At 42.1% G+C, this 57,251-nt stretch carries 60 protein-coding genes and 1 pseudogene (1 of these 61 only partly in view); 25 read left to right on the forward strand and 36 right to left on the reverse strand.

What is annotated here, in order from left to right; genetic code table 11:
- Positions 1–140: 140 nt before the first annotated feature.
- Positions 141–1,283 carry a copper resistance D family protein gene (locus KNQ06_RS15815; RefSeq protein WP_214859077.1) on the reverse strand — a complete coding sequence of 381 codons (1,143 nt, stop codon included), beginning with the start codon at positions 1,281–1,283 and terminating at the stop codon, positions 141–143.
- A gap of 14 nt (positions 1,284–1,297) precedes the next feature.
- Between KNQ06_RS15815 and KNQ06_RS15820 the strand changes: the two genes are divergently transcribed.
- Positions 1,298–2,329 (forward strand): heavy metal translocating P-type ATPase, encoded by a 1,032-nt coding sequence (locus tag KNQ06_RS15820; protein ID WP_215148830.1) that lies wholly within the window; start codon positions 1,298–1,300, stop codon positions 2,327–2,329.
- A 153-nt stretch (positions 2,330–2,482) separates the two neighbouring features.
- Here the strand turns inward: KNQ06_RS15820 and KNQ06_RS15825 are convergent, their stop codons facing one another.
- From KNQ06_RS15825 to KNQ06_RS15840, 4 genes are all read right to left on the reverse strand, one after another.
- On the reverse strand, positions 2,483–4,612 hold the full coding sequence (locus tag KNQ06_RS15825) for a heavy metal translocating P-type ATPase (RefSeq protein ID WP_215148832.1): 2,130 nt from the start codon (positions 4,610–4,612) through the stop codon (positions 2,483–2,485).
- Complete coding sequence (locus KNQ06_RS15830) at positions 4,605–4,973, reverse strand: ArsR/SmtB family transcription factor (protein ID WP_215148834.1); 369 nt, start codon at positions 4,971–4,973, stop codon at positions 4,605–4,607. Before KNQ06_RS15830 ends, KNQ06_RS15825 begins: the two co-directional genes overlap by 8 nt.
- A gap of 348 nt (positions 4,974–5,321) precedes the next feature.
- Positions 5,322–5,657 carry a YolD-like family protein gene (locus KNQ06_RS15835; RefSeq protein ID WP_035413056.1) on the reverse strand — a complete coding sequence of 112 codons (336 nt, stop codon included), beginning with the start codon at positions 5,655–5,657 and terminating at the stop codon, positions 5,322–5,324.
- Between the two features lie 178 nt (positions 5,658–5,835).
- Positions 5,836–6,828: a DNA/RNA non-specific endonuclease gene (locus KNQ06_RS15840; RefSeq protein ID WP_215148836.1), complete on the reverse strand. Its 993-nt coding sequence runs from the start codon at positions 6,826–6,828 to the stop codon at positions 5,836–5,838.
- A 292-nt stretch (positions 6,829–7,120) separates the two neighbouring features.
- Here KNQ06_RS15840 and KNQ06_RS15845 point away from each other — a divergent pair, with 292 nt between their 5' ends.
- Entirely contained in the window at positions 7,121–7,936 is an 816-nt protein-coding gene (locus KNQ06_RS15845) for an SMI1/KNR4 family protein (protein ID WP_215148838.1), read from the forward strand.
- 302 nt (positions 7,937–8,238) lie between these two features.
- Here KNQ06_RS15845 and KNQ06_RS15850 read toward each other — a convergent pair whose 3' ends face one another.
- Entirely contained in the window at positions 8,239–8,439 is a 201-nt protein-coding gene (locus tag KNQ06_RS15850; RefSeq protein WP_215148840.1) for a hypothetical protein, read from the reverse strand.
- A gap of 596 nt (positions 8,440–9,035) precedes the next feature.
- Between KNQ06_RS15850 and KNQ06_RS15855 the strand changes: the two genes are divergently transcribed.
- Positions 9,036–9,488: a JAB domain-containing protein gene (locus KNQ06_RS15855; protein ID WP_215148842.1), complete on the forward strand. Its 453-nt coding sequence runs from the start codon at positions 9,036–9,038 to the stop codon at positions 9,486–9,488.
- A 511-nt stretch (positions 9,489–9,999) separates the two neighbouring features.
- Here KNQ06_RS15855 and KNQ06_RS15860 read toward each other — a convergent pair.
- Together KNQ06_RS15860 and KNQ06_RS15865 are read right to left on the reverse strand one after the other, a co-directional pair.
- Entirely contained in the window at positions 10,000–10,236 is a 237-nt protein-coding gene (locus tag KNQ06_RS15860) for a hypothetical protein (protein ID WP_215148844.1), read from the reverse strand.
- Between the two features lie 207 nt (positions 10,237–10,443).
- Positions 10,444–10,899, reverse strand: coding sequence for an Rrf2 family transcriptional regulator (locus tag KNQ06_RS15865; protein WP_215148846.1), 456 nt, complete (start codon positions 10,897–10,899; stop codon positions 10,444–10,446).
- A gap of 871 nt (positions 10,900–11,770) precedes the next feature.
- Between KNQ06_RS15865 and KNQ06_RS15870 the strand changes: the two genes are divergently transcribed.
- The 7 genes from KNQ06_RS15870 (at position 11,771) to KNQ06_RS15900 (ending at position 17,818) form a co-directional block, all read left to right on the forward strand.
- Positions 11,771–12,673, forward strand: a complete 903-nt coding sequence (locus KNQ06_RS15870; protein ID WP_215148848.1) for a methyl-accepting chemotaxis protein — start codon at positions 11,771–11,773, stop codon at positions 12,671–12,673.
- A 670-nt stretch (positions 12,674–13,343) separates the two neighbouring features.
- Entirely contained in the window at positions 13,344–13,547 is a 204-nt protein-coding gene (locus tag KNQ06_RS15875) for a hypothetical protein (RefSeq protein WP_215148850.1), read from the forward strand.
- Between the two features lie 211 nt (positions 13,548–13,758).
- Entirely contained in the window at positions 13,759–13,953 is a 195-nt protein-coding gene (locus KNQ06_RS15880) for a hypothetical protein (protein WP_215148852.1), read from the forward strand.
- A 139-nt stretch (positions 13,954–14,092) separates the two neighbouring features.
- Positions 14,093–14,938: a ComEC/Rec2 family competence protein gene (locus KNQ06_RS15885; RefSeq protein ID WP_215148854.1), complete on the forward strand. Its 846-nt coding sequence runs from the start codon at positions 14,093–14,095 to the stop codon at positions 14,936–14,938.
- A complete protein-coding gene (locus tag KNQ06_RS15890; RefSeq protein ID WP_215148856.1) occupies positions 14,935–15,159 on the forward strand; it encodes a DUF3006 domain-containing protein in 225 nt (74 codons plus the stop codon). The genes KNQ06_RS15885 and KNQ06_RS15890 overlap by 4 nt, the downstream gene beginning before the upstream one ends.
- A gap of 2 nt (positions 15,160–15,161) precedes the next feature.
- Positions 15,162–16,868 carry a GIY-YIG nuclease family protein gene (locus KNQ06_RS15895; protein ID WP_215148858.1) on the forward strand — a complete coding sequence of 569 codons (1,707 nt, stop codon included), beginning with the start codon at positions 15,162–15,164 and terminating at the stop codon, positions 16,866–16,868.
- Between the two features lie 41 nt (positions 16,869–16,909).
- Positions 16,910–17,818, forward strand: coding sequence for a DUF4062 domain-containing protein (locus tag KNQ06_RS15900; RefSeq protein ID WP_215148860.1), 909 nt, complete (start codon positions 16,910–16,912; stop codon positions 17,816–17,818).
- A gap of 117 nt (positions 17,819–17,935) precedes the next feature.
- On the opposite strand, the gene KNQ06_RS15905 is transcribed toward KNQ06_RS15900, so the two are convergent.
- Genes KNQ06_RS15905 through KNQ06_RS15925 form a run of 5 tightly spaced genes read right to left on the reverse strand, consistent with a single transcriptional unit; the run spans position 17,936 to position 21,551 of the window.
- Positions 17,936–19,399, reverse strand: a complete 1,464-nt coding sequence (locus KNQ06_RS15905) for an ArdC-like ssDNA-binding domain-containing protein (RefSeq protein WP_215148862.1) — start codon at positions 19,397–19,399, stop codon at positions 17,936–17,938.
- A 5-nt stretch (positions 19,400–19,404) separates the two neighbouring features.
- Positions 19,405–19,683 (reverse strand): hypothetical protein, encoded by a 279-nt coding sequence (locus KNQ06_RS15910; RefSeq protein WP_215148864.1) that lies wholly within the window; start codon positions 19,681–19,683, stop codon positions 19,405–19,407.
- Positions 19,680–20,135 carry a hypothetical protein gene (locus tag KNQ06_RS15915; protein ID WP_215148866.1) on the reverse strand — a complete coding sequence of 152 codons (456 nt, stop codon included), beginning with the start codon at positions 20,133–20,135 and terminating at the stop codon, positions 19,680–19,682. The genes KNQ06_RS15910 and KNQ06_RS15915 overlap by 4 nt, the downstream gene beginning before the upstream one ends.
- An 11-nt stretch (positions 20,136–20,146) precedes the next feature.
- Positions 20,147–21,307, reverse strand: coding sequence for a MobP2 family relaxase (mobP2, locus tag KNQ06_RS15920; RefSeq protein ID WP_215148868.1), 1,161 nt, complete (start codon positions 21,305–21,307; stop codon positions 20,147–20,149).
- Complete coding sequence (locus KNQ06_RS15925; protein WP_215148871.1) at positions 21,300–21,551, reverse strand: hypothetical protein; 252 nt, start codon at positions 21,549–21,551, stop codon at positions 21,300–21,302. Before KNQ06_RS15925 ends, mobP2 begins: the two co-directional genes overlap by 8 nt.
- Positions 21,552–21,688: 137 nt before the next feature.
- On the opposite strand from KNQ06_RS15925, the gene KNQ06_RS15930 reads away from it, so the two are divergent.
- The gene (locus KNQ06_RS15930) at positions 21,689–21,856 is read left to right on the forward strand and encodes a hypothetical protein (protein ID WP_215148873.1); all 168 of its coding nucleotides are present in this window, start codon (positions 21,689–21,691) and stop codon (positions 21,854–21,856) included.
- 423 nt (positions 21,857–22,279) lie between these two features.
- Here KNQ06_RS15930 and KNQ06_RS15935 read toward each other — a convergent pair whose 3' ends face one another.
- The 14 genes from KNQ06_RS15935 to KNQ06_RS16000 form a co-directional block, all read right to left on the reverse strand.
- Complete coding sequence (locus KNQ06_RS15935; RefSeq protein WP_215148875.1) at positions 22,280–23,119, reverse strand: hypothetical protein; 840 nt, start codon at positions 23,117–23,119, stop codon at positions 22,280–22,282.
- Positions 23,120–23,677: a hypothetical protein gene (locus KNQ06_RS15940; protein WP_215148877.1), complete on the reverse strand. Its 558-nt coding sequence runs from the start codon at positions 23,675–23,677 to the stop codon at positions 23,120–23,122.
- Positions 23,678–23,690: 13 nt separating this feature from the next.
- The gene (locus KNQ06_RS15945) at positions 23,691–24,797 is read right to left on the reverse strand and encodes a lysozyme family protein (RefSeq protein WP_251133583.1); all 1,107 of its coding nucleotides are present in this window, start codon (positions 24,795–24,797) and stop codon (positions 23,691–23,693) included.
- On the reverse strand, positions 24,797–26,740 hold the full coding sequence (locus KNQ06_RS15950) for a VirB4 family type IV secretion system protein (protein ID WP_215148879.1): 1,944 nt from the start codon (positions 26,738–26,740) through the stop codon (positions 24,797–24,799). Before KNQ06_RS15950 ends, KNQ06_RS15945 begins: the two co-directional genes overlap by 1 nt.
- A gap of 7 nt (positions 26,741–26,747) precedes the next feature.
- Positions 26,748–27,383 (reverse strand): hypothetical protein, encoded by a 636-nt coding sequence (locus KNQ06_RS15955; protein WP_215148881.1) that lies wholly within the window; start codon positions 27,381–27,383, stop codon positions 26,748–26,750.
- A gap of 4 nt (positions 27,384–27,387) precedes the next feature.
- Entirely contained in the window at positions 27,388–27,699 is a 312-nt protein-coding gene (locus tag KNQ06_RS15960) for a DUF5592 family protein (RefSeq protein ID WP_215148883.1), read from the reverse strand.
- Positions 27,700–27,703: 4 nt separating this feature from the next.
- The gene (locus tag KNQ06_RS15965) at positions 27,704–29,611 is read right to left on the reverse strand and encodes a pLS20_p028 family conjugation system transmembrane protein (RefSeq protein ID WP_353049207.1); all 1,908 of its coding nucleotides are present in this window, start codon (positions 29,609–29,611) and stop codon (positions 27,704–27,706) included.
- Between the two features lie 24 nt (positions 29,612–29,635).
- Entirely contained in the window at positions 29,636–30,064 is a 429-nt protein-coding gene (locus tag KNQ06_RS15970; protein WP_215148887.1) for a hypothetical protein, read from the reverse strand.
- 19 nt (positions 30,065–30,083) lie between these two features.
- Positions 30,084–30,335: a hypothetical protein gene (locus KNQ06_RS15975; protein ID WP_215148889.1), complete on the reverse strand. Its 252-nt coding sequence runs from the start codon at positions 30,333–30,335 to the stop codon at positions 30,084–30,086.
- A gap of 12 nt (positions 30,336–30,347) precedes the next feature.
- Positions 30,348–32,444, reverse strand: coding sequence for a VirD4-like conjugal transfer protein, CD1115 family (locus KNQ06_RS15980; protein ID WP_215148891.1), 2,097 nt, complete (start codon positions 32,442–32,444; stop codon positions 30,348–30,350).
- Positions 32,445–32,739: 295 nt separating this feature from the next.
- Positions 32,740–33,834, reverse strand: a complete 1,095-nt coding sequence (locus KNQ06_RS15985; RefSeq protein ID WP_215148893.1) for a hypothetical protein — start codon at positions 33,832–33,834, stop codon at positions 32,740–32,742.
- A 92-nt stretch (positions 33,835–33,926) separates the two neighbouring features.
- Positions 33,927–34,151 (reverse strand): hypothetical protein, encoded by a 225-nt coding sequence (locus KNQ06_RS15990; RefSeq protein ID WP_214859025.1) that lies wholly within the window; start codon positions 34,149–34,151, stop codon positions 33,927–33,929.
- 14 nt (positions 34,152–34,165) lie between these two features.
- Positions 34,166–34,354: a hypothetical protein gene (locus KNQ06_RS15995; RefSeq protein WP_215148895.1), complete on the reverse strand. Its 189-nt coding sequence runs from the start codon at positions 34,352–34,354 to the stop codon at positions 34,166–34,168.
- 349 nt (positions 34,355–34,703) lie between these two features.
- Entirely contained in the window at positions 34,704–35,192 is a 489-nt protein-coding gene (locus KNQ06_RS16000; RefSeq protein WP_215148897.1) for a helix-turn-helix transcriptional regulator, read from the reverse strand.
- A gap of 306 nt (positions 35,193–35,498) precedes the next feature.
- Here KNQ06_RS16000 and KNQ06_RS16005 point away from each other — a divergent pair, with 306 nt between their 5' ends.
- From KNQ06_RS16005 to KNQ06_RS16050, 10 genes are all read left to right on the forward strand, one after another.
- Positions 35,499–36,548, forward strand: a complete 1,050-nt coding sequence (locus KNQ06_RS16005; RefSeq protein ID WP_215148899.1) for a LytTR family transcriptional regulator DNA-binding domain-containing protein — start codon at positions 35,499–35,501, stop codon at positions 36,546–36,548.
- Between the two features lie 122 nt (positions 36,549–36,670).
- Positions 36,671–37,519 carry an ABC transporter ATP-binding protein gene (locus KNQ06_RS16010; protein WP_214725502.1) on the forward strand — a complete coding sequence of 283 codons (849 nt, stop codon included), beginning with the start codon at positions 36,671–36,673 and terminating at the stop codon, positions 37,517–37,519.
- Positions 37,516–38,226, forward strand: a complete 711-nt coding sequence (locus KNQ06_RS16015; protein WP_214725500.1) for an ABC transporter permease — start codon at positions 37,516–37,518, stop codon at positions 38,224–38,226. The genes KNQ06_RS16010 and KNQ06_RS16015 overlap by 4 nt, the downstream gene beginning before the upstream one ends.
- A 143-nt stretch (positions 38,227–38,369) precedes the next feature.
- Complete coding sequence (locus KNQ06_RS17160) at positions 38,370–38,777, forward strand: LytR/AlgR family response regulator transcription factor (RefSeq protein WP_214725498.1); 408 nt, start codon at positions 38,370–38,372, stop codon at positions 38,775–38,777.
- A gap of 155 nt (positions 38,778–38,932) precedes the next feature.
- A complete protein-coding gene (locus KNQ06_RS16025; protein ID WP_214725496.1) occupies positions 38,933–39,136 on the forward strand; it encodes a mersacidin family lantibiotic in 204 nt (67 codons plus the stop codon).
- Between the two features lie 212 nt (positions 39,137–39,348).
- The gene (locus KNQ06_RS16030) at positions 39,349–39,579 is read left to right on the forward strand and encodes a response regulator transcription factor (RefSeq protein WP_251132530.1); all 231 of its coding nucleotides are present in this window, start codon (positions 39,349–39,351) and stop codon (positions 39,577–39,579) included.
- Between the two features lie 19 nt (positions 39,580–39,598).
- Positions 39,599–41,743: a peptidase domain-containing ABC transporter gene (locus KNQ06_RS16035; protein WP_214725494.1), complete on the forward strand. Its 2,145-nt coding sequence runs from the start codon at positions 39,599–39,601 to the stop codon at positions 41,741–41,743.
- Complete coding sequence (locus tag KNQ06_RS16040) at positions 41,733–43,058, forward strand: S8 family serine peptidase (protein WP_215148901.1); 1,326 nt, start codon at positions 41,733–41,735, stop codon at positions 43,056–43,058. Before KNQ06_RS16035 ends, KNQ06_RS16040 begins: the two co-directional genes overlap by 11 nt.
- Positions 43,055–46,162, forward strand: a complete 3,108-nt coding sequence (locus KNQ06_RS16045) for a type 2 lanthipeptide synthetase LanM family protein (protein WP_215148903.1) — start codon at positions 43,055–43,057, stop codon at positions 46,160–46,162. The genes KNQ06_RS16040 and KNQ06_RS16045 overlap by 4 nt, the downstream gene beginning before the upstream one ends.
- Before the next feature lie 823 nt (positions 46,163–46,985).
- Positions 46,986–48,005 (forward strand): tyrosine-type recombinase/integrase, encoded by a 1,020-nt coding sequence (locus tag KNQ06_RS16050; protein ID WP_215148905.1) that lies wholly within the window; start codon positions 46,986–46,988, stop codon positions 48,003–48,005.
- 340 nt (positions 48,006–48,345) lie between these two features.
- Here KNQ06_RS16050 and KNQ06_RS16055 read toward each other — a convergent pair whose 3' ends face one another.
- The 7 genes from KNQ06_RS16055 to KNQ06_RS16085 form a co-directional block, all read right to left on the reverse strand.
- Positions 48,346–49,161 carry a toll/interleukin-1 receptor domain-containing protein gene (locus tag KNQ06_RS16055; protein ID WP_215148907.1) on the reverse strand — a complete coding sequence of 272 codons (816 nt, stop codon included), beginning with the start codon at positions 49,159–49,161 and terminating at the stop codon, positions 48,346–48,348.
- Positions 49,162–49,224: 63 nt separating this feature from the next.
- Complete coding sequence (locus tag KNQ06_RS16060) at positions 49,225–50,220, reverse strand: DUF7014 domain-containing protein (protein WP_215148909.1); 996 nt, start codon at positions 50,218–50,220, stop codon at positions 49,225–49,227.
- A complete protein-coding gene (locus KNQ06_RS16065) occupies positions 50,217–50,492 on the reverse strand; it encodes a hypothetical protein (RefSeq protein WP_215148911.1) in 276 nt (91 codons plus the stop codon). Before KNQ06_RS16065 ends, KNQ06_RS16060 begins: the two co-directional genes overlap by 4 nt.
- Before the next feature lie 12 nt (positions 50,493–50,504).
- On the reverse strand, positions 50,505–50,762 hold the full coding sequence (locus KNQ06_RS16070; protein WP_215148913.1) for a hypothetical protein: 258 nt from the start codon (positions 50,760–50,762) through the stop codon (positions 50,505–50,507).
- Between the two features lie 63 nt (positions 50,763–50,825).
- Positions 50,826–51,158 carry a ParA family protein gene (locus tag KNQ06_RS16075; protein WP_215148915.1) on the reverse strand — a complete coding sequence of 111 codons (333 nt, stop codon included), beginning with the start codon at positions 51,156–51,158 and terminating at the stop codon, positions 50,826–50,828.
- Positions 51,159–51,213: 55 nt separating this feature from the next.
- Complete coding sequence (locus KNQ06_RS16080) at positions 51,214–51,771, reverse strand: recombinase family protein (protein ID WP_215148917.1); 558 nt, start codon at positions 51,769–51,771, stop codon at positions 51,214–51,216.
- Between the two features lie 275 nt (positions 51,772–52,046).
- Positions 52,047–52,613: a cysteine hydrolase family protein gene (locus tag KNQ06_RS16085; protein WP_053451931.1), complete on the reverse strand. Its 567-nt coding sequence runs from the start codon at positions 52,611–52,613 to the stop codon at positions 52,047–52,049.
- Between the two features lie 118 nt (positions 52,614–52,731).
- On the opposite strand from KNQ06_RS16085, the gene KNQ06_RS16090 reads away from it, so the two are divergent.
- Positions 52,732–53,175, forward strand: a complete 444-nt coding sequence (locus tag KNQ06_RS16090; protein ID WP_053451932.1) for an Lrp/AsnC family transcriptional regulator — start codon at positions 52,732–52,734, stop codon at positions 53,173–53,175.
- A gap of 167 nt (positions 53,176–53,342) precedes the next feature.
- Here the strand turns inward: KNQ06_RS16090 and KNQ06_RS16095 are convergent, their stop codons facing one another.
- On the reverse strand, positions 53,343–53,678 hold the full coding sequence (locus KNQ06_RS16095) for a winged helix-turn-helix transcriptional regulator (protein ID WP_053451933.1): 336 nt from the start codon (positions 53,676–53,678) through the stop codon (positions 53,343–53,345).
- 322 nt (positions 53,679–54,000) lie between these two features.
- Here KNQ06_RS16095 and KNQ06_RS16100 point away from each other — a divergent pair.
- The 3 genes and pseudogenes from KNQ06_RS16100 (at position 54,001) to KNQ06_RS16110 (ending at position 56,617) form a co-directional block, all read left to right on the forward strand.
- Positions 54,001–54,765 (forward strand): annotated as a pseudogene (locus KNQ06_RS16100) (MBL fold metallo-hydrolase).
- A gap of 102 nt (positions 54,766–54,867) precedes the next feature.
- Positions 54,868–55,878 carry an LLM class flavin-dependent oxidoreductase gene (locus KNQ06_RS16105; protein ID WP_053451934.1) on the forward strand — a complete coding sequence of 337 codons (1,011 nt, stop codon included), beginning with the start codon at positions 54,868–54,870 and terminating at the stop codon, positions 55,876–55,878.
- Between the two features lie 547 nt (positions 55,879–56,425).
- Entirely contained in the window at positions 56,426–56,617 is a 192-nt protein-coding gene (locus tag KNQ06_RS16110; protein ID WP_235504809.1) for a TIR domain-containing protein, read from the forward strand.
- Between the two features lie 241 nt (positions 56,618–56,858).
- On the opposite strand, the gene KNQ06_RS16115 is transcribed toward KNQ06_RS16110, so the two are convergent.
- Positions 56,859–57,251 carry the final stretch of an LLM class flavin-dependent oxidoreductase gene (locus KNQ06_RS16115; protein WP_215148920.1) on the reverse strand. Its footprint extends 918 nt past the window's final position, so only the last 393 of its 1,311 coding nucleotides appear in the window; its start codon lies off the right edge, out of view; its stop codon occupies positions 56,859–56,861.

A 57,251-nucleotide genomic window follows, 5' to 3' on the forward strand; every position in this document is an offset into this window, starting at 1 on the left:
GGCACCGATTTAAAATAGGATTGAACCTGTTATAACTAGTATGAAAATGATGAATAAGTATGAAAAAAGAAAGACTGCTGTATCGCATGCCTTTCTTTTTGTATAAGACGTCGCACACGCTGAAATGCTCATGTGGAGGATCATAAATACACGGAAATACTATACAACGCTGCGAAAAATAATGAGATCGAGACGCCTAATCCAAGATAGAGGGTCTTGATGGAGTCTTGGGTTGATCGGATGACGTACACCAACAATCCCACGAAAAGGAGGCTGATTGCCATCAAGAAGAGGGATATCATGGTCGGCTCGAACCGGATATCAGAATAGGTGAAACGCAAGCTAGGGAAAAGAAACCCTGACAGTGGACCAGCCCCGCTGGATTGAAGAGTATCCTTGATCGAGTGAGGGGGTTCCTGTTGACCGAGCCACGCAGTCGCTGTGAAGAGAAGCAGGATCAAGATGCCTTCCATGCGCATCCGCATCCGTCGGACTTCAAACGATCGTTCAGGAGACGCGTAACTCCACTTCCCGTTCATGATACCGATGATCAGCACGGGTAGAATCAGGACGTGTTTCCAGAGTAAGGCTTGTCCATACGGTAAAATCCAGGAATCGGAATACTCCTCTACCTGCACGACGACAGACATCAGATAGATGCCGGAACCGACGATCAGTAAGAAACATAGCGTCACGAGTGGTTTGAACCATTCGAGGAAGATGCCCCAGTTACGGTCTGATGGACTCCAAAAGCCGAGTATGAGCAATCCACCGGTCCAGATGAAGACGGCGAGTGCGTGAATAGAATGTACGAGCATGCCTTCTGCCCCTTTGATGCTAGAGGCGTGCCCGGACCACGCGAACGTAACGACCATCGCCATAACAAGGAATACCCCTAGTTTTATACGTCCAGGACTGAGTGATGAACGATTGATGACGATGAGAAGGAGTACACTCCAGAGAGCCATCAGAATCCAAGCGTTCCCTGCCTCGAATGTAAGTAACACGGATTGCAGTGTTATCCAAAAACCGATCTCTTCATATAAATACAGTACGATTCGTAAGACGGACAGGGAAAAGGATAACAGCATCAGCACGATGAGCATGCGAACCCAGCGGATTGAAAGCGATACGTCAGGTCGGTAAGAACGAGGGATGAGCTGGACGGAAAAGAAACCGATCAACAGCGCAAGACAACCGTAGAGGAGCGTATCGCCGATCAGATAGAGCGCGGTCATCGCTTCCGCCCCTTCCCGATAAATCAGATCAGCTCGTCCAAACATTCACCGTTTCCGGGATGGACTGTAGTAGCTGTGCTAAGACGATCGAACAACACTTTCAAAAGATGCAAAATGTCCAGACCGTCACATTTTCGTTTGCCCGTGGGGAGATGGAAATCGACCATCAGCTGGATGCTCGACAAGTCCAAAGCGAGCTGAACAAGATCGGTTTCGATGGATACGTCAAGGGAAAGAAAACGTCCGAGGCACCGGTCCGGTCGTTCGAGGGGATCTCCTTGATCCTGTCCGGGATTTTGATTGGTCTGGGATTGCTCATCCAAACGAGCGGAGTAGCGTATCTTCCGAATGTTTTGTACGGTATCGCCTTGATCCTCAGTGGGGGGAGAGTTTTCCGGAGTGCCTATTATGCCGTCCGTGCCCGCTCACTCGACATGAAAGTATTGATGAGCGTAGCAGCCATCGGTGCCGCATGTATCGGGGAGTGGCTCGAGGGAGCGACCGTCGTCTTCCTCTTTGCCATCGGCAATTTGCTTCAGAATCGCTCCCTTGCGCGGACGCGCAATTCCATTCAGAAACTGATCGAACTGTCTCCGAAGGAAGCCTTCGTGCTGACGGACGGGGACGTTAGACGTAAACCGGTGGAAGCGGTGCGAGTCGGAGAAATCCTCCGGATTCGACCAGGTGATCAGGTTGCACTGGACGGCACGATCCTGAACGGGACGACGACCATCAATCAAGCACCGATCACGGGCGAATCGATTCCTGTCGATAAGAAGGAAGGCGATCACGTATTTGCCGGAACGCTCAACATGGATCGTTCGTTCGACATGATCGTCGAGAAGACGTATCAAGAGACGACGCTTGCGCACATCATTGAACTGGTCGAGGAAGCGCAGGATAATAAAGCACCGAGTGAAGCGTTCATCGATCGTTTCGCGAAAGTGTATACACCGTTCGTCTTCCTAGGTGCATTGTTGCTGATGATCGTCCCACCTTTACTCCAACTTGGTAGTTGGGGAGAGTGGTTCTATAAGGGGGTAGCGTCAGGAAAATGCGGATTTACAATGCTAAGGAAATTCCCATACTAAAAAGCCAAATTTCTCAACATCAATTGAGAAATTTGGCTTTTTCCGTTGCTCAGTTAAAGCGTCCTTTAGTTGTATATTTCCTGTTAATATCCCTTTTGAAGCATAACATTGTTTTCAATGATCGCACCCGATAGTTGACGCCCATTTTAGAACCTATTCTTTGATTTTCAATAAGCGTAAACTGTTTAATGTTACAAGTAAAGTTGCTCCCATATCAGCAAATATAGCTATCCAAAGTGTTAACCAACCGGGCATGACCAAAAGTAATGCCACTAATTTAATCGCCAAAGAGAAGGTAATGTTTTGCTTGATGATTGCTAAAGCCTTACGGCTTAATTTTATTGTATATGGCAATTTACTCAAATCATCAGACATTAAGGCGATGTCAGCCGTTTCTAAAGCTGTATCAGTTCCAGCACCACCCATTGCTACACCAACGGTAGATGCCGCAAGGGCTGGAGCATCATTCACGCCATCTCCGACCATCCCCACACTTTGATGTTTTTCTCGAAGTTCTTTAATAAAATTAAACTTATCTTCTGGAAGTAAGTCAGCTTTAATATCCGAAACACCAACTTGTTTTCCGATGGCTGTTGCCGTTCTTTGGTTATCGCCTGTTAGCATCACTGTTTCGATTCCCATATTGTTCAACTTGCCGATAACTTCTTTAGACGATTCCCTCATTTCATCGGCTACGGCAATAAACGAAAGAATTTCTTTTTCTGTTCCTAACACCATCACCGTTTTACCTTGAGTTTGCATGTCGGCAATTTTTTCTTTCCTATCGCTTGAAATGCTTCCGTGTAATTCCTCAAAAAGATTTGGACTTCCCACATAATACATTTCATTATTTATTTTGGCTTTAACGCCTTTACCTGTAATGGATTGAAAATCCTCTACTGTTACTTCGTTGAATTTTAATCCATTTTCTTCTGCTTTTCGCATAATCGCTGAAGCAAGAGGGTGCTGTGATCCTTTTTCAATGGCTGCTGTTATGGTCATTAATTCATTTTCATTTCTACCATATGTCACAATGTCTGTTACAGCAGGAATCCCTTTGGTTAATGTTCCTGTTTTATCAAAGGCTATCGCTTTTAAGTGTCCTGCTTCTTCTAAATGGATACCACCTTTAATTAAAACACCATTTTTCGCTGCATTTCCTATTGCTGTAACCACAGCAACTGGAGTTGAGACTACTAAGGCACAAGGACAACCAACCACTAATACAGCTAAGCCTTGATAAATCCATTGGCTCCAGTCTCCGCCAAATAATGGTGGAACTACCGCAATTAAAAGAGCTAGTATGACAATAGCTGGTGTATAGTATTTTGCAAATTTATCGACAAACGCTTGAGAAGGGGCCCGTTCTGCTTGGGCTTCTTCTACCAAGTGAATGATTTTTGAAAGAGTAGTATCTTCAACTCGTTTTGTTACTTTAACCTCAAGTAACCCTTCTTCATTCAAGGTTCCTGCAAATACTTCATCATTTGTGGTTTTCGTTACTGGAACACTTTCACCTGTAATCGCAGCCTGATTTAATGTCGATGTACCTTTAACCACTATTCCATCCATTGCTAACTTTTGACCGGGCTTAACAATCATGATGTCTCCAACTTGAATATCATCAACATGAATCATCATTTCTTCATTGCCTCGTCGAATTAACGCTTCTTTTGGGGCAATATCCATTAAAGATTCAATAGATTGACGTGCTTTATCCATTGAATAACGCTCTAATGCTTCACTAATCGCAAATAGGATAACAACGGTTGCCCCTTCACCCCATTCACCAATGATTGCAGCTCCTATAATTGCAATAGTCATAAGCGTATTCATATCGAAATTTAATCTGCTTAGATTTTTGAGACCTTTAATGAATAACGAATATCCACCGATTAAAATGGACGCTGCATAACCAATTGTCGGTAGAACATGCTCTTCACCATACTGCTCTCCTAAGAACCAGCTAACTACAAGTAAAAGAGCTGATATATATACCTTAATGTTTTCTTTCTGCTTCCAAAAAGGTTCTCGTTCTACCCTTTGTTCTTTTTCATCTCGAATTTTTAAATTTTCAAATGCTCCTGCTTTTTCTAATTCTTCAATGGTTGTCGTCCCTTTAACATAAACTTTAGATGCTCCGAAATTTACTTTCGCATCCTGAACACCGGGAAGTTCTTTAACATTATTTTCAAAAATGGCTGCACAGTTAGTACAAGTAAATCCTTGAACACGATAGGCTTTCATTTCTTCTTCAGACAGTTTTGCTTTCCCACTAGACATTGATCTTCACCTCTTTCTTATGTGCCAATGCAATCATCATAATTTGTCTGATATGCTCATCATCTAATGAATAAAATGCAAGTTTTCCCTCTTTTCGAAACTTAACAATCCCTTGCTTATGGAGCGTTCGCAGGTGATGAGAGGCATTTGCAACCGTAACACCTATAATATTTGCTATATCACACACACACAGTTCGTCATCTTGACATAAAACATAGGTAATTTTTGCTCTATTTTCATCTGCAATAGCTTTTAACATTTGGGCAACACTAGAAATATCTACTGTCTGTAAATCACCTTGTATTCGATTGACCTTTTCTTCGTCATAACAATAAATTTCACAAGTATCTTTCTTAATCACATTCTCACCCCAATATCATTCAAGTGTTTATTTGAATATAGTGTAACTATTTTTAATAATTCATTCAAGTGTTTTTTTGAATGAGTAAAAAAATTCATAAAAAAAGAATTGGAGTACCCAATTCTAATAACAAAATAACCAAACTGCATAAGACTTTAAGTACATAACATTATCTGGCCAATTAATGGAATAGGACTGAACTATTTGTTCTCTTCCGATAGCTTTCTATATAATGAAGCCCTAGACACATTTGTAATTTCACAAAATATGATGTGATGCCAAAAGTGGATTAGATGATGTTCAAATTTAACATAGTCATTCGTCCTTATTTTGACCATGATTTTTTCTTCACTCCGTTAGAGTAACGCTTAATATTTGCTTGAACGGAACGATTTCGATATCGAGATTTCGTTTGACGAGGTGGACTTCCTCCTGCACATAGTCGAGCTTCTCAACGAAGGCATCGAAACGATGCGTCAACGGACCATTCATCGCCGTCACCGTGACGATGTCTCCGCTGAAGATGGCGTCGTTCAACGCGTTCTCGATCGTTCCATCGATTGGTCCCTCCGTATCCTCGAACTTGAAATGATGGACCTCCTGGTAATAGCGTTTCAGCAATCCTTTATGTTCGGGCATCAGAAACGGAATCCATTTCTTATTACCCCGATCTTCATAACTCATCGAAATGACTCCTTTTTATAATAAGAACGTTTGTTCTTATTATGTTCCTCATTTCTTTCGTTTTCAATCCGCTTTTTCGACATCTCATCAATTCGATTGTTCCTGGGAACAAAAAAGGCAGCGACGATTACCTCGTCACTACCTCATTATGTTTCGGCTATTTGATTGGACTAGAGATTCATTCTCCGACCATGCCGTCATGGTCGTTGTCCCGCATATATTGGTACAGCCAATGCTTCTCGGTGATTGGCATCATGAAGCCTGCGTCCTTCGCTTCCTGGATCGTCACTTGACCATTGCCGTCGGTATCGACGCGCGAGACATCCTCGGTCGCTGCAGTATCGGGAGTCGACTTCGCTGTCGTTTCTTGTTTTGTCTCCTTTTTCTTAGTTAAACCGAGTGCCGCATTCGTCTCGTCCGGATTGTCGTTCTTGAACCGGTCGACGACAGTGTTTCCACGGACCGTATAGGTATACTGATACGCGGATGGAATCATCGTAGACGTATTTGGATAGGTGATTTGCGCCTCGAAGTTTGTCGCGCCACCTGCCTTGCGGATGACGTCCTCCATGTACGCCTGGTCCCCATGACGATTCAGTGTACTGTCCTGCGGAGTGATGTTGTAGGCGTTCGAGACGCCACCGAGCGAGTCGGCGATGATATGTCCTTCATCGAGATCTGCGCGTTCGACTCCAGGTACCTTCGCTTCATCGGAGTAGTAGCGTCCATCACGCGTGACGTCTTCCGTCGCATCATCCTGGAGGACGATCTTCTTCGCGATGACGCGGACCAGCTGACCGTATTCGTTCGTGAACGCCCAGTATTTCCGGTCACCGAACCCGATGTCGACGACGACATTCGCCTGACGACTGCCGGACAGGTCTCCGCCATCGACCGCAATTTTCTTATATCCTGTGAAAGAATCCTGCGGACTCGTCGTTTTTGATTCCGTTGATGCCTTCGTCTCCTTTGGTTGCTTGGTTGTAATCGTATCAGCCTCTTTTTCAGGAGGTTGATCGGAAGCCTTCTTCGCATCAGTCTTTTGTGTAGTCGCGTCGTCCTGTTGCGTCACTTGCTCTGTTTGATCTGGTGAAGGTGAGGTTGTCTCCGTATCTGTACATCCTGCCATCAATAAGACGGAAAGGGGAATCGTTATGTAAGAAATCTTCATAGGTGTACTCCTTTTCATTCAGTCTGTCATTGCGTCCTTCATTATAACGCTACTTATTAGTTCTTGCTGTCTTATTTGGAATCAATAAAGCGACAAATGATCCTTTCAAAGGCATGGAACAGAGCGATAGCGCTTTGTCTAATAGAAATGCACCGTAGACCGTTCTGTTTCCGTATTCTAAATTACGTCTCGTCAGCATTCGATTCTCGATCGTGCCAAATTTTAAAAAATATAGCGTATAGTGTTAAGGAGTATATAAAATATGTACAAATGTAGTGAAAGAGGTGCTTTGATGAATTTTTGGGATGAATCATTAGAAGATGAGGTTGCTTTATTACTAAATAAAGAAGACGTAAAACAAATCGAAAAAGAATTAGGCGCTCGCCTTCCTAAAAAATACATCGAAAAGTTAGAAGAACAAAATGGAGGGGATCTTGTATTCGATTCAGTGAATGTTGATTTCGAGAACACATGGTCTGATGAAGAAGAGGGTCTTCATCTACCTTTGTATCGATTCAATCCGTTAACAATCGAGGAGTTTGAACACGGCGTGTCCATATTGAACGAATGGGGATTAACAGGACAAATGATGTTCTTCGGAGAGGGCGAAGGTAGTTATATGTGGTACTTTGATTTTGATGACAACCCTAATGAACCACAAATTTGGTGTTTGGATATTTCAGTTGAGACAACGCATCTCGTAGCGGAAAGCTTCGATTTACTCCTCGAAAAACTTGTTAGACGAGGAAGTAAAGACGAAGATGAAATTGAATTATCGTACGATGATGTGTTTGCCGATTATCCGACGATGGATGAAATTCGAAAGACTATCGCAGGAGATGATGAAGACGAGCGACTTGCGGCTTACTACATGTGGTTGACACGACTTCAACACCTTGAAGGATTGGTCAACGAATTGCGTCAACGTGTTCAAGATTCAAGCGATGAAGATGAACTAGATTCGTATGCGGAGCTATTGACTGAAACCTTAATAAACTATTCGACTGAGGATGCCATGACACATGAGCAGGCAATTGCATTGTTCAAAGAGAAGAAAGATGTCTCAGATTTAAGTCATGTTATAGAGCGGCTCGAATCAGATATGTAAAAGACCAAAAGGCTTTTGTAATATAGCATTAAAATAAAAAGAGACAAATCCTTATAAAACTAGGACTTGTCTTTTTTATATGTGATACAACAATTTATGCTAATAGCGAGATCTGACTTTTAAAATGCTTGGAACGCCTCTCTCGCGACCTTCCTGTCTCAACTTTCTTTTTCGCAGGCATTTCGGTATTTTATAGTCCATCGACGATATCGGTCGTCAGGATAAATGCAATAAGCATTGTAGATTTAGGAAAACGAGTCTCGAAGGGGTAAAGAAAGACAAAAAGAAAGTACAAAATAGTTTTATTTAATACGAATGGCTCTCGATAATTCGACAATAAGATAGGCTGTAATAGCAAATAAAATCGCTCTAGTTACTACGATTCCGTTTAAAGCTAAAGTAAAACCACTAGGAATAAAATCTTTAATATTGATTGTAAAATATGAGGAAACCAAAATTGTTAAAGATAATATCCAGATTGTTACTTTTTGATTGTTATTCATAACTCTCCACCTTAAAAAATAATAAATTTATTATATCACGAAAATATAAGAATAGTCTTTAATGTTTTTATGAATTAGTATATGCGTTTATCAATTTCTTGCGAAAATAATATCAACAATACTTCTCATATCAATCAATTAGATACTGTTAAAAATACTGAAGAATTTAGCGTGGTTTAAGTTAAAATGAAGTATTCCTATTCATTCACAGGAAAAGAACGATAACTACCGTGATTACAGATCACTTAGCCTATGGAAATCCTTAAATGATTCTTTCAAAAGCATGGAACAGAGCGATCTTGCTCTGTCTGATGGAAAGGGACCGCAAGCCGTCCTGTTTCCGTACTCTAGCTCGCTCCTCGTCGGCGCAAGGGCCATCAAAAAAAGCCGCTGCCGTTCCTCGTCTTCCTCCGCGTTTTGGCTCAAAGCAAGGCTTTTCGCTCGCGGGCTCCGGAAGCCTTCGTCCCGGTGCGCTGTTCGCTTTTTTTGATCTTTCCCTGCGGTCACCCTTGCACCGTCTCGCGACGCTCGCTGCGTTCCCGTCAACAGGACGGCACCGTGTCGGACTGCATCCCACTCGCGAAAGGAGCTTTTCCATGAAACTGACTACACTCGTTGAAATCACCCGTATCCGCCAAGAGGTCCGTGAACCGGACGTCGCGCTCGAGACGACACACATCACGTCACCCGAGGACGCGTTCTGTGTCGCGAGACGTTTCATCCAGGACGATGACCGCGAGGTGTTCCTCGTCATCCTGCTCAATACGAAGAACCGCGTCATTGCCGTCCATCGGGCACACGTCGGAAGCATCAACTCAAGCGTTGTCCATCCCAGAGAAATCTTCAAGTCCGCCATCTTAAACAATGCGACGTCGCTCATCGTCAGTCATCAGCATCCGAGTGGTGACCCGCACCCATCACGGGAAGACATCGAGGTGACCGAACGGCTCGTCGAGGTCGGTCGTATCGTCGGTATTCAGCTGCTTGACCACATCATCGTCGGTGCCGATGAAGAGTTCGTCAGCCTGAAAGCACAAGGTGTTTTGTAAAAGAACAATATGCGTAGACGGACGGGACACCCCCGTCCTGTCCGCGCGCGAGAGCATGGACGAAAAACGACGACGTTTTTCTTTTGAGAGAGCGCAAGCGAGTAAGGAATGGATTCGTTCCGAATCCAAGTGCATTGAAAGACCCGCAGTGGACGGATCCACTGCGGGTAAGAAAGTACATTTGGTCTCTTCTATGTAGAAGGGTGTTATGGAGGATACAGTAGTGAGACAAGTAGTGGAGTGCATGAAGGTTCGAGGAGAGATAGCTGATTGAAGTGAATCGATCCTCCTGTAGATAGGTAGTGCTCCTCTTTCAGCACAAGAAGAATTTTCGGGCTCATGCGTGAGGCTGTAGGCTGCACGCAGCAACATCCTCATCGCACCGCTGCCCTCCTGCCGGACCGATAACGAGAGCTGCGATTCGCCTGCGCGAGGCATCTCTACGTTCCTGTTCCTTGCGACGGAAGGCACGGAGCGAAATAGAATAAAATATTTATTTAAAATGAATCTTTTAGTTCAAAAAAAGATGAAGCTCTAGATAGAGTTTTTGAGCATTTTCGATGGTTTGATTTGAAGATGAAGCAGTCAAGACTTCAAGAGAGAACTCTTTGCGCATCTCTTCAAGAACGCTTTCGACTTGCTGTCGCTTCAAAGGTGAGTCTGTTGCATGTAAAAGGCGTGAATACATCTCAAGAAACTCTTCTAAAGCAACTTGTCGACAACGGTCTTGAAAATCAGACGAATGCATGAAACGTTCTCCTTTCTATCATTTTCGCTAGATGCGGTGAAGAAGTAGTAAGTAAAATAAGGTGATTTTTTTGATGACGTTCCGATCGACTGTTGGTATGGCTAACAATATATAACGTCCACCACACATGTGATTAGGTCTGTTTCTCATAGTAGTCTTTGTCGGGACGTACTAGATGAATCAGTCGATGATATGAAGCAAAAGTGATCAGGTAGAAGCGGTTTCGACACTTGGGGTAGAAGGGTGAAGAAGTTCGACAAGTTGATCCTGATTATCGAGTAAGTCCTCCAGAGAATGTTTCGCAAGTTCTTGATGAAAAGCACGCAGTGCCTGTCCGAGAACCCCTTTGAGACGACAGGCAGGGGCGATGATGCATTGCCCGTTCGGACTGAAGCATTCGACGATATCTAGCGGTTCCATCTGACGGACGACGGTTCCGATATTAATCTCTTTTGGAGCACGCGTCAGTCGGAGTCCTCCGTTTCGCCCTCTGACAGATTCGACATAACCAAGCTTCGTCAACTGCTGGGTAACCTTCATCAAATGATTCGGGGAGATTGCATAGTGTTCTGCGATTTGTGGCATCGGGACGATTTCCTTAGGATGAGCACCGAGATATATCAAGGTACGGAGTCCGTAATCTGTGTATTGTGTGATGCGCATGGTTATCACTCCGTTCGAAGAAGGGTTGCTTAGTTATTTTATATTTTATCTTTGATCGATTGCGATCAGTAGAATAGTCAGCATCCTCAATCATAAATGTAATTCAGGAGTTCCGTACAATCTCTTATTTTGGTAACGCTGTATCTTGATAATAAGTGGAAGCACTACTGAATTTAATACTCGTAGAAAATAAAGACAGAATGAATGATTCAAGTGAGGTGATGAAGTGCTGAGTAGTCGTATAGAGACAAGAAAACTGTAAGGGAGGGCAATCGGTCGGAAATCGAAAAAATTCTTCAGAAAAGTGATGATCCGGTAAGGAGATACTCCACTCGTGAGAAGAGAGGTTTATACATAAGACAAGACGCTGTCTGATATCCGGAGGGACGCAGGTTTGAAAATCCAATTGCTCTTGATCGAGAAGTGAGTATGATCGTCGATACTCGACCAGTGAACCGACTCTTTTCTTTTGAATGATCCGGATCGATAGGAGTCCAATGTTCTGTAAGATGTCATGACATTGAAAGTGTTGAGATAACCTTGGCATGAGGGTCAAACTTTGGGGTTCCGATAAGGTCGACATAACGAATTTTCTCCTTTCTATCACAGCCTTAATACTGTTTAACAACAGCATAAATATGTTATTAATACCTTGAATCCAAGGGATATAAACTTCTTATACCCTGATAATTTATTAGTACTTTCGATACTAGTTTTTAGAAAGGAAAAATAATAAAAAAAGACTAAAAACATTGATACTTATTTCAAAAAAGATGTATTCTGAATAGCCCTTTATAACTATATTTATCTATACATAATGAGGAAATACGAATTGTGCATCTAAAAAATAGACGTCAAGAGGGTGAAGGTAATGGATTCGGATAAGGTCAATCTTTCTTCTGGTATAGTGTTGGATTCTTTAAAAAATCATGTAGCGATGATTCGATTTGATTTGCAAAGAAAAGTAGTCGATGTAAATGATCTCTTTGCGAAGACGATGAAATATCGGAAGGAAGAGATGATTGGCATGTATCATCACCTGTTTTGCCCTCCCTCCTTTGTCAATAGTAATGAGTATAAGGAGTTTTGGGAGAAGCTGTTCTTCGGATTAAGTGCTTCTGACAAAATCGAGCGAATCGACTCTCTCGGAAACTCTATTTGGTTAGAGGCGACCTACATGCCATTGATTGAAGACGGTCAGGTCGTCGGAGTCGTCAAAATTGCGACAGATATCACGGAGCGGCAACAATTAGTCGAAACGTATGCGAAGACGTTCGATACGATCGCAGAGACACTTGACGAAAGAGCGCTCTATGGGATTAAAGAGAGTGGATTATTGAAGAAGACGATTGAACATATGGCAAGCGAGACATTAGCGAACTATAAGGTCGTCCAAAACCTACAAAAACAGGCGGACGAGATTACACATCTCACTGCAACCATTAAAGGAATTGCTTCTCAAACCAATTTATTATCATTAAATGCATCAATCGAGGCAGCGCGAGCCGGTGATCATGGCAAAGGATTCAACGTCGTCGCGACAGAAGTCCGAAATCTGTCGAAACTTGTCGAACGTGCTGTAGTGGATGTTCGGACGACGACCGAAAAGATGAACGGAGAACTGGAACAAGTATTGAGGGTGATGGACCAATCAGCAAAAGATACGACGGACAGCCTTCAAGTGATGGAGAAAACCGTCGACAGATTCAATAGTATGGGAGAAACCGCTGGAGAGTTAAACGTGACCGCTAAAGCCTTTACGTCGATTGTTTGAGTGGTGCGATGACTCACTCGATGCTTTATCATACGATTCAAGTCCTTGATAGCAAGAGGATTTGAGTCGTATTTTTACGTATAGTCATTTCTATGCCGCGTTCAGCTCAGTAATAGTTTCCTCTATTTTCAAATAAGATCACACTTACGTACCGTAGCATGAATGGACAAAAAAACGACGATATTTTCTTTTTTAAGAGAGCACAAATGAGTAATGAATGGACTAGTTCCGAATTCAAGGGCAATGTGAGACCCACAGTGGAGTGTATAAAGGTTCGAGGAGAGAGAGCTGATTGAAGTGAATTGTTCCTCCTGTAGATAGGTAGTGATGCTCTTTCTACTGGATATTACAACAAAGGAAGAATTTTCAGGCTCATGCGTGAGGCTGTAGGCTGCACGCAGCGACATTCTCATCGCACCGCTGCCCTCCTGCCGGACCGATAACGAGAGCTGCGACTCGCCTGCGCGAGGCATCTCTACGTTCCTGTTCCTTGCGACGGAAGGCACGGAGCGTTCCATAGAATTATAAAAAGAAAAATAAAAGGTTAGGGTTTAGTGGAAGGAATGGCATACTAAAGGAAAGTGTCTTGTCCGCGTATGAGATCGTCGTTAGTGCTTCGGTCGTGAATGATGTATCGTATGCGAGGATATCTAAAAAGGAGAAACTACATATGAACTTTGACGGATCGACTGATGTATTCGGTGCAACACTAACGAATGTCCCTCTACTCTACCTCGTACCGATTGCATTTGGACTTTTCTTATTGATCGATTTCTTGTTTACAAAAGAAAAGAAGAACTTTTTGAGCCGGACCGGTAAAGTATTATTGGTTCCGCTCATTCTGATCGTAGGTGTCCTCATTTATCTCTATTGATTCGATGTGCGTAGGAAGAATGATTATTTTTATGGCAGAAACGATGTTGAAAAAGGTCGTTTCTTTTTTTTGCGTGAAAAATTAATCGTGCATTGTTTCGTAACAACTCGGTTATTTTACATATCACTTCGCTTATCTTATCTAAGGTAATTCGTACAGCTTCTTAAATCATTCTATGCTGTGCTTAACAAAACGGTTAGAGGTGGTATACATGAGTATAATTGAGATGTTTGAGGTCATGGAACAAGCAAAGAGGAAACAGGTACCAGATAAGGTAACATTGATTGATGCCCAGCTTCGATTCGTACGAGAAGTAGACGGATCGATCGAGCACGTGACGTGGTTTATCAATGTTGATCGACTGACAGACTTCATGCAGACGCATTTTACTAAGCAGACCCGTTAAGGTCTGTTTTTTTGTGTATTGATTAACATATAAATTAACCTAGCAATAAAAATGAATGGGTGGGAAATATAACCAACTTTCTCCTGGTATTCACTGTATACTGAAGATAACTTACAAATCAGGAATGGAGCGATGAAAGATGAAACGAAAATGGATGGGTGCCAGCTTAGCGCTCGCAAGTATTGGATTACTCGTCGGACCACTGCAAGGTGCAGAGGCAGCGACACCAAAAATCAAGGTTCACTATATCGATGTTGGTCAGGGCGATGCGATCTACATCAAGATGCCGAGTGGTGAGGACATCGTCATCGATGGCGGCAACAAGGGGAAGGGCGATGAACTCGTTGCCTATCTGAAGAAGCAGAAGGTCGGTGACATCGAAATGTTGATCTCGACGCATCCTGATGCCGATCATATCGGGGGGCTTGATGAAGTCCTCGACTCATTTAAGGTCAAGAGCGTCTATGCACCGAAGGTCAAGCACACGACGCAAGCCTACAAGGATTTCTTGTTGGCGGTTAAACGCGAGAAGCTGACAATCAAGACGGCAAAGGCTGGTGTCTCACTTCCGGTCAAAGGTGTGAAGGCGCAGTTCGTCGGACCGGTCAAAGACTATGCGAAGAGTGATCTGAACAACTGGAGTGCGGTCTTACACGTCGCCTACAAGAAGAACACGTTCTTGTTCACGGGAGACGCGGAATTGAAGTCGGAGCAAGACATGATCGCGAAGAAGAAGACGCTGCGTGCGGACGTCCTCAAGGTCGGGCATCATGGGGCGAAGACATCAACAAGCGCGACGTTCCTCAAGTACGTTAAACCGAAGTACGCCGTCATCAGTGTCGGGAAGAACGCGTATGGACACCCGACGAAGGAAGTCGTGACGAACTTGAAGCGTGCGAAGGCGACGATGCTGCGGACCGATAAGAGTGGCACAATTGTCTTCGAAGGGAACGGATCGTCCTACACGATCAAGAAATCGAAATGAAAAAGCGAAAAGGGATTATCGACCGAATTGAAGAGAAATGGGTCGTCGTCGAGTTCGATGACGGGATGCGCGATATCCCGATTTCCCGCTTTCCGATGACGGTGGAGTCGGGCGATGTCATCTGGATGGATGAATATGGTCATATCGAGAAGGATGAATGTGAGCGACAGCGACTCTCAGACGAAATCGATAAGTTGATCGAAGAACTGTGGGAGGAATAAGTATGGAAATTCAAGGTCAAAAGCATTTTGAGAATATAAAAGAAAAAGTGAAAGCAATTTTTTCTTCTGAAAAGTACAAAGAAGTTAACCGATTAACAAATTATAAATTAAGCGGTGTATACATGATTTATATAGATTGTGATAAGGATGATTTGATTATGCCTATTTATATTGGACAATCTAAAAATGTACAAAAAAGATATAAAGATCATTTGACTCAATTGTTATCACTCAATCGATTAACTTATGAATCTTACAAAGAGTACTTTTTTTCTGGGAAAAATTCTTATTATGATGGTTTTTTTAAAACGTGCAAAATTTTTAAGTACATGATTGAAAAAGATTGTGATTTAACTAAATTTCGTATGAAGGTTCTTGTTGAATGTGAGGTGGAAAAACTCGATTATTATGAAGATTTTTATATAGAAGAATTTTCATCTTCGTTTTTAGGTTTTAACCAATTTGAATCTCGTATACAAGCTAATAAACTAAAGTGGAATGCAAATGAAAAAAACGAAAATAAAGATTCTGATGTAACTAGATTTTTAAAAGCTATCGAGAGCGATATCGAAGGAGTTCAAAAATATTATGAGTACGGGTTTACAAAGTTTAATTTTGAACACGCTATGCCTACGGATATTTCATATCTTTTAAATGTAACATCTGATAACAATAGCATAAGAGAAATTGAGCGTTTACAAAAAGAATTAATTAATTTGTGTGAAACTAAAATTCCAGGATATTTTGAATTGTTGAATCTTAAAAACCGATTGCATTTTTCTTTAGAAACTAAAAAAGAAATGTTTAAAAAAGAAGAAGAATTCACAGTGAAACTCATTTCAAAGATTAAAAATCTTTTAAATACAGGTTTGTTAGAAAAAAGCGATTCAGAAGCTTTAGGAAGATTTATAATAAAATATGAACAGGGAAAAATCCGTACTTTAGATTTTTTTACCCATTCATTCACAAAAAATCTTCTTGAAAAGCATTACAATGAGGATATGAATAAATTAATCCAATTAAGAGATAGTTCTATAGAAGCAAGAGATTCCTATTTTTTAGATAATGAAAAAAGAGATGATTATTCAGGAGAACTTAGAAAAATTAGATATGAACTAATTTTCCCACGCAAATCTTATGATCTGTTTCCATTAAAGTCGCTGACTTACAAATTATCTCCAAAGATTCCTCGTAGAACACAAATTCATATTCATTTCGATTTAACAAATAATGGAGTGATGAGATCTGTAATTCCTAAACATACAGATGTTGTAAGAGTATTGATTTTTAATACAGAGACTGGTCAACAATTAGCGTATTATATTGATAATAAAACTACGCGCAAAATTAAAAATGATATTTTTTATATAGAAAAAGATTTTAATAATTTAGTTGTATTTCAAAAGCAACGCTTTGCGATATCTTCTACAAAAAGCGATCAATTCGGGCCTACACTTTTTATAGAAGACTATGACAACTCCTTCATTTCAATTCTTTCTGAATACAAGCACGGTATAAATGATTATGTAATAAAGAATCAATCTCTCTACAAATTATCTTCTATTTTTGATAAAATCAATGAATTTACCTCTGAATATTCAATAATAGGTTGGAGTTGTTCCGAATCTAAAAACGCCTTAAACAAAGCTCTTACTAACGACGAATTAAGCAAGCATCCGCTCTCAATTAAATTAGGTATACTATCATGAATATTAAATAATATAACGTCTTAATATAGGAGAGTAATCGTATGAGATGTGTTCGACTCATTAAAATATTTATTGCATCACCAGGAGACGTGAGCATACAACGAGATAAGATCGAAAAATTGATATGGGGATGGAATAATGAACACGCTGACACAAAAAATGTTATTTTGATGCCTATTAGGTGGGAAAATAATTCATCTGCATCTTATGAAACTAATAAAGATGGACAAGCTGTCATTAATGAACAAATAGTAAAGGATAGTGATATTCTTATAGCGTTATTCGGGAATCGTATAGGTACAAGAACTAAAAATGGTAAGTCTGGAACGATTGAAGAAATTGACGTTTTTTATAATCACCATAAAAGAAATGTAGGAATCTTTTTTTTAGAAATTGATACACCAGAAAGCTTAATTGAAGAGCGTAAAATGGTTATGAAATACAAGGAATATCTTATAAATAATAACCGTGGGTTATTTGAAAAGTACAGTGATCAAAAAATATTATATTTTATTACTAAACAAGTAGATGCGTTAATTAAATCACTTGTTACAATAGAAAATGAGAATTTTAAAAAAAATGAAAATAATGTTTTTCATCAAGATATTTTTGATGAATCAGAATACGACATTGATGAACAACTTTTCTGTTTGTTTATGGTAGAAGAGGAGTTAAGAACTTTTGGAGCGCGATGGATGGCTAAAGATACAATTGTTCATATTAAACGATGGGAAGATGATAATAACTTGGAAAATCGTTTAAGCTCTAATTACGAAAAAACATTAAATAAGATGTTTCAGCGTGATGCTTTAAAGGTTGAAGAAATTACGGAGTATAACAATCCTAGACTATATTCTATAACTAAAGACAACTATCTTGATGCAAAAAAATATATACAGAATAATAATGAAAAAGCCAAAAAATTAAAACTTTCGTTTCGTAAATCGTAAACAGTTTCTTCTTTCGTCTCGAAAGAAGAAACTGTTTATTTACTCCTATTCTTTTAATTTAATCCACATAATAATCAATTTACTCTGTTTATTCGATACAGGAGAGAACTAGTTTTTTTAACGGCTATGGAAATCCTGTTCCGGTACATTGAAGCGACGCGTCGCGATTTGCCGTACTTTTTCTAAATCACGATCTTCTGTCAAAATCATCTCGTTGTACCACGCCTTTTCAAGTACTTCTTCCGTCTCTTTACTGACGACTTCTGTTTTTAGGATATGATGTAGTGGTCCAGAGGCATCGTCGAGGACGCGGAAGTGTTGGCTGATTGGTTCTTCATCCGGGATGACGAGCGTATAGGCGACGGTCTCATGCTCGTCAAAGTCACGGTCGTTGGCTTTCGCGAACGGTTCGAAGAAGTCTGTTGCCCCATGGACGAGCATCATCGGTTCTTCGAACGTTGACAGCTCTTGTTGCGTGTCCTGCTTAGCGATGCTCGTCAGATAAGCATTGACGTCTTCCGGTGAATGTTGCATGATTCGTTCTAGCCGTTCAGCTAACGGTAGTCCGTGTTCTGTGATTTGTGCACACTGTTCGATGTACTCGATCATCTTAAGTGGTGATGCTTCGCGTTCCAAGATTTGCTCCTGCTCGAGCGAAGTATGAATCTCGCGGATGAAATGACCGGATGTCTGATGGACTTCGTGCAACAGATCTTCCTTGTCGCGCAAGTCTCTCCCTTGCGTCCAGTTGGCGAGATACGACAATGAAAACTCGTCCGTCGAAAAACCAAAGTGTGCCGCGACCGTGTAAGCGACCATCTCCGCTTGGAATTCCTTCTCGTGCGGATTCAACTCAATTCCGCGTTCTTCATTTCGTTCTAAGTTATGCAGATTGGCATGCGCGAGTTCATGGATCAGGACGGTCACGTTCTCGATGTCCGAGTTGCGGGGATTGAGGGCGATTGCGTTCAGTTCTGGATAAAAGCATCCTTTCGCGGTACCAAGCTCGCTTAATGGCTGATCGAGTATTTTCACGTCTTGTGTCTCTGCAATCCCGTTCAATGCGCGGCGAAACGATTCCGCCTCGCGAAGCGATCCATTTCGATGATAGGAAGCAAACAGCTCAGAGACTTCAAGTCCCTTTTCCCGTGCATCGGTCTGTGTGTACTCGAAGACATGACCAATCTTGTAGTACATCGCTTTCCGCGTCGGAAGAGAACCTTCCTTGGCACGCTTTTGCTCCATCTTCGTGGCGTCCTTCCACTCCACCCACTCCGTCTCTCGTTTGATGAACGTAACGGGGGAGGGAACGAAGATTTTAATGCCTTTTTCTCCTTTTTGGACCTGGACACCTTGCTTCTCCCAGTATGCATAGGAACCGACCGCACGGGCGCCTTGGAACTGTTCCTCGATCAACAGCATGTTGCGTGTTGAATAGCGATGGAACCGGCTCATGAAATCGAGATGCTCCTTGATGCTCTCCTGACTGACAAAGTGAGAAGCAAGCTGCGTCTCCATCTTATTGGTCAACGCTTGGACTTCCTTCTGATAATCCTCCCGTGTTTTCTTCTTATATCCCACGCGTTTCACGCTCCTTCCGACGAGACGGACGAATCAGCAGCACCTTCGAAATCTTCTAATTCCTGCAGAACACTCGGGTCGGTAGCGAGTCGGTTCAGTAGTAGATGACGACGATCACGTGATACCGGTAGCAACAACAACGGCTCTTCTTGCAGGATTTCAAGGAATGAATATTCCTCATGCGAAACCGGAATGTCGTAGCGCGCTTGATGAATCAAGACGGTGACATGGGTCGGATGCAATTCGAAAAATGTCGCAAGTGTGAAGGCTTCTAGTCGTCTCATTTGTGGATCATCCTTTCTTTATCCGAGTGCTTATATTGCTTTCGCTGGTCAATTCGTTTTTTGACAGCCGTTTCTGCCGTCTCAAGGAAGGAGGGACGGTATTCGGTCGTCGGAATGATGTCCTCGATGCTTTCCGTCTGCATCAAGGCTTGTACGAGTTCGATTAACACCTGTGTTTGGAGGTCTGTTTGTTGGACGCTTAATCGTAACGGAGAGAGACTTTTGGTGATCTGTTCTTCCCAGAACGACGTCAACTCTTGCTCGATTTGTTTCGAGACGGAACGACTGACATAGTTCAAGTCCCATTGCTTTTTGATCATCTCTTGATAGTCGCGGATGATGTGATCGATTGCCGGACCAATCCCGGACAACCTTTCTCTTTCCCGATATTCTTCTAAAAATTCAGCGGTCACGGCACTCATCTTAATCCGGACTTGTTTTGTTTCCTCCACTGCCCGTCACCTTACCTTTCGTGTTGGACTTCCTGTTCGAGTTGTTCAAACGCACGCTGATTCTTGATATGGTCCCATTCATCATTCATGTGTCGTCCGATTCGATAGAGTGTCTCTTGCATGATCCGTTCACGTCGAAACGCTGATTGGATTTTTTGTTTAGGTGAGGATGTATCCCCCTTCGTAAGCTTCGGAGACGACTTATCTGACTCACGCATCTCGGACAGGAAGGCGTTTCCCATTCGTGTATAGAGATCCTGTTCTTTCGTCTTCCGATAAGCTGATGCTTGCGATCCCGATCCGTAACTTCGCTCGTAGAATGCGACCTCCGTATCAAGTCGTTGCTTGAAGGCGGTGTGTTCTTTCTCGAAGTGTGTTGCAAGGTATGTGTCAGTGAATTGATTGAGTGAAGGACGCAGTTCTTTCATGCCGTTCATGTTGTAATACCACTGCTGTTTATCGTCCGGTAGTTGTTTCTGAATCGCTTTGTACTGGCGTACGAGTTCCGGATGTAGCACGCGATTCGAAACGGATAGTGTTGCATGATTCCGTTTGTGCATTAAGACTTCATCACGGATGAAGGCCTTCAATTTCTCTTGTTCAAGTGTCCGGTCGGCAAGCGTATGGACGACTTGTGCCTTCATCTTCTCAATCGTTTTCGGTTTACGTTTACCGCGTTCGCGTGGATGCATCGTCTCAACTGTCGCGACATGGACGTGGATGTTGTCCGTGTTGTAATGGATGGCAGCGGTCCATGTCGCGTGCGGCATCTGTTCCTTTTCAATCATCAACGAGGTCGCGTTCCGTGTCGCTTGCATCAATCGTTGTTCATCGATGAAACGATTTTCTTTGACGCCGACTTCTTGTAACCAGGCTTCATCGAACGAGATGACATCTTGCCAGAGGATGCTGCCATTCTCTTGTGCCCGACGGAAGATATCGCGTAACTGCTCTCGTTCATTCGCATTCAATCGGTCATGCGTCGCCGTGAACAGACCGCTTGATTTCAGTTCATCTTCCATATAGTCGTGATAGTTTTCAAATTGATGCGACCGCGCTTTCGTCTCCGGACGATCGATATAGCTGAGGTAGGTCGTGTAACGACGCAAACGTCGGGTTGCTTGCGGCAACTTGAACTTCGACTTGATGATGACGCCTGGAATGTTACTCATCCTGCATCACCTCACGGAAGAGTGTAGTCAAGAGTTCGAGTTCGGTTGCACTCCGCTTCAGATGCAAGGTATTCGCTTCGAGTTGTCGTTCGAGACGTGCGATCTGTGTCGACTGGATACCGTTCGCGCACCAGCTGATCAGCAAACCTTTCAACAATTCTTGTCGGGAACACATCTGTTTCTCCGCCTGTTCGTCGAGTTGTTTGACGAATAAGGGGTCGATGTCACGAATCAAGAGGTCCATTCGTCTTCCTCCTTCCATCAGGAAAGTCAGTCTTAATGATTTAAAAAAATGAAAAATTTTCCGAACAATTTACTCGTTCCTCCTGTCATTAGAAGTGAGAAAGGTGATCCTACTTAGACAAAGAACGGAGGAAACATATGCAATCCATCATCGAACACGGTTACGCATTTGGAGAAGCCGTGAGCGTCTCCTTGATCGTGGAACTTTTAAAAGCCATGTATGCGAAGACACGCACACATGAATCTGTCTCAGTTGATGTGAGTGACGCTTCTAATGCAAAGAAAGAATCAATCGGTATGAATTAATAAATTTTTCCATTTGTTGAAACCTCACGCTTCCGAATGCTGTATAAGGATGAGAGGAGGGGATGGAAGATGTCGGTTTGGGTTCTCGCGTTGTTCGGATTAGCTTTTAGTTTTGGTTCGTTTTATGTCATGTTGAAAGTATTTGAGTCGTTAAAAAGATAATCCTAGAACACATTCAACGAGCCGAGATGCTCGTTTTTTTATTGGACTAGAGAGAAGGACAATCAAGTTTTCCAGCCAAAAATCAAAAGCAGTAAAAAGCAAAATAGATCTAAAATCGTGAAAAAAGAGCATAAGGGGAAACTGCTATCACTCAGCGTGCTAGCCTAGGCGGAGCCTAGTGTTTCCCTGATATCATCAAAATCGCCAAAAGGTCACACCGCGTGCCACTAAAAACGGCATTTTGGCACGGTGTTTGCCACCTTACCATTTCAGTTCACGTGCTTTAATGCGCAATTGATCTTGTCTTTTTTCTTCTTGCGTGAGTTGTTTTTTCAATTCCGTTTGTCTTAACAGTGCGTCTTCTTTGTCTTGCTTCAGATTGAAGATTTCATCCTCACGTTCGACTTGTTCATCGAGTGTCAGGTCGGGTAAAGTAGTTTGTTTTGCCTCGATGTCCTGTTCGATTTGTTGGATGAGGGAAGTTTGTTCCGTCTGTTCGCGCTTCATTCTCTTGATCCGTTTTTGACTTTGCAGGTGCTCGTCAGCGATAAAAAGTTGTGCATAGTCATCTGCTTGTTGTTTAGAAAGTGATGTCTTTATGACACGTCGCTGATCCATATAGAGTGATTCGACGAGCGCGTCTTCTCGCTTCGTGGCACGCAGCTTCTCGAGTGACTGTTCGGGCTTAATGACATACAAGCGGAGTGCTAGTTGATCAAAATCGCGCGGTACATCTTTGATTTCGAAGACGTAGTGCTCGTCCTGCTGATAGACGACACGGACGCGGTGTTCATCCGTTGGTCGTTCCTTGTAAGCGAAACGCGTGACAAGTTTCGTCGCGTAATCTTGGGGTTGGTCGAACTGGAGGCGGACACGCATCTGTTTCCGTCTCGTATCATGCGACCAGTCAAGAAGCGTGACGGTCTGTCCATTCGTCAACCGTTGTTCTTCGCCGAGGGGTGTCGCATTGATTGGTTGTTCCTCAGCAAAGAAGAGGGAAGAGAAACCGAAAAACAGAAAACCAATCAAGAAGAACAGACCTGTTCCGAGATACAAGCGCGACCAGTCACGGGTCAATGTCTTTCGTTTTCCTGGATGCATTTAGACACCTCCTGACGTTTGAAGACTCTTCATCTGATCGACGATGTAACGTCCACCTTGATAGATAAACTTCAGTTCAACTAATTCTTCAGACGTTTCTTCGTAACCACTGGCATCAATCGTCAACGTTCGTTGGAAGCGGACGAGACAATGCTCCGAATCGTCCCGTCTTGGAAAGACTTCGATGTCCGAGACGGAAGCGGTGAACTTACTATCGCTTCCGTTACTCGCAAACAATATCCGTTTGAGGGACTCTGACATATACTGATCGGCTTGTCGTTTGCGTGTGGGATAGGTCCCGTCCTCCCAGATAAAGGCGAACGTGATGAAGCGTTCCGCACTCTTAGAGATGACCGATTTCTGTTCTTGCTCTTGTTCATTAATTGAGATGGGCGGATCTGACACCGTTGTTTTTGGTAATACATTCTTCTCGTCTTTCTCGACGATTCGATGCGATTCATCTGTTGCCATGGAACGATATTGATAGACATTGGCACTGATCGACAGCAGCAGACAGAACAACACGAGCCACAGAAGATGACGACTCGTCAATGCCATGGTTCATCCCTCCTTATAGCGAAAACAGTGGTGCCGGATCAATGTGTCCGGACCAATCACTCGTCTTGAATTCGATGTGCAGATGATTCCCCGTCGAACGTCCGGTCGACCCACACATTCCGATCGCTTGACCAGCCTCGATCTTCTGACCTGTCTTGACTTGGCGTGCAGAAAGGTGGGCGTAAGCGGTGATCCAGTCACCTTGTTTGATCTGAATCAGTTGCCCGTACGGTCCGCGCGAGCCGCTATAGGTGACGGTACCGGAGCGGACGGCGTGGACGGTATCCGTATCGTGACAACTAAAATCGATGCCCGTATGGACGTCCGTCTTTCCGAAAACGATCCGTGATCCGAAACCCGACGTCATCTGAAGCGGGATGTCGAGCGGAGCATGAAGTTTTCCTTTGATCGGTCCTGTCTTACCTTCCGCTAGTACGGTCGGTGTCAGATAACGAAGGACAGCATCGACATATTCGATGTCGCCATAACAGGCTTGATGCTTGATTGCGCTCGGACGATGACATTGATAAATGCCGCTCTTCTTAACGCGTTGGTACATCATCTGGGAAAAGGAAATCGCGAGTTGTTTCGTATAGCGTCCCCCGTTTTCTTGGACGTAATCAATGAAGCCACCCCCGAAGTTGTAACTCTGGAGAGTCAACTTGACGTCCTCGTTCGCTTGCCGGAAGACAGATGCGAAGTGCTTCACGCCGTAACGAATGCTCTCGTCGGGCGAGGTGATGCAACCAATCCGTCCGCACTTCGATTCACTCGCTTGCATCGGATCGTTCCCGCGTCCACCGCTTTCCTGCATCATCAACGCAAGGACGACATTCGTCTGTCCCTCGAGTTGTTCCTTCTTCAATTCACGCGCAATTGCTTCGCGGTATTGGAGGACATTATCACTGACTTGCAGACTCGCGTCCGAGTAAGCGATCGGTGTCTCCGTTGCTTGTTCGTTCTCGATCCCGGTCAACGTATCGAGAATCCCTGCGACGATGATGATCAGTAGGAGGAGCAGGAGCGCGATAGCAAGCGAAAACAAACGATACTTTAAGGTCAGGAGTCGCCATTTCATCCGGACGGCGACACGTGCCGAATGCCGGACCGTACTCCACATCAGGCACCATCTCCGAACAAGGTCAGCTCCTCAGGTGAGACATCGACATCGAAGATCAACGTCTTCACACCGGAGATACTGAGGACGATCCGTCCTGTCTCGAGCGACGGAATCAACCGCGTCTCACTCTCCGTCAACTGTCCGTCGAAGACAGTCTGGATCGTCGGAATACTCTCGGCATCCTGCTCGCCAATGAACTTATACTGCGTCAGTTGGAACAACGTCTTAACGTTCTCGGCGTTTTCCGATTTCGACCCAGTTGGGACGAAGTCCGTGATCAAGTGCGAGGCGAAGAAGATGCCGCCGAAGTATTTCCGTGCTTCGCGCATGAATTGTTGCAGGTATAGAATCGCGGGTTGGGCGATATCGCGCGTATTAATCAGATGATGTGCCTCATCGATAACAATCAGATACTTGAAGGCATCTTCGATTAATAACTCGCCCTGGTTGTAGCTGCGGAGTTGTCCGGCACCGTTGAGGATCATCCCGTCCCACAGCATGTTCATCAGATTGAAGACCTGTGCCTGAAAGATTTCGTCTTTCAGATTGGTCAGGTTGCGTAGCGGGAATGAGACAATCGCTTCCTCATCGAACCGCTCGATGGAAGAGTGTCCGTCGAAGATATTGCCGTAGTTGTGGACGAGGTTCGTGATAGCGAGCTCGATGTTCTCAAGTCGTCTGACACGGTTCGTACTGATCGTCTCACGAATCGTCGTCCGTGCAGCGTCCACATACAATTCAGAGCGAACGAGCGCTAAGAAGTCGGAGAAGACGGGATAGGTATTTGCAGGGTGGGTCGTGATTGGCGCGTCACCGTCCTCGTTCCAGAGCCCTTTCTCAAGATAGAGTTGCCGGAGCAGAATTTCGAACTCGTTCGCTTCTTCCTGTGTAGCTGCGGGATTGATGTAGTGATAGAAGACCGCAATCTTCGATAAATGTTGCATGAACGAGAGCGCCTCATCTGCCGAGCCATCAACGTGCGTCACCGTCTTATAGACATGGAGTGGATTGATCCGTCCGGCGGAACCGTCAAGTGCGATCTCCTTCCCACCGAGCTGTCGTACGAGGTCGGAGAACTCGCCCGTCACATCCAAGATGCGAACGTGATTCCCTTTGATCGCTTGATCGAGAACCGTCTTCTTGAGCAAGGTTGACTTCCCGGAGCCCATCTTGCCGATCATCAACGCGTTGTAGAACTTCCGTTGCTTGTCCTTATGGAACAAGTCGAAGATAACGCTCCCGTTCGTATCCGTCGTCCCGTAGTAGGTCCCCGTCGGATCCTGTAGCGACGTGAAGTGGAAAGGATAACCACCTGCGATTGAGAGCGACGGGATCTCTTTCCCCCGGCGTCGGTTCGGTAGTTTTTGTTGTTGTTCGTAGCTGAGGAAGAGACTCTGCCACTCCCATTCCTGTTCGTTCAGGAAGACGGTTGCACGAAAGTTTCGTGCTTCGAGTTCTTCCATTACGTCCTGTACCTGGCGTTCGAGTACGTCGAGTGTCTTCGCTTTGACGTAGAGCCGGAGATGCAGATACTTCATCGTCTCGCCTTGCGTGATCTGTTCGTAGAGTTCATTCAATTCTTTGTATGTCTCGCGCGCATCAATCCGGTCGACGTTGTCCTTCGCATTTTCGAAGCGCGTATTCTGCTCGGCCATCGATTTGTTGATTGTCCGGATCATCTCCCGTTTGTCTGCCGTCCCGATGTCGAGCGTCGTCAGGACGCCAGGGAGGTTGAGAATTGGTTCGAGCCAGAAGTCGTAGACCGTCGATTGATACTTATAGACATGGAGGCAGGCGAGATAACCGTCACCGGTCCGGATATAGTTCGGCTCGAAGCGGAGTCCGCCTTGCGGCTGGACGGCTTGGACGAATTTCGGATTGTAGCCATTCTGTCGTTTGATCGTCTCCGGGTCCTGCTTCCGTAGAAAACGCGTGCGCCACATGACGTCATCACTCCTTTCCATCCTGAGTCGGTTTCGTATTCGGGTTGTGTAGCTGGAACAACACATGGATTTTCTGCTCGAGCGCCAGTTCGACCATCGGATTGCTGCGTCGAAGCAATTTCGTCAATTGATGCTTTCGTTCACGCAGCATCGCCTCATCCGGTGCATAAAAAAAGAGGAGATAATCGCGATTGGTGCGATGCTCCTCAAGGTAGATCAGTTCCTGTTTCTTCTTTTGCAGGAACGGACGATAGGCGACGTTTTGATTTTGCCGCAGCTGTCGTTCAATGCGCTGTTTCTGTTTCTCCAAATTAAGTGGTGTATTGAGCGGAATCACCTTCAACGGATGGATGTACGCCTGCAACAGATATGCGAGGGAGAAGATGTCATGATCCTTCTCGGTCTCGGACAACCCGTAGATATCCTTCGAAGTCAGCTGAATGATGTCGCAGAATGTCCCGTCCTGCATCTCGAACCCATCGAGTGCTGTGGCATCAATGATTGGTAGCAGAGAGGCGACAGAAGGCGGGATCCGGATGCGTTTTTCCTTCCGTGTTGGGGGTGTCGTTAATTGCGTCTCGTCGAGCCAAGTAATGTCTGTCGTCGGAATCGTTTTGGGTCGTTTCTCTTCCGATAAACTCATACCATCACGCTCCTTTCGATTCATCCTTGCCGTCGGTCAATGCGATATACGTATCTTTCTTCTTCATCAGCGCGTAATAGAGCACGTGAACCATCCGTTTCTCTGGATTCGTCGTTGGGCGGATGACGAGGAAGAGTCCGAACGCGACGAGGAAGAGCGTAAACGGCAGATACAAGACGTCCGGGATGAATGGAAGGGCAATCAACCGGACGATGATCAAAGCGACGAGAAATAGCAGGTCATAGAGGTAGAGCATTTTATTAATTTTCAGCTCGGTCGTGACTTCATTCGGAATCCGGTACTGGCGCTGTTGCATGGTCTCACTCCTTTTCCGGGTCTAGACGCGGGACATCCGTTGAGTACATCCGGGACGACTTTGACGTCAAATGTGTCTGCGCTTGTTCGACATGCTTGAGTTCTTTTTGTGTCGTCGTCTCAAGTGTTTGATAGATCGACTTTCGTTGCCGCTGTGTTCCGGATGATGTCTCCTGCGACTCAGTGATAGAAGGTGAAGAATTGCTCGCGCCTGAAGAGGGTGAAGTAGGTGCTGCCTCTTTAGGTGTCGTGTCAGGTGTTGATCCTGAGTGAATAGAAGATGGATTAGGTGCACGTGATCCAATAGGTTGTTCCGACGGTGAAATAGGTTGCGATGCGACAGTTGTTTCAGAGGTATTGAACGCATCAGCTGAAGTAGTTAGTTGTTCCTTCATCGATCCATCGGGCATCTTCGGTTGTGCGACAGACGTTTGCGATGATGGCGGAGTAGTCGCAGATGATTGTGGTGAGACATCGTCCGAACGGCGTGGCATGGACTCTTTTGATGTTGTTGCAGTCGGACTCTCCGAATTCGTGTCGTGCGTCGATAAATCAGTGGATTCAATGCGTTGGTTCTCTTGTCCGGTTGATCGTGAAGTGCGCTCTTGTGCTTGCGAACGAACTGGCACACTATCGGATGAACGATCCGGACGACCCGTCGGTGTGCCACCATTAGGTGGTGGGTTCGGTGGTAACTTTGTACTGGCAGCTTCTGAAGCGGATGGAGTAGTAGGGCGTGATGTCCTCTTCATCGTCTGTCCAGCGACACGAGCCCCTACTTTTGCCGTTCCTTTCCCGACAGCATACGCACCAAGCGCGACACCCCATCCGCGTTTCAGACCCGCATCGATCCCGAAGAGGCGTTCGACCATGTTCGGTCCATCAATCAAGGCAGCGGAGAAAGCGATCAAGGCTATCAAATAGGCGAGACCGTCGAGTGTATCAGCCAGATAAGCTGTCCCAATTGTGTAGAGCTTGATTGAGACGAAAATCAAGATGATGACGAGGAACGTATTCAGGATGCTTTGAATGACTTTCTTCGTCTTTTGTCCGCTGTGCAGGTCGGCGGGGGCAACTAAAATCGCTAGAACATAGTTAAAAGCCAACTCGAACGAAAGTCGAGCCAGCTTGTAGGCAATCGAGAAAAGAGTGAAGCCCATCACGCCAAGGGTAACAAGAATCGTCAGCCAGTTCGGATGATAGCGATAGTAGTACTGGTTATTCCAATCAAGTCCGCTTTGATCGAGTTCGTCTAGTACTTCCTCACTACCGTCCCAAAGAATAAATGATTTTGAAAGTTTTGATCCAGTAGTGGAGACGTCGAGTTTATTGCTATCGAACACCTCATTAATCTGTAATCCTTTGATTAATTTGGTTGGAATATTATTTTTTACGTCGTTTTCTGTATAGTTTTCAAAACCATTTTTATCATATGCTACTAAATCATTTAAATTTTCTTTGAGTATTGTTTCAGAGATAGTTTCCTTTTCAGAACCAAACAGACTGCCAATTTTAACTTGATTGACTGCCTGATCTGTGAAGTCATTTAGTTGTTTCATCGTAGGTGAGAGAAGTCCTAAAATCATCAATGAAATGAAAATATTAATAAGAATCCCTTCTCGATCGAATTTCTTTTGAAAAATGATGAGATAGCCTGTAAAAACAAAGCTGGCGGCTAATAGTACATACAAAAAAGGTTGAATCGTCTGAACGAATTCAACCACTTGAGGATTATTAAAGAATGTTTTGATCATCAAAATATCATCTGTAAGACTTTCGAGAGAATCAATCAACAAAGAAAGCCCTCTGACAAAAATCCACCCTACAGTTCGTAAAGCGTCGTTAACTAGATTACTTAAATTGAAAAGACGTTCGAATTCGGTAAGTTTCTGGATAACCTGAGCATCAGACATATCTATCCAGACCTCCGTTTCATTCTATTTATTATTAGTTACAAACTCATTGACTGTATTAGTAAAAGTCTCATCAGTCAGGCGATTAATATTTAGTTTATCTTTGATCTTTCCTTTCGACACGTAATATAAACGTTCACCTTGTAGCTTAGATGTGTATTCAAAGTTTGCTCTATCCACTATTTTTTTAGCATCAGGTTGAAAAGTATTATAGATGTTGATAGGTACTTCGTTTTTTTTTGCTATGGAATCGAGTTTATTTTGATATGAGCCAATATCTCCGTCTTCCTCTTTTAAAATCAGTAGGAATCCTTCCTGTTTTCCATCCATTAGATTTTCTACCTTGGATAACTTTACTTGATTCGCCTGACTAGAGTCTTCAGTTTCACTACAACCGACCAAAAGTAACGCAGAGGAAATCAATAGTCCGGAGAGTACTCGTTTCGCTTGCATGCCTCCACCCCTTTTCCGTTTATGACACTTGTTCCGGATTCGTCAGATCGTCATTACTGACGTGCACCCGGAAATCGAATGTGTCTATAAGCGTAACAGTTTTTCGATCGCCTGAGTCTGGGTCTTCTTCCTCAAATATAACGAGGAATCCGTCCCGGGTCTGGATATTCAAGACCTCACCACGACGGAGACGCTTCTTATTCTCCTTGATGATGGTCGCAATGACGCGGAGTTCGCGCTGGACGCGTTCCGTGCGTGTCAGTTCTGTCATATGATGCCCTCCTCAAACGCCATGACGAAGCTTCTCGAGTCGTTTGCTGATGATCGTCTTCAAAAAGTGACGCTGGTTATCGGTCACAGGGATTGTCCTATCCTCAATGCCTTGCTCGAACAGATCAATCGGTAACGTATCGTATTCTGTCGTCTCGAAGATCGAGCGTAGGATTTTCGGCTGAATGACATCGCAGACGCGCCATTCTGTTGCATCCGTTGTCTCCTCACCCGTCTCATTAATCTTGGATACAACTGAGGCGCCGAGATGGAACGGGACACGAAGTGTATTCAGATCGAGATGGGCATGCGCGCAGGGAATGACGAGATCGTTGATGGAACGATCCGTGTTAAAGTCATCCGCCAAGTATTCATAGCGGTATTTCATCGCCGTCCGTCCGGTCAGGAAGAGGGGATAGGACTGGATTCGTTTCTGTTGTTTGTCTTGCCGCTTGATGACACGGATGATCAGCATCTCACCTTCCTTCAGTCCCATCACCTCAGTTGCCGTCAGCAAGCGCCGACCATCGACACTCTCCGTCTTTGACTTTGAAAGCGAGAAGGTCTGCCCGGAACGCGACTTCGTGACAATCGTCTGCTCCCCTAGTTTCTTCGAGATCAATTCTGCCGTCGACTCATCTGCTGTCAGTAGGTAGTGCGTGTTTCCGCAATTCCCGTCGATCGTCTTCCAATCCTCCCCGTAGAGGTTCTCGAGTTGTGCGTAGGACTGGATGACGAGGTTGAAGCGGATGTTGCGGCCGAGACAGACGGTGATGATGTTCGCCATCCCTTCAATCGCTGGCATGTTCCCAAATTCGTCGAGCAGGAAGATGACCTGACGTTCACAACGTCCGCTCGTAGCTTGTGAGGCGACACGTGCGAGAGAGGTATAGACTTGTTTGACGTACAGCGAGGCGATGACGTTAAGCGTCGGATCATAGTCCGGGACGATCAGGAACACGGCAACCGGGCGCGGATGCTGACGAATCTCCCGGATGTCGATTGGTGCATCCGTTGTCCAGTCGAAGACACCGTCCGTCTCGTCTCTCCAACCTGAGAGTGACACGGTGTACTGCTGTCCGTCACTTTCTACGGCGATATCGGTATCCACTTCGAGGGTTTCTTCGTGATGGAGTACAAAACTCCCGTCGTCGTCCGTCGTCAAGGCGAGTTGTTTCCCACTTGGAAAGTAGAACGTCAACCGTGACAAGGGAAGGGCACGTCCGCGAATCCAGCGGTTGAAACCAATCAGTTTCATATCAAGTGAGTTCTGTGCCGTCAAACGTGCCGTCGCATCAAGTGTAAAAATTCCGAGCTTAGCATTTGTATTGGCGAGGATGCTCGCGCGCGTCTGACCACCGGAGAAGTGAAGCGTCGCGTACTGCATACGTGCCGGATGATTCCCCGGAAACGATGCGAAGAAGGCGTCGAGTGCCGATTGTTCCTGTCCCATTCCATCGATGACTGTGCGTGAGCCGAGATCGGATAACATCAAAGCGACGTTATACATCGTGATCTTCTCCGGTTCATGTTTTGCTTGTTCGCATAATCCGAGAATCAGGGCGGTGCAAAGGTCCGTCGAAGAGTTACTCCAGAACGGATCCTTCGCCTTCGGGTCATGATAGAGCATATAAGCAACCGAACGGGCATACTGTTGGGCGAGGGAGTAGTTCTCGTCCAGAAACGCGTCGATCGTCAGCTGTAACAGATTGTAGGACATTGATTGCGACGGGTTCATCAGATTCAGGACCTCGACCTGATAGCCGCGTGCTTCGAGTGTTTCTTTGGAGGCGGCGAATAGTTCACCTTTTGGATCATTGATGACCAGGCTTGCTTGGCGCTGCGCACGACTGTAGAGATCGATCGTCGAGAAGACGAACGTCTCGCCTTTCCCGGAACGGGTCGTCCCGATGACGAGGTTATTGACCGCGCTGTCGTCGATATAGAGGCGATCACGATAGCGCCCGACCGGGACACCCCCGGATCCGATGTAGGTCTCCTTACGGTCCGGAACATCGCGATACTGCTGTTTCAGCTCTTGAAATGTCGTGAAGCGGGCACTTCCTTTTTGTGCTGCTTTGAGATCGCGGAAATTGAGCCAATACTTCAATAAGAGAAATCCTCCTAAGAGGAAGCAGACTCCGAACAAAGCGAAAGCGAAGGAGGTCGACCAGGCAAGGGTCGTCCACCAATTCGGATCGTATTGTAGCGGAGATCCGGTCGTTAACTTCCCATTCTGAAAGAGATTTTGGACTGTCTGTTGCAGAAACTGAAACGCCACGTTGAGTACTAAGAACAATATAATGGGTAAAGCGATCAGAAAGGCAAGACATCGCCACAGCCAAGTGGATGTAGCAAGAGAACGAAGTGAGAAGTTCATCATTATTTCAATCACCATACTTTCATTAAAAAAGTGAAGAGGCTTGTCGTTGCTTCGCTTCGAGCGACGCATTCAGCTTTTTGAGTTCTTCCTTGTCTTTCTTCTCTGATAACTGTCGCTTTTGATCCTCGAGTGCTTGAATCTCGTCATCCAGCTGGACGAGTGTTGCCACTTGCTCCTTCAATTCTTCGTTATGGACCGTCTTAACGCTTTCTTGAGCCTTCGTCACATCTTTCAATGCGATGTAAGCGCGTGTTTTGGCTTCCTTACGGACTGTCGTCATCTCGACGCCCGTAAGCGAGACGGCACGTTTATAGTCTTTCTGTAGGATGGCGAGGTCGAACGTTCCTTCGTCCGTCGGATGGACGGCTTGGAAGGCTTGTAGCGTATCTTGGCGATTGGTCGCAAATCGCTTCGACTGCATAATGATCGTCTCGACATCGATTGGATCCTTCGTCACGGAGACCGCTTGGTCGTAGTCATGTTCTTCAACATACTGCGTAATCAGGAATTGCTGTTGTTCATCATTCAATGACTGTCGTTTTTCAAGGTTCTCGACGAGTGGACCCGTCTCACCGGTCAGTGCTGCTTCATAAAGAGGTCGCCAACTTGACGCTTCAGCTCGGACGCCGCTCGGAGGGTCCGGCTGCACGAGCCGGACCACGGTCAGCGCGCCCAGGAGCAGCAGGCTCACACCACTGGCACCGTAGACGATGCGACGTTGTCCACGACGTAAGCGGGATATGTGTGTCGCATCCGTGTTACTTCGAGTCGCTGCTTCGGTCACCATCGTCTTGTAAGTCTCTGGCGTCAACCGTTCCAAGTTCTCGAGCAATAAAATCTTCTTCGTCGCATCCTCCTTCCGGATCCGGATGTTCGGGATTCGTTCCTTCAATTGCTGATAAAGATTCGGATAGGTCGTGTCACCGAACTGGAATGTTCCCTTATAGACGAGCTGGTCATCATCATCGAAGATCCGGAACTCACTCGAGAAGCGTTCGTTCGCTTGCTGAGCTTCTTGATGAACTTGCGTCGATAATAAAAGCGCCTCCTCATACGGGAGACGCTCATAGTTCGGAAAGACTTCTTTCGGTATATCCGTGAAACGGATGAAGAGCATATATTCTCCTCCTTTGAAGCGAGACATCGTAACGTGGGCAATAAAAAAAACCATCCAATTTGGAATGACGGTCTGTTCAATCACTTATTCAATTAGAATTTGATGTTGTCATTGACCATTTCAGCTAGCGTGACGGCGCCCGTAATGACAATCAGACCGACGGCACCACCGATGAGCCAACCGACTGCCTTCGATCTTCCGCGATCTCCACCGAAAATGAAGTAATAACCAGCAACTACGAAAGCAATCGCTGCCGAAATGACGGCGAGTCCTTGAAAGAAGTTTAATAAACTAAGCCCTGTCTCATTCAATCCCATCTGTTCTCCTCCTCTCAATCCCGTGAAGTGGCTGCAGGTGATTTGAAGTTCAGTTTCGAGTCGAGCGCCTCTAAGATCAGTTCCTGGTTCTCTTGGATGACGAGTTGATGTTGGGTGTCGAGCCACTCCTCATAGTCTTTCCCCTGGATCCGGAGCAACTTCTCGGCAAAGGTCTTGTTCTGCTTCTGTTCACGTGTCGGCATAACATACACTCCTTCCTTGAGGTCGATGCGCAGCAGCACATCCTTAAGGACAGTCGAAGTCGAGCAAGACGGTGGGTTTAAAGCACGTTCCCCCACGAACTCTGATGTCCGCTAAAGAACATCTGTTTAGGGTTTTTCGCTGACCCTCAACGAATATGTGACCTGTGGGCGAGTTTTAGGCGACTCTCGCCAAACCATTTCTGCGTATATCCCGCTCACCCGGTCACTCATGAGGGACACGCCAATATATGATTGGAAGGACTGTCCTTAGCGATATGCTGCTACAGTCTTCAATTCCTTTTCTTAAACATTTGTAAGTTTCATAAATAAACAGGTACACATGGATGTCTCAGTGATGCACTAGTCTGCGACGTGAGACGTGAATCAGTTCGTCATCGGGATGCTTCCGTTTCGCGATGACTTGATTCTCCCCGACGACGGTTCGGATTCGATAGTAGAGGTGTGCGATTTCTTGAGTCTCCTTACTTTCTTGTTCAATCGCGATTCGCCCGTGCAGTTGGTATGTCTTGCCATCAAACGTACGGATGGAATCCGCTAACGGGAGTTCTGCTAGATCGAAACGTTCCTGATTCAGATGCGACCAATTCCGTTTCTTCTCCATCCTCAAGTCGAACTCATCCCAAGGGATGGATCCCAGTGTCTGTTCGCAGGCTGTCGCGAGTATTTTGACGTCGAGTATGGAAGGGATAGAACGACTTCTTTCATAGGCGCTGATGGCCGCCTGGGAGATTTCGCCGTACGTCCTCTCCGCCAACTCCACCTGACTCCAACCATGTTCGAGACGTTCACGACGTAACCACTCTCCGAATCGGTACATACACATGCTCCTTTCCTTCGAGAACCACAATATGACAATGTCTTCCTGGTGATAATTAGAATATAGCAGATTATTCTGTCAATTCAACCATTATAACGATATGTCAAAAACGTTACGAATGTCGATTTATGTCGAACTGTTTGTTTACAGGCTTTTTAGAGATTTTTTTAACATGAAATCCTTACTTGTATTAAAAATGTAAAATTTTATTTTACTTTCATTTTTTGATAACCTACATTTTGTAAAAATTATGATAAGGTGGATGTATATTTTCAAGGGGTAATTCATCCCAGAGGGGGAAATAGGGTGACTTTATTTATTAACGAACTTAATTACATAGATCAGAAAGATAAAACGACAGTACTCGAAAAACTCACGTTTTCTGCTTCTCCAGGAAAGTCATTGGCGATTAGTTCTAATGCTACCCATCGTCAGCTACTCATAAAGATACTTGAAGGTCGTATACGAAGTGCAAATAAGCATGTTCATGTAAACAATCATCACCCAGGAAATACTGTACATTATCGTTCGGCAATCAGTTTCTATTATGAGCAGCCATATACATATGATAGATTAACCATCTTGGATCATCTTTCTTTTTATAAAAAATTGTATAACAGCACAAAGTCGATTTCAGACACACTCGAAGTCACACAATTAAAAGAGATAGCAAAGAAAAGAACAAACAAACTTGATCATTCTCAAAAGAAGCGTCTGCAACTCGCAATTCTTATTTTACAAGATACACCGGTGGTCGTTTTCGATGAACCGGATCAAAACATTGATCAACATACCAAGAACATTCTATTCAAAGTTATCGAATTGTTGCTACAGGAAGAAAAGTGTCTCCTAATACTGACAGGAAGTACGGAGAGTGCAATTACTTTATCCGAAGAATCTTATGTATTAAGTAGTAGTGGACTTACACGCATCAATACAGAAATTGAGGAAGAAGAGAACGTAATATCAGAAAATGATGAAGAGATTAATGGACTTGAAAAATCCGCTCCCTTTTCGCCTCTCGAACTGAACAAGGTCGTTGCTAAACTTGAGCGTAATCTTATTTTACTGGATATAGATGAGGTCAAATTTTTCGAAAGCGCATCGGGAAATGTTCAAATCCATGTGGCAGATACGATGTTACCGGGTCTATATACAATGAATGAGTATGAAACGACTCTTCAGGACCGGCATTTTTTCCGATGTCACCGTTCCTATCTCGTTAATCTGAAGAAAGTACGCGAGATCGTCACGTGGACACGGAACAGTTTTAGTCTAGTTCTCGACGATCGAACCGAAGTGCCCTTATCTAAGAATAAAATACACGTTCTTAAAGAAATGCTCGGCATTAAATGACGATCTTCTAGCAAGCTAATTACTCTTTTCATAAGCTTATTAACTCCTTTCATCGTTAAAATAGTGCGGTGTATAGCGCTCTCTACTATTCTAAGGTTAGAAAACGAGAGGAGAACTGCATTATGGAAAAGGTAATCGAAATTGAATCATTGACGAAACACTTTTCAGATAAGACGGCTCTTGACGATTTAAATTTCTATATCAAGCAAAAAGAGATCTTTGGGCTACTTGGTCCCAGTGGCTCTGGTAAAACTACCATGATCAAAATATTAACTGGTCAAATGAAACCATCCACGGGTTCAACCAGTCTACTTGGAATTCCCTCTGAAAAACTTAAACAAAAGAATACCTTTCAGAAAGTAGGTATCATGACAGACAATAGTGGTCTCTACGATCGCTTGACGGTAAAAGACAATTTAAAGTTATTTTGCAAAATTTTTTCTGTCTCTGAAAACCGTATTCATCGTGCGCTGGAGTTAGTCAATTTAGGTGATGAGCAGAATAAGAAAGTTGCCTTACTGTCGAAAGGGATGAAACAACGGGTACTGCTCGCTCGAACTTTTTTACATCAACCCGAAATCTTATTTTTAGATGAACCTACTTCTGCATTAGACCCTGTCAACACTCAAGCCATCTATTCTGCCCTTAAAGATATGAATCGAGACGGTGCGACGATTTTCTTAACGACTCACGATATGGTAGAAGCGGACACCCTTTGCGATCGTGTCGCCTTCCTAAATCGTGGTCATATCCAATTGTTAGGATCACCAAAATCGATTAAACAGCGTTTTGCTGATCAGACGTTGACACTCGAATCATTAGACGGCCTAGAACACGTTTTCGAATCGAATGAGAAAGATGCTCGTCATATCTATGAAATGTTACGTACTAATCAGGTTGTATCTATCCATTCTAACGAACCGACTTTAGAGGATGTGTTCGTAAAAGTAACAGGGAGTGAACTCAGATGATCTTTTCAATCAATCGTACAATGGCCATTTTTCAGAAGGATGTAAAAGACGTGTCAAGAAACGTATTTGTCGGTACGACACTTTTGGTTCCTATCTTGATGGCAATTGTCTATAAGAATATTGGCGAAGTGACGTTAGAAATTCACTACACCGTCATCAATTTGACATTCTCTTCAGTAGCAGCATTCGTTCAATGTACATTGATCGCAGAAGAGAAAGAGAAGAACACGTTGCGTAGTTTGATGTTGTCACCTGCCTCCACTCTAGAGATTCTAGGTGGCAAAAGTATATTGACTGCTCTGATCACACTCTTCACCATAGTCATCAGTGCCGTCATTACGGGTTATGCTCCGTCACATCCTTTCATCATAATAATTGGACTTCTCGTCTCTTGCTTGTTCTATCTTGCCTTAGGGACGCTTCTAGGATTGATGACTTCCTCTGTGATGGAAGCTTCTGTCGCTGTATTACCTGTCATGTTTTTATTCGGATTCGGAACGTTGCTCCAGCAGGTTTCTGATAAATATCCGTTACTTTCTATTGTCGATTATTTGCCGAACTTACAACTGTTAGAGCTAGCTGAAAAGGTTGAGAATGGTGCCTCTTTCTCTTCGCTATCCATTAATCTAATCGTTATTTTGATGGCTGGTATATTATCCAGCGCTTTAGTCTTCATGATCTATCAAAAGAGAACATTAAAAGATTAAGAGTCATTACAAGATTACAAGTATCGGTGGGAGGAATAATGATGAAAAAAGTACTGTTAGCAATTGTGGGGACGCTTTTTGGCTTACTTATCATGTATGTCATTCAGAACGGATTATAAACAGTCGATAGAGGAGGAGTTCATATGACGAGTAGTATTTTATCAAGTAATCTAAATTCTACCTCAGCGTTTTACGAGGATGCCCGAATCGGAATAAATACAAAACATAGTTTTCTGTTACTAAACGTCTCTGAAATCCTTTATATAGAAAAAATCGAAAGACACGTACGAATTTACTTAAAGAATGACGAGTACATTGATACTTCTGAAAACCTAAAAGCTATCGAGTTGAAATTAAGTAAGTATGAATTTTATCGTCCACACAAATCGTTTATCGTTCCATTAGGAGATATCCGAGAAATCTCATCCGATCATTTCATGGATTCCTATAATATTCATCTTATAAAAAGTAAAACGCATATTAAGTTAAGTAAACATAAGTACAAAGAGTTGCGAAACATTCTTGTGACGGGGTGTCATATCAATTTATAAGTCCCCTAGAAAGTGTAACTAAATTTTAAAAGATACAGATATGCAGCTTTATGAAGTTACCATGTCTTTCCTGACAGCTTATAGTAAAAGCATGTTCAACAGCAACTACTTAAAACACTTGTTGATGAGCAAACTACTATTAGGAGGTCATACAAATGACAAACGAGCAAATCATTCAATCGTGGAAGAATCTTGATGAAACATCTGTTATCGCTAACCCTGCTGGTGAAGCGGTAAATGAACTGAACTTCGAAGAAATGTCTCGTATCAACGGTGGTGGAGACGTTCAACCTGAAACAACTCCATTCTGTGTAGGTGTCATTGTAGGAGTAACTATTTCACTATCTAAATGTAAATAATTTCTTTAATACTTAATAAAAAGGCGCCGATCAAATATGATCTGGTGCCTTTTTATTTTCTAAAAAATCGAATTCTCCCTGAAAAGCAAGGATAGCCCCCTGTCACTCACTTAAATAAGCCTCTTAAGAGCGAATTAAGTTATTTAGACAAAATTACAATAAAATTACTATTAATCACTTATTTTTCTAAGCGAATTTTAGGAGGGTTAATAATGAATATCCAGACAAAGCTTAGCGGCAAAGAAACAGAAGTAGCAGGTTTAATAGCAAAGGGATACAAAGATGTTGAAATTGCCAAAACCTTATTCATCAGCCAGCGCCGAGTGGGAGAGATTGTCTTTAACATTAAACAAAAATGGGGTATTCAATCACGTGTTGAGCTAGGTATTATTGCTTTCGAATATAAACTCATTCAAAGTCCCCTTGCTAGAATTAAGTCTTAAAGTAAAAAGGAGAATAAGGATGAAGCGAGTAGCTTTTATAGAACAAATGGAACATAGCGAATGTGGATTGGCATGCTTGTCTATGATACTAAGCTATTACGGTCATCATTGCTCCATTTCTGATTTACGGGAAGAATATGATGTTCCAAGCAGCGGGGCATCCTTTTTGAATCTCTCGTACATTGGCAATGATAGAGGAATGAATTGCAAGGGCTTCTCTTGTTCTCAAAAAGATTTAGAGTTTTTGCGTGGTTCGACACCTTTCATTGCTCACTGGAATCAGAACCATTTTGTTGTAATCGAAAAAATTGGAAAATACGTACATATCGTCGATCCCGCATTAGGAAGACAACGTATTAGCATAGAAGAATTTTTCGTACACTTTAGTGGATTCTTGATGTCCTTTTCTCCTAACGATCAGTTTATCCATAAGAAGAAAAAGTCTACTGTGAAGTTCTTTTGGGGGTTCGCTAAAACGCATCAAAAGTGGATTTATATCACTCTCGTTTTTTCTTTACTTCTTCAGACATTGGGATTGTTTATTCCTATGCTTACAAAATGGGTAACAGACGACGTCATCATTTCCAAAGATCAATCATTAATTAAGTTCATCGGTCTCTACATCGTATTTCTATTGCTGCTCAACATCCTTTTTTCACTTGCAAGGGGCTTTGCCATTACACGTCTTCAAAGGCTTATGGATAAAACTATGATGACGACCTTTGTAAGTCATTTGTTTAACCTTCCTTACGCATTTTTTGAAAAGCGGACGGGTGGAGACTTATTGTTCCGATCCAACTCTCATTTAGTGATCCGACAAATTCTTTCAAATCGTGTAGTTGGATTTTTGATAGATGGCATCTTGCTTATCGGTTATGCATTTATGATGCTTAATCAATCAGTTCAATTGGGTCTAGGAGTGATTACTCTTAGTATTTTACTATTCATTGTTCTCGTGTCTTGCACTCGGGTTACGCAACGCCTGAACAATAAAGATGTGGTCGCTCAATCAAAAGTACAGAGTCATTTATCCGAAGCAATTCACGGTGCAAGCGATGTAAAGATGTTAGGTATCGAACGTCAAGTAGTTGGAGAATGGTCTAGTAAATTTGAACATCAGCTGATGATTACAGAAAAAAAGAATTATTGGAACACAATCCTCAATACTATTGCGAGTAGTGTTCAGTTTATCGTTCCTACGATTCTTCTCTGGTATGGTAGCATGCTCATTCTAGAAGGCAGAATGACTATTGGTGAGCTACTAGGTTTTAGTGCTCTTGCCACCATGTTCATGATGCCGATCGTATCAATTGGTATGGGATATACGGAACTTTTGTATCTAGGATCTTATGTCCAACGTTTGACAGATGTATTGGATGCAAAAGAAGAAGAACTGCATCTTGATGAAGGTACGCTTCCTCGTCTAAAAGGACGTATCGAATTGAAAAACGTATCCTATGCTTATGATTCATTCGCAAATCCAACGTTAAAAAATATTGACCTCATCATTCAACCTGGTGAAAAGATTGGTGTAGTTGGTGCTTCAGGAGCAGGAAAAAGTACCTTGGCTAAGCTACTCATTGGATTCTATCGTCCGACAGAAGGTGATGTTCTTTATGACGAACGTAGTCTTAATACAATAGACATTAGGCAGTTGCGGCATCAAACAGGAGTTATCCTACAAGAGACAAAGCTTTTTCATAAAAGCATCTTTGATAATATTTGTCCGGGTGAAGATTATGATCTTGAAAAAGTTGAGAGGGCTACACGGCAAGCTAACCTCCATGATGAAATCATGCGCTTACCTATGCAATACCACTCCATGCTATCTGAAGGAGGAACAAATCTCTCAGGAGGACAGCGTCAACGTCTGCTACTTGCCCGCGCACTATATCACGATCCATCAATCCTTATTTTAGATGAAGCGACGAGCGCACTTGATAACCTAAATGAAAACTTAATCGATGATAACATTTCTAACCTCGAATGTACGAGAATCGTCATTGCCCATCGTCTCAATACTATTCGGAACGCCGATAGAATTATCGTATTAGATCAGGGAGAAATCGTAGAAGAAGGCTCTCATCATGAATTGATGATGAACAAAGGACATTACTATGAACTCTATCATGCTCAAGACAAGGAGATTATTCATGCCACATAATCAAAGATACTTTTATCAAAAACCGTTCCTTTCGACTATCGTTGTCTGTCTTTTAGCTACATCATTTCCATACAAGTCATTTGCATCAGGAGACGTAATCCCTTCAACCCTAGACATACATTCAAGTTACTTAAATAAAATAGATTCCAATCAAAAGCAAAACGTTGCAATACCAGTTGCACGCAGTTTACAACTAGATTCTCGTATCGAAAAGAACATCCTCAATTCGTTGAAAAAAAATCCAGGACATAATCTTGGCGAGCAACTTCCAGAATACTATACGGACTGGGGATGGAATGTAAGAGATGTAACCTCAGATTTGAAATCACACCGTCAGTCGAAAGGATCCACCTTAACTACCATTGCTATCATCGATAGCGGAATCGATGATAGTCATCCAGCTTTAAGTCAAAACATTGTATCAGATGGCAGAAGCTTTGTACCCGGTGAAGAGGGCACAAGGGACCAGACGGGTCACGGTACCATGGTGGCTGGCCTGATCGCAGCTAAAGGGAAAATTTCTAGTATCGCTCCTTCTATCGGTATTGTTCCTTATAAAGTCTTTGGGAAAGCAGCATCCGAATCCGAATGGGTAATCAAGGCTATCAAACAAGCCACTAAGGATGGTGTAGACGTTATTAATCTAAGTTTAGGTACGTATAAGGATCCAACAAACAAAGAGGATAACAAAGTGATCAAAGCTTACGAAAAGGCTATTAAATATGCGCATAAAAAAGGTGTTGTCGTAGTCGCGTCTTCCGGTACCGATGGATACAGCATGGACAATCAAAAAGATTTGGCGAAGAAGATTGGGAATATGAAACGTGCAATGCATCTTCCAGGAGGGCTCAAAAATACGATTACAGTCGGCGCAACCAATCGATTGCTTCAACCAACCGAATACTCGAATTACGGTAAAAAAGTGGATCTCTCTGCACCTGCAGGTGACTATGGTCCCGATTGGTCGACAAGTGGCATCGCCGATATTAAAAGTTTCGTCCTTACTACATATCCGACCTATCTCCCTCAATCACCTATCAGTCAAGCGCTTGATCTTGATCAAGGATATGAATTCATGATTGGTACAAGCCTGGCTTCACCACAGGTAGCTGCAGTGGCTGCGTTACTCATAGATGTTGCGAAATCTAAAGGGATCAACCTTTCACCAGATACGGTTGAACACTTATTGAAGAAGAGTACAACCCCTTTCCTTTATCCAGACGACAAACGGAAGGGAGGAACAGGCATCGTTAACGCAACCAATGCCTTGCATATCCTTAGAAATCTTATCGAGAATGGGAGTGTTCGAAAATGAGTACTGATATCAAAGGATCTACTTCATGGAAAAAAGCGATGTATTTAAACGAACTCAAGCGTCCTATTATTCAAGAAAGTTATAAGATCGTACAACATGATTATGATCGGGTAGCTAAATGGAGACACTATTCATTCTTAAAAGATCAAAAACTTTTTGAAAATCGATTACACGCAGAAGAGTTGACACTTGAGCAATTTGAGAAAATGTTGAATGGCGAAATAGAGGGAAATACTGATATTCCTGAATGGTTGCAATCTTTTCGAACAATCATGTCTAGACCCATTAAGGTCGGTAATTTAAGAGTCGATGGTCTCCATGAAGCATTCTTACCTTTTTTGTCCTTTGCAAAGTCTGAAATTGATGCAACATTGCCTAAAGGACATCCTTTCTATAATCATTGTACGGAGCAATTTATGCCGTCACTTCTTGAGAACCTGTCCAATCAATTTCTTCAGTTGGCAGCTCGAACCCTTACGTTAGAGTTGAATGTGTCACGACTTCGTGAAGAACTCGTTGGAGATAGCCCAGAAGAACGGTTCGAGTCGTTTGTAGCAATTAAATTACGTGATCTAGATGGATTAAACGCATTCTATGAGGAATACATTGTTCTCGCCCGGCTATTGGCTACTCGAACTCTTTATTTCATCGATAACATCGTGCGTTTCATAGAACGTTATGTTTCAGACGTGAAAACCCTACAAAATATTTTCGGATTGGAGCAATTAACACTTTTAGAAATGGAACTCGGTCTTGGAGATTCTCACGAACATGGTCAGTCTGTGATCGAAATAAGCTTTCTCGAGACTACTACGAGACTGATCTATAAACCAAAGTCCTTACAAGTTTCACTACAAGTACATGAACTACTCAATTGGTTCAATCAAAAAGATTTCAAGCATCCTTTCGCTACTTATCGCATTATTGATCGCAATGAGTACTGTTGGGAGGAGAAAGTCTTAGGGCTAGCTTGCGAGGACACCGAAGAACTGAGAAGACATCATTATCGTCTTGGTGGATTACTTGGTGTGATGTATCTCTTGAAAGGGACCGACCTCCACTTCGAAAATATTATTGCTTCTGGTGAGCATCCTCTTATCATCGATTACGAGACTCTATTCCAAAATCACCTTGCTGACGTTTTCGAAGATAGCGCGGAAGTACAAGCAAAGTTCAAGATGGTTGACTCCGTACTAGGAACCGGCCTGTTACCCACACTTGGTTTTAAGTCACACGATGGTAAAGGTATTGAAATGAGTGGGATAGGGGGAAGTGTACAGGAGCTTCCGTTTCCAGTACTTCAATCTGAAAGGGAAAACACCGATGAGATGCGATTCGTAACAAAACCCTATTGGACAGAGGAGAAAGCAAATCGTCCTTCTCTAAAAGGTTCAAATATCCAGACGTCAGATTATGTTGAACAAATAGTCGAGGGCTTTACGAACGTCTATTCTATCGCAATGCAACATAATGATGAATTAAGAGAAAACATCGATAAATTTTCTAAGTTGAAAATCAGGCATATTTTACGAAGTACGAACTTTTATGCCAATTTTTTGACAGACACCAATCATCCAAATTTCCTTAGAGAAGCCTATAGTCGAGAAATGATCTTGGATCGTATGTATTTCTCACATTATCCATCAATGATTGTCGCTGCCGAAAAACGAGAACTAATTAACGGAGATGTTCCTTACTTTTATACAACACCGTCCTCACTATCCTTATTTGATAGTGCAGGGCACGAATATCCTAATGTCTTTGAAGAAACGGGAATCGAAAAAGTCTATCGAAAACTTCACTGTCTTGATGATAAGACGCTGATTGAACAGCAACAATTAATTAGAAGTTCCATCGTGGCATCTGCTGGCTTGCTTGATAGTTCTTATCTTTCCGTTGATACTGTTCCAATCGAACCGCTCACATCAAAAGACTACCTTAACGCTGCTGTCACGATAGGGGATGAGCTACTCGAATCGGGGATTTGGAACAAGGATATGACTGAACTGACATGGTTAGGTATTGAGACAAACTACAATGGACAAGCTGGCGTATCAGTCATAGGGGAAGATTTTTATAACGGGACAAGTGGGGTTGCAGTATTTTTGACTCATCTCCATCGCCTAACCCAGGTTAAGCGATTTGAGCAAGCTGCTACAGCTGCAATAGCTTCTGCGATTCGCTCTGCAAAACCATACAATGCATTTTTATCCGCTTACCATGGACCAATTTCATTGATTAATGCACTTACACTCATTGATCAAGCAAATGAGTCTTATCAATATAAGAACAAAGTCGAAATTTTTGTTGATTATCTCAAAGGGAAAGAACAACAATCAACTAACTGTGATTTACTTGGTGGTTGTGCTGGCATCATTCATGCCTTATTGAATGCCTATGAATACTATGGAGAGAAAAAATATCTTAAAGTCGCTACTTCCTATGCAAAGCAAATTCAGCAAGAAGCAGTCGATACGGGGAACGGACATGCATGGTCAACCCAACATGAAGGGAATGTCATTTATTTAGGTGGTCTTGGACATGGTGTATCCGGTATTCTAATCGCGCTCTTACGATTGAACAAATATGTTCCGGATAACGAACAGGTTTCGATGGCTTTATCAGCTCTTTCCTATGAGAATTCCTTATATGACGTAAAGCGTAGAAACTGGAAAGATTTAAGAAAGGCTGAAGAGTCTTACAGCTTCTATTGGTGTAGCGGATCTACTGGAATTGGCTTTAGTAAGCTATCATTAATGGATTTGAATTGTAATGCTGAATTGATCCAAGATATCGACATCATCGTTGCATCTATTAAAGATAGTTACTTATCAGAAGATCATTGTCTTTGTCACGGAGATATGGGGATTGTAGATTTTTTGATCACAGCTGCTATTAAAACAGGAAAGCACGAATGGACTGCTCTTGCTCACGAATTGGCTACAAAAGTGTACCAAGATCGTATCAAGTACGGTGAATATGTTTCAGGAATTGCTAACGGGATAGATACACCTGGATTATTTTTAGGAAAGTCCGGGATTGGTCTGCAGTTTTTAAGATTAGCAAACCCTATTGAAGTTCCATCTGTGTTAGCTTTCAGCTAAAAAAATCGATGAATATTTTTTAATTAACAGAGCGGATTCCTACTAGGAATCCGCTCTTAATCAAATAAGGACTACGTAATCCTTCGGAACGAAAGACTATCAGAGCTGACTTCGTAGAATGGACTGTGAATGTCCTCATCTGGAATGTGATACGACCTGTACCAGGACTAAACAATATTCCCTATCTAGAAGAGGAGGGGTGTATTCATCTAGACTAGAAGGCTGAATTTTAAGATAGGAGGAACGCGTATCATATCAGTCACTTCGGCAACCGATACATGATACCAGTACGTTTTTTCGAGTCTCCCCTCTTCACTCAAAGTAATTTTTGGATAACAGGTGTACTCTGATCGATTGGCCACATGCTATGAGTCTCCTCTGTATATCATACGATTCGTTTACTCGTTGATTGCGAGTTCGCCTATTGCGTGATAAAAAAATCGTTACATCTCACTAACATAAGTATACTACTATTTATGAGACAAAACTCGTTTTGACAGACTCTATTGGATAGTTAACGAGATTGTACTCGCATTCCATTTCTTAACCCTGCTGTTATTTCTTCAATAATCGAGTTATGTTAACTGAATTCTTTATTTCAATTCACTTGTGATAATTATGTATTATCACAAGTAGTTGTTTGTTATACTAAATATAAAGATATTATGTAATACAATGCTATATTACTTATTTTCATTATATATACACTTGTAAATCAGTCATAATTTTATGTAATACATAATTAATTCGCTAATTGATTAGTAAACGGACAAATAAATTTTCAAAAGAGGAAGCGTTGAGCAGATAGATGGGAGGATAGATCATGAACGAGGAAGTAAAAAATAAAGTTGTGATCAAAGAAGAAGCAGCGCTAGCATTTGCTGATAGCCGGGAGAAGTTGCTCGCGGTGCTGGAGAATGATCACTTGAATATGGAAGCGCTGAGCGACCTCGAAATTTTTGAACTGTTTTGGGCGACCGAGTTGTTTCCGATTTATAGTCAAAAAAGCCCGCATACCAAGCGGGCCTACAAGCAAGATCTCGATTATATCTTACGTTTCTTTGTGACGAAGACACAGGGCGTCAAGCAGCTGACGATTCTCAACCTGCATGAGTACCTGAAGGACGTCCATGACCAGTATGCGCCAAGGACGGTTAAACGACGCAATGCCATGCTGCGACGATTCTTACGTTTCCTGCATGTCAACGACTATCATGCGCGCGACCTGTCTCTGCAGGTGAAGGACCAGATGAAGCCGGAACCTCTCCGGCGCGAGATCGACTTCGACGAGATGGAGGCGATCGCCCTCGCCTTCCGTCACACGGTGAAGCAGAAAAAGAACCGCGAGCTGTTGCAACTGCGTAACGAAACGATAGGGTATCTACTGTTGACGACGGGGATGCGCGCTACTGAATTATTAAAATTGCAGTTCAATCAAGTTCATGAAACATCTTCAATGAATTTTATCGAATTTAAAGGAAAACGTGAAAAATGGCGACGTATTCCATTATCCCAAAAATCAATCCATCTCATTCATCGATTGAATCAGTTGATGCAAATTGAAGGTGTGATGAACTCTCATATTTGTTTTAACATAAGCGCAGAAGATATGCCTATTTCGTATGAAGCATTAAGATTAATTTCCCAAGTAGCATCTACTCAATATACACTACAAAACAACTCACCGCACTGGTTCCGACGTTCATTTATCACAAAATTATTAGCGAGTGGTATGCCGCTTTATGAAGTCATGAATCTTTCTGGACACGAATCAATCAGTACTACCAACACGTATCTTCAACAAATAAGAAAAGCCGATTTAAGTGAACTACCGTACGAATAAGTTTTGAATCATATCAAATTCCGCAATGGTCCGGCTATCCAAGGCTTTTCGATTCACTAAGAAAAAGACTTTTTTAACATGTGGTTTGTTGGCTAGAATTTAACTTGATTCGAAGGAGGTCAATATTTTCCCGGGACCTGATTTAGACATATAAAAAAATTATAACACTTCATACAATCACCTCTCTTACTATGATTAATTACATTATAAATGAATACAAAATAAACAATAAAAAATAAATTCCTAGACTATCATTGCTACTGTTGGCTTTTATTTATTGAACACTAAAAAGCCACAAGTGATTTTAACCACTTGTGACTTTAAGTTAATTGATATTAATTTAGTATAGCCATGGTATTTGTTGCTTTTGTAATACAGGTGTTAATTCTACAAGTTGAAAATCATCTTGTGTTTTTTGGTGAAATAAATAAACATTATCGCTATTACTATTACCTTCTTCATTAAGAATTTTAAAGGATAAATTGATGTTAAATCCAGCTTTCAGTCCTCCCTGAAGATCAACTACAAAAGCATTCATTACTTGCCCACTAACCGTCATCGAATTCGGATGGTATCCATAACCGTACGTATTTACATCAGCAGAAAAAATAGCTTGTTCCTCGGTAAGAGTTGTGCAAGCCACTAATGAACCACTTGGTTCAAAAAATCTTTTTGCACGAATAACGTAATGAAAAGAATCATAGTTTTCTTGATATACATAACCAGACACATTATTAAAAGTTGGTACGTTTCTTGCATGTTTAACTATATCTGGATTTACAATTTCACGAATTTGTTGAAGAGTGACGTCTATTCCGTTTGTACTCATATCTAAATAATTTAGTGCAGAAATTACAAAGGGTACATTTACATTTTCGGCTCTAATAGGTATAAACTTCATATTTTCAGATCGTGCTTTTATTGCACTCGTCCATTCCAAAGATACCATCTGACTTCTTAAACTGTTTTCAGTAATGAAGAAAAAGAAGTACCTTGCTTGCTCTAGCCCCTCATTCATTCTTTCAATTATATTTTCACCAGGTTTAATGGACCAATCGTCATAAAAAACATTCTCTTCTCCAAAACTTTGTTCTAAAGCATACGCAATCGGACTGACAATTTCTTTGTCGTTGTGCTGATGACTAATAAAAATCATAGTAACACCTCATTATTTTTTTATGGGTATATCCTCATACAGTGTATAGTACTCTATTGAGATTTAATTTTTTCCAAATGTCATGATTAAGAATAAAATATTTGTGGCTGCAGTGTGCAAGGCGAATTCACAATGTCTTATATAGGTATCCTTAATTTCTGATCCTTGACCATGCCCAGCGTGACTATTTCTTAGAGTGGCTAAAGACTGTAACGAATCTTTTAAACCTTTCAACGCAAGATTATGAAAACCCTCTATTTCAGAATGTTCAGCTATAGTGGAGATCAGTGCAGCAGGTGTTGCTTTATTTAACGATGGTGCTTTTTTACTTGCGGTCGGGCTTACTATATCCCAATTATTCATTTCAATAATTATCTTCATTGTACTTTCAAAAGCCTTGTTTGCATTATGAATGGCACCTTTATAATCATTATTCTTAAAATCTGAAAATGCTTTTAACATTTCATCGTTAGCATTTTTAAAACGTAAATCTGATAGAAACTGAAGAGACGGTCTAACAACTTCTTTATGAACAATGTCATTTCCTTTATGTATTATTTGATTTCCAATTATTTCGTAACCAAGACCATTGTGGTGAAATACATTATTAATCACTTTATCGAGATTTTTGGAAATAGATTCATCAGTTTTTAATTCAGTGTAGTAAGATAACAATTCAATTAAATCTAAGAATAGAAAAAGATCATCATCTGCATAAACAATAAGACTATAAAATTCTATCTCATCAACACTTTTACTTTGGAGTAAAGCAGAAATTTTATTTTTAACAAATATGTTTTCTAATGCATATTCAGATAATAATTCATCAGTATCTATTACACCACGTCTATCTTTAAAATTTGTTAAACATCGGTTAAATATATTTTCTCGTAAGGTGGGTCCACACAATAATCCATTTCTATCAAAAATCTTTATTGCTTGTTGAAATACTTGAACACGAGCCTTTTTAGGTATAATTTTATACTCTAAAACATCATATCTCGTTGGGAACATACGTTCCGAAAATAATTCTACACCACTAAGACCACCGTTGATCATAAATATCCCTCTTTTTTAAATAGCTCTCTCAATGCTAAATTTACAGTTGCAGACTTTACTCCACGCTGTCCTCTTTGTTGAAGACTATTCAAAATTTCAGATAAATCTTCTTCTATATAAAATCCGGTATATACCGTGTTACTTCTTTTAGTATTTAAGATTTCCTTGAGAGCACTATTATTCACATTTTCGCTATTGTTATTGCTAGCGTTATTACATGGATCATTAGCAACTTCATTAAAACTTTTCAGCTTTCTTTCTTCATTACTCATTTCATAGTCTCCTTATCCAAGCTTCAATTCTTTTAATAATCCACTGTATATTTTTGCGCCTTTAGAAGTAGGAGCCGCTAGAGACAATGGTCTTTGATCAAAACCAACACTAGAAGCAAACTCAATTGTTGTCGGTATAAACGTTTTAGTAACCTTTATTTTTGAGTTCATTGCATAGTCTTGTAATAGCTCCATAATCCCATTATGTAAAAGTGTTCTTTGATTTACTAGTGTAGGGACAATCGCTCGCACACGTAACTCAGGATTCATTTGACTCTTAAAATCATTTACTATCTTCTTGGAGTATCGATTAATACATAATCATAATCCACCTTAATTTTTTTCAATCACTTCTTTAAGTAGTGAAAATCGCTTTTTCATAGGAAATTGTCGTGCATCTAACAATACATCAAACTCAAATGAGAGCATATCATCATTCGTAACTAAAAGATCGATATTCTTATCAACACTGACTAATGCCTTTTTAGGATCTACACCTTTAATAAGTGCATCGTATAAAGAGAATTCCACATCTTCTTCTAACAGATCCGGGTTTTGGCCAAACGTCACGGCCACATCTGATTGTATGTCCATATCAACAATTAAGACTTTCTTATCGATTAATGAAAGTTGAGCAGCAAGGTTTGTCGTCATGGAGGTTTTCAATACCCCCCCCCTTATTACTTATGACTGCAATTACTTCTCCAGGCATCATTACACCTCATACTTCCTCAGCTTTTTTTTGGCGGTACTTATAGAACGTAGGGGGTTTCAGTGGCAAGACATTACAAATGTCCTTTACAGTCATTCCAGCTTCAAACATCATGTTAGCCTTATCAATGACTGATTGATCAATCGGCTTTCTACCACCGACTCTCCCTCTACTTCTTGCTGCAGCTAATCCTGCTTTAGTTCGCTCAATTGTTAATTCCCTCTCCATTTCTGCAAGACCTGCCATAATAGTGAAATACAGCTTACCAGCTGGTGTATTGGTATCAACGCCTAAAGTAAGTATTTTCAGTCCCACACCGTTTTCCTCTAACCACTCTGATAACTCGAGTAACTTTTTAGTTTGACGGCCTAAACGATCTAACTTCCAAACAACCAATGTATCTCCAGGACGTAAATAATTTAAACAAGCTTCAAACTCTGGACGTTCTTTTACTGAGCTCTTCTTTTCTTCAAAAATCTTTTCACAGCCGGCCGCCTTAACTGCGTCAAGCTGCAACTCTAAATTTTGTTCAATGGTCGATACTCTGACATATCCAATGTTCGCCATCTAGACACCTCCTGTTTTTTTGTTTGCTCGAGCAAACAACAATCTCGTAGCGAAGGGTTTTTTTATATAAAACGTTAACTATACTTAATAAATAGATATTGATTAATATACGAGAAAATATAAGACTTTCCTACTCATTATATTAAATTTATCGGCGTGTTGGTTTTTTATATTAAACGACCGTTTTATATAAAAAAGCAATGAAAATTCTTAGGAGAATTTCATTGCTTTCATATTATGGACTTAGAGAAGACAAGTCGCTATCTTTCCGTTCATCATCCATTAATTTTCAGTTGGGTTTGTAAAAAGTGTTCAGTTGACATCACATCCGCATACATGCCATGTAAAGCGCCGACGAACGAATAGTGAACCTGTTCAGCTGAAACGACCTTGCCATCATATGATAGATCTTTAGTCGCGCAAGCATCCTCAATCAATGTTGTTTCATAGCCTAAATCAACTGCCGCACGAACAGTCGCATCAATACACATATGTGTCATCATACCGACCACGACTAACTTAGTGATTTGCTTCTTCGCTAACTGCTCTCCTAATTCTGTTTGAAGGAAACTATTCGCGAACTGCTTGATAACGAGCGTTTCATTTTCTAACGGTTGGACGAGCTCGTGGATTTCAACGCCTTCCGTATCTGGAAGAAAGAATCCCATGTCCGGACTACTGGCTACATGTTGAACGTGGAAAATGTTTTCCTTATTATTTTTTCTAAACCAATCCAGGATTTTAGCGGCATTCTTTGCTGCTCGATCGGGATTAACAAGCTCCATTTTTCCATTTGCAAAGTAATCTTTTTGAATATCTACAATAATTAAAGCTGTATCCATATCTTCACCTCATTTATAATTTTCCTTACACATTAATCATAAAGAGAGACTCAATATTAATCGATAAGCTGATGAATCGTTTCTGCTTCATATCATTTCACCATGAAAGGAATTTAACATGGAACTCAATAATATCGACTATCAAATCCTTCAGATTCTATCAGAAAATTCAAGGATTCAATGGAAGGACATTGGAAAACAAATTCATATGACGGGTCAGGCGGTTGGCAACCGGATCAAAAAGCTGGAGGATCAAGGTATTATTCAATCCTATTCTTTGATCATTGATGAACTTAAGTTAGGCTTTTCTTACACAGCTTTCGTCATCATTTATATGAAAACATCTAATCATGGACAGTTCATTCGTTTTTTGAACGGATGTCCAGAAGTGGTGGAAGCGCATCGTGTATCCGGTGAGGGTTGCTATCACTTAAAAATAAAAGTTACTTCGCAAGAACAATTGAATGTATTGTTAAATTCCATTCTTGAGCATGGCAATTACACGCTTTACCTCTCGATAAATGAAATTAAGCGACGTTTCTCCCCGCTTGATCATGTCTAATGTGCTTCGTTCTGCGCCATATAAAAAACTCGAGTCGAATTGACTCCTCAAAAAGAATGACATGAAAGATATCAAAAAGGCTAAGGTTCTTAGATACTAAAGAACCTTAGCCTTTTTTTGTCTTATTTCTTTTCGCTGACACGATAACCCATATAGTCAGGAGTTCGTTAACTGTTCTGATTCAATTCGCCCCACCTGCACATTTCTTGGATGATTGGCCAAAGTGTTCGGCCTCTCTCTGTCAGACTGTACTCCACCTTTGGAGGAATTTGTGGGTACTCTTGACGATGAATCAATCCATCTCGCTCCATCTCTTTTAAAGCAGAGCTTAATGTACGATACGTGATGGTACCAATCATACGTTGTAGTTCGTTGTAACGAACTGGCTCGTTATTTGACAGGTAATAGATAATCAACAATTTCCATTTCCCGTTGATGAGAGAAAGCGTATACCCGAAAAATGTTTCTTGATTATCAGCTACATTCCCTTTTGAAGTTTTCATAGTAACACTATCCTTTCTGATAGTATATGCAAAAAAAGTGCATACTTGTCTGATTTCTTATACTGACCATATACTAAATTTCATAGCGAGTAAACAGGATCAAGCTTTTTTCTATCCGACAACACGAAGGGGGATCAAACGACTCATAGGATAGATATTACCTACTCAATAAAAAATCAGCTATTAACAAAGGAGTGCTTTAACAATGACGAAATTAAAAAAAGCTGCAATTCTAACCACACTCACATTGAGCGGTGTATTAGCAGCTTGCGGACCTTCACAAACTGAAAAAACTAATCCATCACAACCGAAAAAACAGGACGTGGTGGTCCAACAAATTCGAAATGCGACCGTGACAGTAGAGTACAAAGGACAAAAATTCTTGGTAGATCCCATGTTTTCTAAAAAGGGCGAATTTGATTCGTTCGGTCCCGCTACAAGGGATGATCGGAATCCAATAGTCGACCTTCCATTCTCTGTCGATAAGATTATGGATGACGTAGACGCTGTCATCGTTACCCACACGCATGAGGATCACTTTGATCAGGCAGCAAAAGAACAACTTCCAAAAGACATCAAAATGTTCATGCAAGATAAAAAAGATGCAGATATGGCACGAAAAGCAGGCTTTACAAATATCGAAGTCATGAAAGAAGGCAAAGCGACGACCTTTAAAGGCGTCAAACTGACGGAAGTAGATGGTCGTCATGGCTACGGAGAGATGGCAAAGAAAATGGGAAATGTCATGGGCGTTATCTTTCAGCATCCAAAAGAAAAAACTTTATATGTAGCAGGTGATACCGTTTGGTATTCGTAAGTGAAAAAAAATATCGATACGTATAAACCAGAGATTTTTATTTTGAACGGAGGACAGAATCAATTCCTAGAAGGTGGTCCATTGATCATGGGAAAAGAAGATGTCTATAAGGTGTACAAAGCCGCTCCAAAAGCCAAAATCCTAGTCAGTCATATGGAAGCCGTAAACCACTGGGGACTCTCGAGAAAAGAATTGAAGACATTCATTAAAGGTAAAGACATCACATCCAATGTCCTTGTTCCGGATGATGGGGAAACAACTTCATTTTGATTTTATGACCGTATAACACAGTTTTCAATACTATCTTGAATAACAGAAAGGATTCATCCTGCATATCAAACAACTAGAACGATGAATCATAGAGGTGAAATCATGAAAAAATTCGATCTATCCGTTTTATCGATTGCTCCGTTAAGACAAGGAGAAACAATGAAAAAAGGAATAGATACTGTAGTTGCACTGGCTAAAGCTGTTGATACGATGGGATACAAACGTATTTGGATTGCAGAACATCACAATCATGATGCCTATGCCAGTGCTGCAACTGTATCGATCGTACAGCATTTGTTAGCGAATACAAAACGTATTCGTGTAGGTTCCGGTGGCGTCATGTTACCGAACCATTCTCCTTTAGTCGTCGCAGAGCAATTCGGAACACTGGAAACACTATTTCCTGAACGTGTCGATTTAGCATTGGGACGTGCTCCAGGAACTGATCAACAAACGGCAGATGTGATTCGACGTTCTAATCATAAAGGAGTCTTTTTCTTTGAGAAAGAAGTTCAAGAGATTTTACGGTATGTAGGAACAGAAGAGGAACAAGGCGATGTCCGGGCATACCCTGGGCTTGGTACACATGTGCCAGTCTTCATTCTAGGATCGTCTACTGGATCCGCTGAAATTGCAGCCCGACTAGGATTGCCTTATGCTTTCGGTGCGCAATTTTCTCCAGAAACGATGGAAGAAGCGCTTAACATCTATCGTCAAAGTTTCAGACCTTCGAAACATCTAAAAGAGCCTTATGTATTGGCTGCCATCAATATCATTGCTGCTGATTCAATGGAAGAAGCCTCTTTGATTGCCTCCAGCCACTTGCAGGTGTATATCGATATTTATACCAATAATCTCAGCCAACTCATCCCACCAAAGAAGGATTTCCTTGAATCCTTATCTCAGTATGAGCTAGAAATCCTGCATTATAAGTTAGGGTATACGATCATGGGAGATGCAGAGACGGTTCGTCGAGAAGTTATCGAGTTTCAAGAGAAGTATGAGGTAGACGAAATCATTGCCTTATCAAACATCTATGACAGTAAAAAAGAAATACAATCATACAACATCTTTAAACAAGTAAGCGATTCCTTAAACAACGAAATAAAATAATACTGAAAAGAAGTCAGCGAAAACTAAGTTGAGCAGAGATTGTCCATTCGTAAACGTTGTAAAAAACTGATGGTTCTTTTAACAAATCTAAAGAACAAAAATAGTTGGAATAAAGGAGAAGACTGTATCGATTATTTATGATATTTCTGAATAAAATCCTTTATCATTCCTTTTATGTTGGAGGAGTAAACGACTAGAGAAACTTTCGAAATCATCAAAAAAACAATATAATAACTGACGCTTTTTTTTGCCCGCAATGGATCCAACCATTGCGGGCTTCTTTTCTTCCTTGGATTTGTATACACCCATCCTCTATTCCCTTGGGTTTTACTAAGAGAAAAACGAATTCGTTTTTCGTCCATAATATCGAAAGAAGATTTTTCTGATTTATCTTCTGATGAAAAATAAATATTGATACTCTCATAAATTTAGCTACTAATAAATCTGAGGTCTTTTTGACTATATCTTGCTTAAGCTTGGTTGAAGTTGATAAAAAATACATACATGGGATAAACATCCTAAAATTCAATATAGAGCAAGAAAAAATGTGATATTTGAACTTGGATTTTTTTATGGAAAATTAGGTCGGTCAAATGTATGTTGCTTATTAAAACAGTCCGTTGAAAAATCAAGTGATCTTGATGGAATTGCATATATTCCTTTTACAGAGTCTATTGATGAAATAGAGTATGACACCCTTAAAGAACTAAGAGAATCTAATCTAAAAGTAAAAATTTGAACTGAATGTATGGCACAACATTTTTTAATCATTGCGTAAAAGAGTAGGAGCTTGACCTCTTATTTTAGAGATCACACTCCTGTTCTTATAATCTATACTTGCAAACATCATTTATCTTCAATAAGGTTTATCGTCTTATATTTATCGACCGTTTAATATGAACTGAAGAAAATTCATAGAATAAAAGAAGAAATGAGGCTTGATACTCCGTACTTTATCACAAGATGCTAGTTAGTATGGGTTACTCTACTTTCGTTACACCTAGATGTTCTCGAAGTGTATTTCCTGTATAGGTGTCTTTAAACAATCCTCTTTTTTGTAATTCAGGAATGATCATGTCTACAAAATCTTCTAAACTTGACGGTAGTGACGGCGGCATCAAGTTGAAGCCATCTGCTACTCCCTCGTTAAACCAAAATTCCAACTGATCCACAATTTCTTCCGGAGTACCAATCAATGTCAGGTGTCCTCCTCCTGCTGCTAAATAGCCTAATAGTTCTTTGAGCGTCGGATCTGTATCTTCGATAATCTCTAGAATCGTTCGGTAGCGTCCGATGGGTCCGGAAAATTCCTCGATCGATGGTAAGGTCGGAATCTTTGCTTCGAGATCCCATGTGGAGCAATCTTGCTGCAA

It is taken from the genome of Exiguobacterium sp. s91, assembly GCF_018618915.1.
Taxonomy (GTDB): domain Bacteria; phylum Bacillota; class Bacilli; order Exiguobacteriales; family Exiguobacteriaceae; genus Exiguobacterium_A; species Exiguobacterium_A abrahamii.

Bases quoted from the DNA above. Each gene is read 5' to 3' on its own strand.
- KNQ06_RS15910 (WP_215148864.1), bottom strand. From the start codon at position 19,683: ATGAGACGACTAGAAGCCTTCACACTTGCGACATTTTTCGAATTGCAT.
- KNQ06_RS15855 (WP_215148842.1), top strand. From the start codon at position 9,036: ATGAAACTGACTACACTCGTTGAAATCACCCGTATCCGCCAAGAGGTC.
- KNQ06_RS15950 (WP_215148879.1), bottom strand. From the start codon at position 26,740: ATGTGGCGCACGCGTTTTCTACGGAAGCAGGACCCGGAGACGATCAAA.
- KNQ06_RS16090 (WP_053451932.1), top strand. From the start codon at position 52,732: ATGGAACTCAATAATATCGACTATCAAATCCTTCAGATTCTATCAGAA.
- KNQ06_RS16095 (WP_053451933.1), bottom strand. From the start codon at position 53,678: ATGAAAACTTCAAAAGGGAATGTAGCTGATAATCAAGAAACATTTTTC.
- KNQ06_RS15965 (WP_353049207.1), bottom strand. From the start codon at position 29,611: ATGTCTGATGCTCAGGTTATCCAGAAACTTACCGAATTCGAACGTCTT.
- KNQ06_RS16040 (WP_215148901.1), top strand. From the start codon at position 41,733: ATGCCACATAATCAAAGATACTTTTATCAAAAACCGTTCCTTTCGACT.
- KNQ06_RS16070 (WP_215148913.1), bottom strand. From the start codon at position 50,762: ATGAATCCTGAGTTACGTGTGCGAGCGATTGTCCCTACACTAGTAAAT.
- KNQ06_RS15885 (WP_215148854.1), top strand. From the start codon at position 14,093: ATGAAACGAAAATGGATGGGTGCCAGCTTAGCGCTCGCAAGTATTGGA.
- KNQ06_RS16000 (WP_215148897.1), bottom strand. From the start codon at position 35,192: ATGTACCGATTCGGAGAGTGGTTACGTCGTGAACGTCTCGAACATGGT.
- KNQ06_RS16065 (WP_215148911.1), bottom strand. From the start codon at position 50,492: ATGAGTAATGAAGAAAGAAAGCTGAAAAGTTTTAATGAAGTTGCTAAT.
- KNQ06_RS15840 (WP_215148836.1), bottom strand. From the start codon at position 6,828: ATGAAGATTTCTTACATAACGATTCCCCTTTCCGTCTTATTGATGGCA.
- KNQ06_RS15960 (WP_215148883.1), bottom strand. From the start codon at position 27,699: ATGCAACAGCGCCAGTACCGGATTCCGAATGAAGTCACGACCGAGCTG.
- KNQ06_RS16080 (WP_215148917.1), bottom strand. From the start codon at position 51,771: ATGGCGAACATTGGATATGTCAGAGTATCGACCATTGAACAAAATTTA.
- KNQ06_RS15955 (WP_215148881.1), bottom strand. From the start codon at position 27,383: ATGAGTTTATCGGAAGAGAAACGACCCAAAACGATTCCGACGACAGAC.
- KNQ06_RS15945 (WP_251133583.1), bottom strand. From the start codon at position 24,797: ATGTGGAGTACGGTCCGGCATTCGGCACGTGTCGCCGTCCGGATGAAA.
- KNQ06_RS16015 (WP_214725500.1), top strand. From the start codon at position 37,516: ATGATCTTTTCAATCAATCGTACAATGGCCATTTTTCAGAAGGATGTA.
- KNQ06_RS16010 (WP_214725502.1), top strand. From the start codon at position 36,671: ATGGAAAAGGTAATCGAAATTGAATCATTGACGAAACACTTTTCAGAT.
- KNQ06_RS16035 (WP_214725494.1), top strand. From the start codon at position 39,599: ATGAAGCGAGTAGCTTTTATAGAACAAATGGAACATAGCGAATGTGGA.
- KNQ06_RS15995 (WP_215148895.1), bottom strand. From the start codon at position 34,354: ATGCCGACACGTGAACAGAAGCAGAACAAGACCTTTGCCGAGAAGTTG.
- KNQ06_RS16085 (WP_053451931.1), bottom strand. From the start codon at position 52,613: ATGGATACAGCTTTAATTATTGTAGATATTCAAAAAGATTACTTTGCA.
- KNQ06_RS15845 (WP_215148838.1), top strand. From the start codon at position 7,121: ATGAATTTTTGGGATGAATCATTAGAAGATGAGGTTGCTTTATTACTA.
- KNQ06_RS15880 (WP_215148852.1), top strand. From the start codon at position 13,759: ATGAGTATAATTGAGATGTTTGAGGTCATGGAACAAGCAAAGAGGAAA.
- KNQ06_RS15990 (WP_214859025.1), bottom strand. From the start codon at position 34,151: ATGGGATTGAATGAGACAGGGCTTAGTTTATTAAACTTCTTTCAAGGA.
- mobP2 (WP_215148868.1), bottom strand. From the start codon at position 21,307: ATGAGTAACATTCCAGGCGTCATCATCAAGTCGAAGTTCAAGTTGCCG.
- KNQ06_RS15930 (WP_215148873.1), top strand. From the start codon at position 21,689: ATGCAATCCATCATCGAACACGGTTACGCATTTGGAGAAGCCGTGAGC.
- KNQ06_RS16025 (WP_214725496.1), top strand. From the start codon at position 38,933: ATGACAAACGAGCAAATCATTCAATCGTGGAAGAATCTTGATGAAACA.
- KNQ06_RS15890 (WP_215148856.1), top strand. From the start codon at position 14,935: ATGAAAAAGCGAAAAGGGATTATCGACCGAATTGAAGAGAAATGGGTC.
- KNQ06_RS15900 (WP_215148860.1), top strand. From the start codon at position 16,910: ATGAGATGTGTTCGACTCATTAAAATATTTATTGCATCACCAGGAGAC.
- KNQ06_RS15985 (WP_215148893.1), bottom strand. From the start codon at position 33,834: ATGCTCTTCATCCGTTTCACGGATATACCGAAAGAAGTCTTTCCGAAC.
- KNQ06_RS17160 (WP_214725498.1), top strand. From the start codon at position 38,370: ATGACGAGTAGTATTTTATCAAGTAATCTAAATTCTACCTCAGCGTTT.
- KNQ06_RS15940 (WP_215148877.1), bottom strand. From the start codon at position 23,677: ATGGCATTGACGAGTCGTCATCTTCTGTGGCTCGTGTTGTTCTGTCTG.
- KNQ06_RS15970 (WP_215148887.1), bottom strand. From the start codon at position 30,064: ATGCAAGCGAAACGAGTACTCTCCGGACTATTGATTTCCTCTGCGTTA.
- KNQ06_RS16105 (WP_053451934.1), top strand. From the start codon at position 54,868: ATGAAAAAATTCGATCTATCCGTTTTATCGATTGCTCCGTTAAGACAA.
- KNQ06_RS15865 (WP_215148846.1), bottom strand. From the start codon at position 10,899: ATGCGCATCACACAATACACAGATTACGGACTCCGTACCTTGATATAT.
- KNQ06_RS16050 (WP_215148905.1), top strand. From the start codon at position 46,986: ATGAACGAGGAAGTAAAAAATAAAGTTGTGATCAAAGAAGAAGCAGCG.
- KNQ06_RS16030 (WP_251132530.1), top strand. From the start codon at position 39,349: ATGAATATCCAGACAAAGCTTAGCGGCAAAGAAACAGAAGTAGCAGGT.
- KNQ06_RS15860 (WP_215148844.1), bottom strand. From the start codon at position 10,236: ATGCATTCGTCTGATTTTCAAGACCGTTGTCGACAAGTTGCTTTAGAA.
- KNQ06_RS15925 (WP_215148871.1), bottom strand. From the start codon at position 21,551: ATGGACCTCTTGATTCGTGACATCGACCCCTTATTCGTCAAACAACTC.
- KNQ06_RS15820 (WP_215148830.1), top strand. From the start codon at position 1,298: ATGGACTGTAGTAGCTGTGCTAAGACGATCGAACAACACTTTCAAAAG.
- KNQ06_RS15875 (WP_215148850.1), top strand. From the start codon at position 13,344: ATGAACTTTGACGGATCGACTGATGTATTCGGTGCAACACTAACGAAT.
- KNQ06_RS15975 (WP_215148889.1), bottom strand. From the start codon at position 30,335: ATGACAGAACTGACACGCACGGAACGCGTCCAGCGCGAACTCCGCGTC.
- KNQ06_RS15935 (WP_215148875.1), bottom strand. From the start codon at position 23,119: ATGCATCCAGGAAAACGAAAGACATTGACCCGTGACTGGTCGCGCTTG.
- KNQ06_RS16045 (WP_215148903.1), top strand. From the start codon at position 43,055: ATGAGTACTGATATCAAAGGATCTACTTCATGGAAAAAAGCGATGTAT.
- KNQ06_RS16060 (WP_215148909.1), bottom strand. From the start codon at position 50,220: ATGATCAACGGTGGTCTTAGTGGTGTAGAATTATTTTCGGAACGTATG.
- KNQ06_RS15870 (WP_215148848.1), top strand. From the start codon at position 11,771: ATGGATTCGGATAAGGTCAATCTTTCTTCTGGTATAGTGTTGGATTCT.
- KNQ06_RS16055 (WP_215148907.1), bottom strand. From the start codon at position 49,161: ATGATTTTTATTAGTCATCAGCACAACGACAAAGAAATTGTCAGTCCG.
- KNQ06_RS15850 (WP_215148840.1), bottom strand. From the start codon at position 8,439: ATGAATAACAATCAAAAAGTAACAATCTGGATATTATCTTTAACAATT.
- KNQ06_RS15895 (WP_215148858.1), top strand. From the start codon at position 15,162: ATGGAAATTCAAGGTCAAAAGCATTTTGAGAATATAAAAGAAAAAGTG.
- KNQ06_RS15815 (WP_214859077.1), bottom strand. From the start codon at position 1,283: ATGTTTGGACGAGCTGATCTGATTTATCGGGAAGGGGCGGAAGCGATG.
- KNQ06_RS15825 (WP_215148832.1), bottom strand. From the start codon at position 4,612: ATGTCTAGTGGGAAAGCAAAACTGTCTGAAGAAGAAATGAAAGCCTAT.
- KNQ06_RS15835 (WP_035413056.1), bottom strand. From the start codon at position 5,657: ATGAGTTATGAAGATCGGGGTAATAAGAAATGGATTCCGTTTCTGATG.